This is a genomic window from Thalassospira sp. ABD4_177, assembly GCF_056160125.1.
Map to the genome: position 1 here is coordinate 690183 of NZ_JBSWWO010000001.1, position 57671 is coordinate 747853.

The 57671-nt window shown below is 55.5% G+C and carries 52 protein-coding genes (1 of these 52 only partly in view); 26 read left to right on the plus strand and 26 right to left on the minus strand.

The genetic code is table 11. The features are described from left to right. The first annotated feature begins 140 nt into the window (after nt 1-140). A complete protein-coding gene (gene truA, locus ACXAF0_RS03215; protein WP_475343662.1) occupies nt 141-887 on the plus strand; it encodes a tRNA pseudouridine(38-40) synthase TruA in 747 nt (248 codons plus the stop codon). Here truA and ACXAF0_RS03220 read toward each other — a convergent pair. Continuing rightward, on the minus strand, nt 881-1339 hold the full coding sequence (locus ACXAF0_RS03220) for a MarR family winged helix-turn-helix transcriptional regulator (RefSeq protein WP_475343663.1): 459 nt from the start codon (nt 1337-1339) through the stop codon (nt 881-883). The two genes, truA and ACXAF0_RS03220, sit on opposite strands and share 7 nt — an antisense overlap. Nucleotides 1340-1513: 174 nt before the next feature. On the opposite strand from ACXAF0_RS03220, the gene ACXAF0_RS03225 reads away from it, so the two are divergent. From ACXAF0_RS03225 to ACXAF0_RS03235, 3 genes are all read left to right on the plus strand, one after another. Next, nucleotides 1514-1675 carry a hypothetical protein gene (locus tag ACXAF0_RS03225; RefSeq protein ID WP_475343666.1) on the plus strand — a complete coding sequence of 54 codons (162 nt, stop codon included), beginning with the start codon at nt 1514-1516 and terminating at the stop codon, nt 1673-1675. Nucleotides 1676-1692: 17 nt separating this feature from the next. Further along, complete coding sequence (locus tag ACXAF0_RS03230) at nt 1693-1983, plus strand: hypothetical protein (protein WP_475343669.1); 291 nt, start codon at nt 1693-1695, stop codon at nt 1981-1983. A gap of 716 nt (nt 1984-2699) precedes the next feature. After that, nucleotides 2700-4403, plus strand: a complete 1704-nt coding sequence (locus ACXAF0_RS03235; RefSeq protein WP_475343670.1) for a methyl-accepting chemotaxis protein — start codon at nt 2700-2702, stop codon at nt 4401-4403. A 98-nt stretch (nt 4404-4501) separates the two neighbouring features. Here the strand turns inward: ACXAF0_RS03235 and ACXAF0_RS03240 are convergent, their stop codons facing one another. The 3 genes from ACXAF0_RS03240 to ACXAF0_RS03250 form a co-directional block, all read right to left on the minus strand. Next, a complete protein-coding gene (locus ACXAF0_RS03240) occupies nt 4502-5254 on the minus strand; it encodes a hypothetical protein (protein WP_475343673.1) in 753 nt (250 codons plus the stop codon). Between the two features lie 101 nt (nt 5255-5355). Beyond that, nucleotides 5356-6081, minus strand: a complete 726-nt coding sequence (locus ACXAF0_RS03245) for an LrgB family protein (RefSeq protein ID WP_063085879.1) — start codon at nt 6079-6081, stop codon at nt 5356-5358. Continuing rightward, on the minus strand, nt 6078-6446 hold the full coding sequence (locus ACXAF0_RS03250) for a CidA/LrgA family protein (RefSeq protein WP_475343676.1): 369 nt from the start codon (nt 6444-6446) through the stop codon (nt 6078-6080). Before ACXAF0_RS03250 ends, ACXAF0_RS03245 begins: the two co-directional genes overlap by 4 nt. A 233-nt stretch (nt 6447-6679) precedes the next feature. Between ACXAF0_RS03250 and ACXAF0_RS03255 the strand changes: the two genes are divergently transcribed. Then, the gene (locus ACXAF0_RS03255) at nt 6680-7642 is read left to right on the plus strand and encodes a DDE-type integrase/transposase/recombinase (RefSeq protein WP_475343677.1); all 963 of its coding nucleotides are present in this window, start codon (nt 6680-6682) and stop codon (nt 7640-7642) included. Nucleotides 7643-7647: 5 nt separating this feature from the next. Here the strand turns inward: ACXAF0_RS03255 and arsC are convergent, their stop codons facing one another. After that, nucleotides 7648-7983 carry an arsenate reductase (glutaredoxin) gene (gene arsC / locus ACXAF0_RS03260; protein ID WP_064788124.1) on the minus strand — a complete coding sequence of 112 codons (336 nt, stop codon included), beginning with the start codon at nt 7981-7983 and terminating at the stop codon, nt 7648-7650. A 58-nt stretch (nt 7984-8041) separates the two neighbouring features. Next, nucleotides 8042-8758, minus strand: a complete 717-nt coding sequence (locus tag ACXAF0_RS03265; protein ID WP_475343679.1) for a regulatory protein RecX — start codon at nt 8756-8758, stop codon at nt 8042-8044. An 85-nt stretch (nt 8759-8843) separates the two neighbouring features. On the opposite strand from ACXAF0_RS03265, the gene ACXAF0_RS03270 reads away from it, so the two are divergent. From ACXAF0_RS03270 to ACXAF0_RS03295, 6 genes are all read left to right on the plus strand, one after another. Then, nucleotides 8844-9653 (plus strand): ABC transporter permease, encoded by an 810-nt coding sequence (locus ACXAF0_RS03270; protein WP_475343682.1) that lies wholly within the window; start codon nt 8844-8846, stop codon nt 9651-9653. 232 nt (nt 9654-9885) lie between these two features. Beyond that, the gene (locus ACXAF0_RS03275; protein ID WP_475346216.1) at nt 9886-11043 is read left to right on the plus strand and encodes an acetylornithine transaminase; all 1158 of its coding nucleotides are present in this window, start codon (nt 9886-9888) and stop codon (nt 11041-11043) included. 22 nt (nt 11044-11065) lie between these two features. Continuing rightward, nucleotides 11066-11983: an ornithine carbamoyltransferase gene (gene argF, locus ACXAF0_RS03280; protein ID WP_475346217.1), complete on the plus strand. Its 918-nt coding sequence runs from the start codon at nt 11066-11068 to the stop codon at nt 11981-11983. Between the two features lie 138 nt (nt 11984-12121). After that, nucleotides 12122-13093, plus strand: a complete 972-nt coding sequence (gene hslO / locus ACXAF0_RS03285) for an Hsp33 family molecular chaperone HslO (RefSeq protein ID WP_475343684.1) — start codon at nt 12122-12124, stop codon at nt 13091-13093. A 410-nt stretch (nt 13094-13503) separates the two neighbouring features. Continuing rightward, complete coding sequence (locus tag ACXAF0_RS03290) at nt 13504-14100, plus strand: hypothetical protein (RefSeq protein ID WP_475343687.1); 597 nt, start codon at nt 13504-13506, stop codon at nt 14098-14100. A gap of 132 nt (nt 14101-14232) precedes the next feature. Continuing rightward, entirely contained in the window at nt 14233-15357 is a 1125-nt protein-coding gene (locus ACXAF0_RS03295; protein WP_475343689.1) for a helix-turn-helix domain-containing protein, read from the plus strand. Here the strand turns inward: ACXAF0_RS03295 and ACXAF0_RS03300 are convergent. From ACXAF0_RS03300 to ACXAF0_RS03340, 9 genes are all read right to left on the minus strand, one after another. Beyond that, complete coding sequence (locus ACXAF0_RS03300) at nt 15317-16372, minus strand: alpha/beta hydrolase family protein (RefSeq protein WP_475343691.1); 1056 nt, start codon at nt 16370-16372, stop codon at nt 15317-15319. The genes ACXAF0_RS03295 and ACXAF0_RS03300 overlap by 41 nt on opposite strands. Nucleotides 16373-16792: 420 nt before the next feature. After that, nucleotides 16793-17647 carry a universal stress protein gene (locus tag ACXAF0_RS03305; RefSeq protein WP_475343693.1) on the minus strand — a complete coding sequence of 285 codons (855 nt, stop codon included), beginning with the start codon at nt 17645-17647 and terminating at the stop codon, nt 16793-16795. A 24-nt stretch (nt 17648-17671) separates the two neighbouring features. Further along, entirely contained in the window at nt 17672-19162 is a 1491-nt protein-coding gene (locus ACXAF0_RS03310; RefSeq protein WP_475343695.1) for a SulP family inorganic anion transporter, read from the minus strand. A 365-nt stretch (nt 19163-19527) separates the two neighbouring features. Further along, nucleotides 19528-21693 (minus strand): methyl-accepting chemotaxis protein, encoded by a 2166-nt coding sequence (locus ACXAF0_RS03315; protein WP_475343697.1) that lies wholly within the window; start codon nt 21691-21693, stop codon nt 19528-19530. Nucleotides 21694-21879: 186 nt separating this feature from the next. Beyond that, nucleotides 21880-22962, minus strand: a complete 1083-nt coding sequence (locus ACXAF0_RS03320) for a tartrate dehydrogenase (protein ID WP_475343700.1) — start codon at nt 22960-22962, stop codon at nt 21880-21882. A gap of 31 nt (nt 22963-22993) precedes the next feature. Continuing rightward, complete coding sequence (locus ACXAF0_RS03325) at nt 22994-24286, minus strand: glycerate kinase type-2 family protein (RefSeq protein WP_475343703.1); 1293 nt, start codon at nt 24284-24286, stop codon at nt 22994-22996. Nucleotides 24287-24303: 17 nt separating this feature from the next. Then, complete coding sequence (locus ACXAF0_RS03330) at nt 24304-25380, minus strand: tartrate dehydrogenase (RefSeq protein ID WP_475343706.1); 1077 nt, start codon at nt 25378-25380, stop codon at nt 24304-24306. Nucleotides 25381-25426: 46 nt separating this feature from the next. Further along, nucleotides 25427-27493: a tripartite tricarboxylate transporter permease gene (locus ACXAF0_RS03335; RefSeq protein WP_475343708.1), complete on the minus strand. Its 2067-nt coding sequence runs from the start codon at nt 27491-27493 to the stop codon at nt 25427-25429. 42 nt (nt 27494-27535) lie between these two features. Then, the gene (locus ACXAF0_RS03340) at nt 27536-28483 is read right to left on the minus strand and encodes a tripartite tricarboxylate transporter substrate binding protein (RefSeq protein WP_475343710.1); all 948 of its coding nucleotides are present in this window, start codon (nt 28481-28483) and stop codon (nt 27536-27538) included. Nucleotides 28484-28718: 235 nt separating this feature from the next. Here ACXAF0_RS03340 and ACXAF0_RS03345 point away from each other — a divergent pair, with 235 nt between their 5' ends. Then, nucleotides 28719-29627, plus strand: a complete 909-nt coding sequence (locus ACXAF0_RS03345; protein ID WP_475343711.1) for a LysR family transcriptional regulator — start codon at nt 28719-28721, stop codon at nt 29625-29627. A 113-nt stretch (nt 29628-29740) separates the two neighbouring features. Here ACXAF0_RS03345 and acs read toward each other — a convergent pair whose 3' ends face one another. Further along, nucleotides 29741-31684 (minus strand): acetate--CoA ligase, encoded by a 1944-nt coding sequence (acs, locus tag ACXAF0_RS03350; protein ID WP_475343712.1) that lies wholly within the window; start codon nt 31682-31684, stop codon nt 29741-29743. An 802-nt stretch (nt 31685-32486) separates the two neighbouring features. On the opposite strand from acs, the gene ACXAF0_RS03355 reads away from it, so the two are divergent. Further along, entirely contained in the window at nt 32487-34022 is a 1536-nt protein-coding gene (locus ACXAF0_RS03355; protein WP_475343714.1) for a DNA recombination protein RmuC, read from the plus strand. A gap of 156 nt (nt 34023-34178) precedes the next feature. Continuing rightward, entirely contained in the window at nt 34179-34697 is a 519-nt protein-coding gene (def, locus tag ACXAF0_RS03360) for a peptide deformylase (RefSeq protein WP_475343715.1), read from the plus strand. A 60-nt stretch (nt 34698-34757) separates the two neighbouring features. Here def and ACXAF0_RS03365 read toward each other — a convergent pair whose 3' ends face one another. Then, nucleotides 34758-35777 (minus strand): methyltransferase type 12, encoded by a 1020-nt coding sequence (locus ACXAF0_RS03365; protein ID WP_475343717.1) that lies wholly within the window; start codon nt 35775-35777, stop codon nt 34758-34760. Between the two features lie 71 nt (nt 35778-35848). Here ACXAF0_RS03365 and fmt point away from each other — a divergent pair, with 71 nt between their 5' ends. Both fmt and ACXAF0_RS03375 read left to right on the plus strand, forming a co-directional pair. Continuing rightward, complete coding sequence (gene fmt / locus ACXAF0_RS03370) at nt 35849-36775, plus strand: methionyl-tRNA formyltransferase (RefSeq protein WP_475343719.1); 927 nt, start codon at nt 35849-35851, stop codon at nt 36773-36775. Further along, on the plus strand, nt 36775-37317 hold the full coding sequence (locus ACXAF0_RS03375; RefSeq protein ID WP_475343720.1) for an N-acetyltransferase family protein: 543 nt from the start codon (nt 36775-36777) through the stop codon (nt 37315-37317). The genes fmt and ACXAF0_RS03375 overlap by 1 nt, the downstream gene beginning before the upstream one ends. 25 nt (nt 37318-37342) lie before the next feature. On the opposite strand, the gene ACXAF0_RS03380 is transcribed toward ACXAF0_RS03375, so the two are convergent. Further along, the gene (locus tag ACXAF0_RS03380; RefSeq protein WP_044830178.1) at nt 37343-38326 is read right to left on the minus strand and encodes a LysR family transcriptional regulator; all 984 of its coding nucleotides are present in this window, start codon (nt 38324-38326) and stop codon (nt 37343-37345) included. A gap of 139 nt (nt 38327-38465) precedes the next feature. Between ACXAF0_RS03380 and ACXAF0_RS03385 the strand changes: the two genes are divergently transcribed. Then, nucleotides 38466-38642 (plus strand): hypothetical protein, encoded by a 177-nt coding sequence (locus ACXAF0_RS03385; RefSeq protein WP_200892705.1) that lies wholly within the window; start codon nt 38466-38468, stop codon nt 38640-38642. 168 nt (nt 38643-38810) lie between these two features. Here the strand turns inward: ACXAF0_RS03385 and ACXAF0_RS03390 are convergent, their stop codons facing one another. The 6 genes from ACXAF0_RS03390 to ACXAF0_RS03415 all read right to left on the minus strand — a co-directional run bounded on the left by ACXAF0_RS03390 (nt 38811) and on the right by ACXAF0_RS03415 (nt 47295). Further along, nucleotides 38811-40094 (minus strand): MFS transporter, encoded by a 1284-nt coding sequence (locus ACXAF0_RS03390; protein ID WP_475343724.1) that lies wholly within the window; start codon nt 40092-40094, stop codon nt 38811-38813. 179 nt (nt 40095-40273) lie between these two features. Continuing rightward, nucleotides 40274-42289 (minus strand): TRAP transporter permease, encoded by a 2016-nt coding sequence (locus ACXAF0_RS03395; RefSeq protein WP_475343728.1) that lies wholly within the window; start codon nt 42287-42289, stop codon nt 40274-40276. Between the two features lie 5 nt (nt 42290-42294). Continuing rightward, the gene (locus ACXAF0_RS03400; protein ID WP_475343729.1) at nt 42295-42801 is read right to left on the minus strand and encodes a DUF1850 domain-containing protein; all 507 of its coding nucleotides are present in this window, start codon (nt 42799-42801) and stop codon (nt 42295-42297) included. Further along, nucleotides 42798-43763 (minus strand): TAXI family TRAP transporter solute-binding subunit, encoded by a 966-nt coding sequence (locus tag ACXAF0_RS03405; RefSeq protein WP_475343731.1) that lies wholly within the window; start codon nt 43761-43763, stop codon nt 42798-42800. Before ACXAF0_RS03405 ends, ACXAF0_RS03400 begins: the two co-directional genes overlap by 4 nt. 458 nt (nt 43764-44221) lie before the next feature. Next, nucleotides 44222-45631: a sigma-54-dependent transcriptional regulator gene (locus tag ACXAF0_RS03410; RefSeq protein ID WP_475343735.1), complete on the minus strand. Its 1410-nt coding sequence runs from the start codon at nt 45629-45631 to the stop codon at nt 44222-44224. Then, the gene (locus tag ACXAF0_RS03415) at nt 45628-47295 is read right to left on the minus strand and encodes a sensor histidine kinase (RefSeq protein WP_475343739.1); all 1668 of its coding nucleotides are present in this window, start codon (nt 47293-47295) and stop codon (nt 45628-45630) included. Before ACXAF0_RS03415 ends, ACXAF0_RS03410 begins: the two co-directional genes overlap by 4 nt. A 348-nt stretch (nt 47296-47643) precedes the next feature. Between ACXAF0_RS03415 and ACXAF0_RS03420 the strand changes: the two genes are divergently transcribed. From ACXAF0_RS03420 to ACXAF0_RS03460, 9 genes are all read left to right on the plus strand, one after another. Further along, entirely contained in the window at nt 47644-48360 is a 717-nt protein-coding gene (locus ACXAF0_RS03420) for a response regulator transcription factor (RefSeq protein ID WP_475343741.1), read from the plus strand. A gap of 91 nt (nt 48361-48451) precedes the next feature. Then, nucleotides 48452-50101 (plus strand): stimulus-sensing domain-containing protein, encoded by a 1650-nt coding sequence (locus ACXAF0_RS03425; RefSeq protein ID WP_475343745.1) that lies wholly within the window; start codon nt 48452-48454, stop codon nt 50099-50101. Nucleotides 50102-50211: 110 nt separating this feature from the next. Beyond that, the gene (locus ACXAF0_RS03430; protein WP_475343748.1) at nt 50212-50652 is read left to right on the plus strand and encodes an HPr kinase/phosphorylase; all 441 of its coding nucleotides are present in this window, start codon (nt 50212-50214) and stop codon (nt 50650-50652) included. A 16-nt stretch (nt 50653-50668) separates the two neighbouring features. Continuing rightward, a complete protein-coding gene (rapZ, locus tag ACXAF0_RS03435) occupies nt 50669-51601 on the plus strand; it encodes an RNase adapter RapZ (RefSeq protein WP_475343750.1) in 933 nt (310 codons plus the stop codon). Nucleotides 51602-51619: 18 nt separating this feature from the next. Further along, the gene (locus ACXAF0_RS03440) at nt 51620-52024 is read left to right on the plus strand and encodes a PTS sugar transporter subunit IIA (protein ID WP_101246919.1); all 405 of its coding nucleotides are present in this window, start codon (nt 51620-51622) and stop codon (nt 52022-52024) included. A 64-nt stretch (nt 52025-52088) separates the two neighbouring features. Next, on the plus strand, nt 52089-52364 hold the full coding sequence (locus tag ACXAF0_RS03445; protein ID WP_062953640.1) for an HPr family phosphocarrier protein: 276 nt from the start codon (nt 52089-52091) through the stop codon (nt 52362-52364). 109 nt (nt 52365-52473) lie between these two features. Continuing rightward, on the plus strand, nt 52474-54270 hold the full coding sequence (gene ptsP, locus ACXAF0_RS03450; protein ID WP_475343756.1) for a phosphoenolpyruvate--protein phosphotransferase: 1797 nt from the start codon (nt 52474-52476) through the stop codon (nt 54268-54270). 306 nt (nt 54271-54576) lie between these two features. Continuing rightward, complete coding sequence (gene ahcY / locus ACXAF0_RS03455) at nt 54577-55872, plus strand: adenosylhomocysteinase (protein ID WP_475343758.1); 1296 nt, start codon at nt 54577-54579, stop codon at nt 55870-55872. Between the two features lie 115 nt (nt 55873-55987). Beyond that, nucleotides 55988-56368 (plus strand): 5-carboxymethyl-2-hydroxymuconate Delta-isomerase, encoded by a 381-nt coding sequence (locus ACXAF0_RS03460; RefSeq protein ID WP_475343760.1) that lies wholly within the window; start codon nt 55988-55990, stop codon nt 56366-56368. 29 nt (nt 56369-56397) lie between these two features. Here the strand turns inward: ACXAF0_RS03460 and ACXAF0_RS03465 are convergent, their stop codons facing one another. Continuing rightward, complete coding sequence (locus ACXAF0_RS03465) at nt 56398-57333, minus strand: DUF294 nucleotidyltransferase-like domain-containing protein (RefSeq protein WP_475343762.1); 936 nt, start codon at nt 57331-57333, stop codon at nt 56398-56400. A gap of 169 nt (nt 57334-57502) precedes the next feature. Next, on the minus strand, nt 57503-57671 hold the final stretch of the coding sequence (locus tag ACXAF0_RS03470; protein ID WP_475343764.1) for an HD domain-containing protein. It continues 1277 nt past the right edge of the window; 169 of the gene's 1446 nt are visible here — the last part of the coding sequence; the start codon falls outside the window, past its right edge; the stop codon is at nt 57503-57505.

Below are 57671 nucleotides of genomic sequence, written 5' to 3' on the forward strand. Positions count from 1 at the left end.
TGTCCTTTGGATCATGCAGAATTGCACGGGCTGCTGTGTCGCGAAATCTTGCAAGATGTTAATCTTCCTGCGATTTCGCTTCTAGCATCCGCACAATTCTGAATGACCGGTACAATTATCTGAACGAGTTAAGACCCCGCATGCAACGCTATAAATGCACCGTCGAATATGATGGTCGGCCGTATCATGGCTGGCAGTACCAGGACGAAGTGATTTCGGTTCAAAAGGTCTTTGAGGCCGCGATCGAAAAGTTCGTCGGGACATTTGTGCGCGTCTATGTTTCGGGCCGGACCGATGCCGGGGTGCATGCGTTGGGGCAGGTGGTGCATTTCGATCTGCCGAAATACTACCCGGGCGAAGCGGTGATGAACGCGATCAACCATCACCTCAAACCCGAACCGGTGGCGATCAAGGTTTGCGAAGAGGTCACTGAGGACTTCCACGCAAGGTTTTCGTCAAAGAAGCGCTACTACATGTATCGCATCATCAATCGCCGCGCACCGCTGACCTTTGAGGCCGGATTGGCGTGGGGGATCTACAAGCCCCTTGATGTCGATGCGATGAACGAAGCGGCCCAACACCTGATCGGGACGTTTGATTTTACCACCTTCCGGGCCACCGAATGCCAGGCCAAAAGCCCGATCAAGACGCTTGAAAAGCTTGAAGTCACGCGCAGTATTGAAAACCCGCTGGAAATTCGGGTTCATACCGAAAGCCGGTCTTTCCTGCATCATCAGGTGCGCAATATGGTTGGCACCCTTGTTCTGGTCGGAAAGGGCAATTGGAAGCCGATTGACGTCAAGCATGCGCTTGAGGCTTGCGACCGTGCCGCGGGCGGCCCAACCGCCCCGGCCGATGGGCTTTATTTCGTCAAGGTCGATTACTGATCATCAGGCTTGGGCGTATCCTCGGCCGTGGCAAGAGATGCCGTGACCTTGCCCAGCGCATCAAGAAACACCCGTTGTTCCAGACTGTTTAATCCCGAAAGGGCGGTTTCGTTGACCTGATCGACGATGGTCTGAATATCCTTGGCATTTTCGCGCGCGTCATCGCTAAGCCGGATATGGGTGATACGGCGATCCTCGGCATCCTTTTCGCGCATGATCAGTCCGTCGCGGTCCATGCGGTTTAGTGTTGCCGCCATGGTGGGCTGTTCGATCCCGGCATCGCGGGCCAGCTGTTTTTGCGTGCGGGTACTGCCATCGGCCAGAGCAAAGAACACCGGCAGATAGCCGCTGCTAATCCCCAGCGGTTTGAGTTTCTGGTCAATGGCGCGGGCAAACAGGCGTGCGGCCCAGTTGGTCATGTATTCGGCAGATTGGTGGCGGTTTGGCGGCATAACAGCTTCTCGCATTCATAAATATATAGCTTGCTATATAATACATAGTATGCTATTTAATATCCTACCTTACGCAATGAGCCGACCGGTCGCGAGTGTTTTCTGTGGTCGGTTCATGGCAGGAAACGATTGTGGCGCCACATCGTGATCTTCCCCCTTACATGAGAGATTTCGATGTCCACTTCCTATCGTTCCGTGCTGCCCTACCTGCATCGTGTTGCCGGGGTGGCGGCCCTTGGTTTTATCGCCACTTTCTGGCTGGCGACGGTTATTGTCGAACTGCGCGGAGACACCAGCGAGATCACGTTGGTGAAGCCGCGATTGCCTGGGGTTTGATCGGGTTGATCCCGGTATTGATCACCACAGGCGGGTCGGGCTTTGCCCTGTCAGGGGGAAACCCCAAAGGGATTTTAAAAACCAAATTGCGTCGCATGCAGATGATTGCGGCCAATGGTGTCCTGATTCTGGCGCCATCGGCGATTACGCTGGCACTTTTGGCCCAACAGGGCCGCTTTGACAGTATCTTTGTCGCGGTACAGGGGATCGAGCTTCTGGCCGGGGCCATCAATATCTATCTGATTGGTCTGAATATCCATGACGGGATGCGTTTGCGCGGTGAACGTCCCAAAACACTGCGGGTCTAAGCCCCATTTTCCATGACACCCTTGTCCAAATCCGCCGCGAAGGCAATTCCGCCTAGCGGGTTTGGTTTTACCGGGTCCGGTTTATGGATAGGGAAAATGGCGTCTTCGATGAAGAAGATCGAATTCAACATTCAACGCAAAATTTTTCGCGTTTTTTCAAAACCAATCCCCATATCTGACTCGAGCTCAAAGAGAACTATACGTGTCAGACGATATGTATAGTCCCTAAAAGCATGAAATATCGGGGCTATCTTATCTGCGACGACTAACTTCTAGGGTCAGGACCTATTAATTTGGTTTGAATGGTTAAACAGATTTGTGCGGATACGCGGAGTAAAACTGCAGGAAGATATTTATCTTTCAAAGTTTTACGACAAAGTAGCCCGTGCAAATCCGATTAATCCGGAGGACAGACGTTATATTTGCAAACTCCAGCGTCAAATCCCTTGTCCGGGATGCCGACCCGACCGGCGGGCTTTTCCTTGGATTTCGCAAATATAACGTCTGCCATTCAAATCAAATTAATAGGTCCTGACCCTAGATATAAGTCGCGGCGTATATGATCAAAAGTTTAGTTGTATACGAAAGTTTAATTTATGATATTTAATACAATATAAAACAGATTCATCCGGACACTTAAGATCCGGTTTTAATGCACAAATTCCATGACGCGCGCCGACCACCTTTCGGGTCGTCAAACTGAAGTGAGAGTGAGTATGTCGAAAAGTCTGATTTTGAAGGTGGCTTTGGCTGCCGTTGCCATTCTGATTGGCGGCATTGTGTTGCTGGGCTTGCTGATCATGATGCGCATTGATGAGAAGGTTGCAAGCGACAGTCTGGAATCCCAAAAGCTTAACATGCGTGTGGCTTCCACGATTTTGCGCGACCATTACCCTGATTTCTCGATGCAGATCAGTAAAGACGGTGAGACCACCAACCTGGTGATCCCGGAAATTCCGGATTTGTCATCGCACGAATTGATTGACCAGATCGGGACCACCACCGGCCAGACGGCAACCGTGTTTGCCTTTGTTCCGGCCGAGCAGGATTTCGTACGTGTATCGACCAACATCATCAAGCCGGATGGCAAACGTGCCGTTGGTACGATGTTGGGCAAGGGCAGTGCTGCCTATGAGCCGATCATGTCGGGCAACACATTCCGGGGCGAAGCACTTATTCTAGGCACGGAATATGTGACGCAATACTCGCCGATCACATCACCGTCGGGCGATACGTTGGGTATCCTGTATGTCGGCATCGAAAAGGCCCAGGTTGCCGCGGTCGCCAGCGAGATTCAGGCCCGTATTGCGATTGTCGGTGTGATCGTTGCTGTCGCTTCTGCCGTATTCCTGTTCCTGTTGCTGCGCTGGCAGTTGGGGCCGCTTCGAGATCTGGGGCAGACCATTTCGCGCTTTGTCGAACGCGATTTCTCGGAGGAAGTTTCCTATACCGAGCGCAAGGATGAAATTGGCTTGATTGCCAATGGTCTTTTGCGCTGGCGTGAGACGGCGGAGAAAATCGAGGAAGCGGAGACTGCCCGCCTTGAGGCTGAAAAGCGTGTACAAAAGGAACAGATTGATCAGCGCAACCGATTGGCCCAGGAACTTGAACAGTCTATCGGCCAGATCGTGGCTTCTGTGCGCCAGGCTTCAAGTGGCATGCAGCAGTCAACCGAACTGATGCGTGAATCTGCGGATCATACTGTTCGCCAAAGCCACAAAGTGTCGGAAGCGGCCAACGATTCGGCACGCAACGTTCAGACCGTGGCTTCGGCAACCGAAGAACTTTCGGCATCGATCAGCGAGATTGGTGGTCAGGTTCAGGAATCGACAAGTATTGCCGAAACAGCTGTGGGTGAAGCATCGCGGGCCAACGAAATGGTCGGCGGTCTGGCCGAAGCCGCCGAGCGCATTGGTGAGGTTGTCAGCCTGATTAATGACATTGCCGCCCAGACCAACCTGCTGGCACTGAATGCGACGATTGAGGCGGCCCGTGCCGGTGAAGCCGGCAAGGGCTTTGCGGTTGTTGCGCAGGAAGTCAAAAACCTTGCCAACCAGACGGCCAAGGCGACTGACGAGATTGCCCAGCAGATCGGGGCGATCCAGGATGAAACCAAGTTGACGGTTGAAGCGATCGAAAAGGTTACCCAGACCATTTCATCGATCAACGAGATTGCAACCAGCATTTCATCCGCTGTCAGCCAGCAGAACGCGGCTGTTAACGAGATTGCCAACAGTGCGACGAGTGCTTCGCAAGGCTCGATCGACGTGGTTTCAAACATCAATGAGATCAACGAAGCGGCAAACAGCAGCGGCGAAGCCGCAGGCGAACTTGATGAAACGGTCGGGGCGTTGGTCAACCAGGTCGACAGCCTGCAAAAAACCGTCTCGGACTTCCTGGCGCAATTGCGCGCAGGCTGATCAGACAGGTGCCGTGACGCAGTGACTGTCGCGGGATTTATCTAAAAAAGGGTGGGACATGTCCCACCCTTTTTGTTTGATATCCTGATCCGTAGCCATCAAGCATAACCAAAAAATCTAAACAATTCGGCTTCATCAGGAAGTTCGACCTTGGCAATGTCGGGGAACTCCTGACGCCAGGTTTCCTTGGTGTAATAATTGCGGTAGTAGGCCGAATCCTTACCGGCCTCCTTTGTTGATTTGGTCAGTTCCTGAAATTTCTTGGTCGGATTGGTAAGGTGTGGGCGTAAGCGTTCAAAAACACCTTCTTGATCGGTGACGAAGTCCTCAAACTTGATGATCGAATACCCGGTGCCTCTTGCATCGAGTTTGGTCATCAGATCACGGTATGAGCGAAGTTTTTCGACATAAAGATCAAGTGGCTTGAAGGTTTTGCCCTTGAGATTATCGCGGATCACCGTTTCCCAGTTCATTTCCGAAAAAGCGATCAGATTATCCGGCTTCGGGCTGAGAATGTGATAGGGCTTTTGAAACAGACCGATCAGCCATGACAGTGGATGGCGCGTTGTGAACACGAAATGGACATCATCGGTTATGGTGTTTGTATCAAAGTAGGTTGCGGCGTGTTTCCACTGCTGCAGTATCGGACGACCCTTGAATGTCGCGTCGATGAGCTGTTCGGATCCCTTTTTTGAAATGCCAAGCTTCATCATCATCGCGAGGTTTTTGCGCGCGTCCGGAGAAATCTCTGCCAGAACGCTTGGATAAACGATAGAGCCGGAATTACCGCGAATGACCGAAATCAAGGCGTTCGTACCGGTATTGCGTTCGCCAAACACCTTGATGTTCATGTCAGTTTCCTTGCGTCATATATTTCTTCGTTGCGGCTCTTCGATATTGCCACCCTGTTAGCATTCCGTTTTTAAGGTGGCATTTCAAGGTTGATGGTGAGTTACCCGAATATCCAGTGCCACAGGAACGGAATGGTGAGCGCGGTGGCCAGTGTGTTCAGGCCCATGGCAAGGCCGGAAAAGGCGCCGGCGGTTTCATTGACCTGGAATGCCCGCGCGGTTCCAATGCCGTGCGATGCAACGCCCATGGCAAAGCCACGCGCACGCCAATCCTTGAGGCGGGCCATATTCATCACCATCGGGCCAAGTGTGGCGCCGACGATACCGGTGGCAATCACACAGACCGCGGTCAGGGCCGGAACCCCGCCGATATTTTCAGCAATACCCATAGCGACTGGTGTTGTGACCGATTTGGGTGCCAATGAGGCCAGCGTTTCGGGGCTCGCGCCCAGTGCCCAGGCCAGAATGACCGTGCTGGCACTGGCGACCAGGGACCCGAACAGAACGCCAAAGGCAATCACTGGCAGCGCGCGCTTAAGCGTTTCGGTCTGCCGGAATAGTGGTACGGCAAGGGCCACAGTCGCCGGACCAAGCAGGAAGTGCACGAACTGCGCGCCTTCGAAATAGGTCGCATACGGCGTGCCGGTAACTTTGAGCAACAGGGCAATCAGGGCAATGGCGATGACCACCGGGTTGCAGATCGGGTTGCGGTCGCTTTTCTGATACAGCCAGAAACCGATGGCATAGGCGACAAGGGTGATGGTGAGACCCGTGAGCGGTTTGGCTGACAGGTAAACCCAAAGCTGGGTGATATCGGTCTCGTTCATTGCCCGTCCTCCAGCGTCTCACCCGACTTCGCTTTGGGCAGCAATTTCGACATCAAAAGCGCGGTCAGCACCATCGCAAGCAGGGTGGAAACGATCAGGGCCGCGGCAATCGGCAGCCAGTCACCCTTAAGGCGATCGATCTGGGTCACAACCCCGACACCGGCCGGGACAAACAGCAAGGAAAAATGAATCAGCAGATTGTCAGCCGCATCTGTCAGCACCTTGGGCGGGTTGCGTTTGATCAGAAGCCCGACAAACAGCAACACCAGACCAATCACCGGCCCGGGTACGGGTAAATCAAACAGTTCCGAGACCACTTCGCCAAATAGCTGGCAGACAAGGATCAGGGCAAAAGCAGCAATCATCGACGACCTCCCCACAGGTACATGCATGTTTTTCTGCGCAAGACATAATACGTCTGCGGGCGTTCTACTTTTATTAATTGCGAAAAACGCCCGTGCCGGGAGGGCACAGGCGTTTGAGAACGTTAGTTTTCAGCGCTGTTTGGGTGCCCGCCTGCGTGTTTTATTTCGGATGATTGGTTGTATGGTGATGGCGTAGTGAGAGGTATGACTTATCTCAAGGAGCGGGCTGTATCATGGACTTAAAGCTGCATGCTAATGCCACCACAACACCGCGGACACGAGCCTATATTCAAGCAAGCAGTGCTTCCATTGCTGAGCTGGCCCTGGAACTTGGCGTAAGCGAGACCACCGTCCGGCGATGGAAAGGACGTGCCGATGTTCATGACCTCTCGCATCGGCCAAAGCGCATCCAGACACACTTCACCGCCTGCGAGGAAGAAATCGCTGTTGAATTACGGTCCCTGATAGGCCTCTCCATCGACGATATTCTGGAGGTCATGCGTCGCTGTGTGCGGGCCGATATCTCACGTTCGTCTCTGCATCGCTGCCTTAAGCGCCATGGTATCTCTGGCAAGCCTGCTGTCCCTAAACAGGCTTCTCAGATTTTCGAGCCTGTGGCATTCGGCTATGTTCATGTCGACCTCAAGCATCTCACCCGGATCGGCGGAAAAACAGCCTACGTTTTTGTTGCCATCGAGAGGGTGACAAGTTTTGTTCATGTAGAGATCGTTCAGAAACGAAATGCTGAAACCATTGCTGTCTGCTTCGAGCATTTTCTGGAAGCCTTTAGCTATCCTGTTCACACCGTATTGACCGATAACGGTTCGGAATTCACCGACAGGTTTGGTGGTGCCTACTGGACAACCCGCACCAAAGGAACCGGGCAGCATGCTTTCGACAAAGTCTGTGCCGCACACGGCATCAAGCACAAGCTGACGCGGCCCTATCGACCACAAACAAATGGCAAAGTCGAGCGCTTCAACCGTCGCCTCGGCGAAGCCCTCTCAAACGCTCCTGCAAACGGAAAAAATGCAGGACGAAATCGTTTCGAAACTCACGCCGAGCGCAACGACTTTATAAAAACCTTCATCGACAATTATAACAGAACAAGATTGCGATCCCTTGGGTACAAGGCACCTCTTGAGGCACTTGCCAATCTCTCGGGACAGAACACGAAGGCGGGAACCTGTTGGTGACAGCGTTACAGAATTTCGAGCGCGTTTTCCGGCGGACGGCCGAGAACGGCTTTGTTGCCATTAACCACAATCGGGCGTTCAAGGGCGCGTGGATGGGCGCAGAGGGCTTCGATCAGCTCGTCGCCGCGCAGATCGGCGATGCCTTCTTCCTTGGCTTCTTTCTTGCGCAGGATGTCTTCGGGCTTCATGCCGAGCATATCAAGGATGCCTGAGAGCTCCTGTGGGGTCGGCGGGGTGTCGAGATAGGCGATCACATCGGGTGTGATGCCCTGTTCTTCGATCAGGGCTAGGGTCTGGCGCGATTTCGAGCAGCGCGGATTGTGGTAGATGCGGACCATCATGTTTGGGTCTCCGTATCAAAATGGATTTGTTCATTGATAGCGGTCTTTGGGGATGCAATCAAATCCCGTCAATCATCGAGAGCAGGTCTTCGAGCTCTTCGATCTCGCTATTGATGATGCGGGTGGCGGTGTCATAGCCAAAGCCCTGGCGGGCGAGAGCGGCCATATCCTTGTCGCGCTTTTCCTCGCGGATGTCGGGGCGGCGCCACGGGCCGAGGCGACGGCGACGGGCATAGGCCGCAGCGGCGGCAATGTTTGGGTCCGTGCCACGGACTTCTTCATAGGCAGCGTCTTCGGCCTCGGCTTTAAGCTCGGTCAGGGCGGCATCGATCTGATCGCTGGCGATGCCCCGCGATGACAGGTCAGCGGCAATAACGCGGAGTGCCTTGCCACGCCTCAGCAGGGAGCGCGCGCGACCCTTGGCGTAGGCATCGTCATTGATGAAGCCGGCCTTCTCGCAGGCCGACAGCACCGAATTCATCCATTCGACGGCTTCGTCCGGGTCGGTGCCGTATTCGGCGACCGAAAGGCGGATTTTGCCGCGCATGAGTTTTTCAAGCCGGGCGCGCGAGGCGGCAAAGCGTTCGAGATACCAGGTGGCGTAATTCATCAGATAGTCACGGGTGACCTTGCGCGGGCGTTTGGGTTCGCGCTTCTGGTCCTTCGACTTTTTGTCGCGCGGAGCGGAAAAACGCGCATTGCCGCCGGGCTTTTTTTCCGGCTCAGAGTCGCTGGTTTCCGGGCTTTGGCGATGATTGTTACGCATGGCTGCCATTATGAATGAATTCACACCCTTGCAAGTGTGCCCCCACTCTCCCTATTTTACGCGCAATTGTCTGCATTTTTCCGAAGGAAATTCCATGAACAAGTCAGAGCAAGCTGCTCTTGCCCCGCGTCATATGGGGGCTGTGAACTGGCTTGGGCTTTGGACACTTTATGCCAAAGAAGTCCGCCGGTTTTTAAATGTATATTTGCAAACCGTTGCAGCGCCGGTCGTGACCAGCCTGCTGTTTCTTGCTGTTTTCCTGTTGGCCCTTGGCCGTGCTGTCGAAACGGTGAACGGTATTGCGTTTGCCACCTTCCTCGCACCTGGTCTGATCATGATGACGATGGTGCAAAACGCGTTTGCCAATACATCGAGCTCGATCACGATTGCAAAGGTTCAGGGCAATATCGTTGATATCCTGATGCCGCCGCTGTCAGCCGGTGAAATGGTTGCCGGTTTTGCCTTTGGCGCGGTGACGCGCGGGTTGGTTGTCGGTCTGGTGACCGCGATCTTCATGTCATTCTTTGTGGATGTCGCGATCCATAACATCTGGGCGATCCTGTATTTCGGTGTTTCGGCATCGCTGATGCTGGCGCTTTTGGGGATTGCCGGCGGTGTCTGGGCCGAGAAGTTCGACCATATCGCGGTTGTGACCAACTTTGTTGTCACCCCGCTCTCGTTCCTGTCAGGAACGTTTTACAGTGCCGAAAGCCTGCCGGAAGCCGGTCAGGTCCTGGTGCATTTCAACCCGTTCTTCTACATGATTGACGGGTTCCGCTATGGCTTTACCGGGATTTCGGACGGCACGATCATGACTGGTGTTGTCGTTCTGGCGCTGGTTAATGCCGCGCTTTGGATGCTGTGCTATCGCATGATCAAGAGCGGGTACAAGCTCAAGGCCTAGGGCGAGTTCTGATCGCTTGGAAAACAAGGACGGTGCTTCGGAATGAAGACCGTCCTTTTTTCATTTTGATGACCTTTTGCGGATCCGCGTTCTAAGTGCTTTTTGCGACGTTGACAGGGGGTATGAATCTCTTGATACTCCTCGGCTTCCCAGCAGTCTGCTGGAACCTGACCAGATAGTCAGGAATGTGATTTTACCCGAATTGAGGAATAAGAAAGTGATTACTCCCGTCATGCCGACTTACGCGCGGGCCGATCTGGCCTTTGAGAAAGGTGAAGGACCTTATCTCTATGCGCAGGACGGCCGACGATTCCTTGATTTCGGGTCGGGTATTGCCGTGAATACGCTGGGTCATTCGCACCCGCATCTGGTGGAAAAACTGTCTGAACAGGTTGGCAAGCTTTGGCATACCTCGAACCTCTATCAGATGCCCGGTCAGGTAAAACTGGCCGAACGGCTGGTTGCCAACAGCTTTGCCGATACGGTGTTTTTCTGTAACTCCGGGGCCGAGGCCAATGAGGCGGGCATCAAGATGCTGCGTCGCTATCAGCATGTGGCGGGCAACCCGGAAAAGAACCGCATTCTGGTTGCGACCAATGCGTTTCATGGCAGAACGCTTGGCACCCTGACCGCAGGCTATAGCGAGAAATACCGCGAAGGTTTCGGTCCGATGCCAGACGGGTTTGACCGGGTGGCGTTTGGCAACCTTAATGAATTGCGCAATGCGATCACGCCCAATACCGGCGGGATCATCCTTGAGCCGATCCAGGGGGAAGGCGGCATTTGCCGTCCGCCGGAAGGATACCTTGAAGGTGTGCGCAAGGCGGCCGATGAGTTCGGCATGCTGGTCATGTTTGACGAAGTTCAGACCGGTATCGGCCGGACGGGCAAACTGTTTGCCTATGAATGGTCGGACATGGAGCCCGATATCGTATCCTCGGCCAAGGGGCTTGGCGGTGGCTTCCCGATTGGCGCACTGCTTGCCAATGAAAAGGCAGCAGCGGCGTTTTCACCGGGCATGCATGGCACGACCTTTGGCGGGAACCAGCTTGCGACCGCGGCGGCCAATGCGGTGCTTGATGAGGTTCTGCGTCCCGGTTTCATGGACCATGTTCTGGAAATGAGCCGCCTGATTATCGATGGCCTTGAGGTGATTGAACGCAAGCATCCGGGCTTTATTGAAGAAGTGCGTGGCATGGGCCTGCTGTTGGGGATGAAAACCAAGCCGGCCAATGTTGATGTTGTCGCCAAACTGCGTGAGCTGAACCTTTTGACGGTGCCCGCAGGTGACAATGTGGTGCGTCTGTTGCCGCCACTGAACATCACCAAAACCCATGTTGACGAAGCGCTGGTTGCCATTGATGCAGCCGCAGCCGCCCTTGGTAAATAAGGGCGCGTAAGGAAGACTGATGATGACTGATATTCGCCATTTCCTCGATCTCGACAAAATGTCGGCAAGCGAGCTTAAAAACATTCTGGCACTCGGCGACTCTGAAAAGGCCGGCAACGCCCCGTTTGGCGACAAGCCGCTGGCGGGCAAGACGCTGGCGCTGATTTTTGAAAAACCCTCGACCCGCACACGCGTGTCGTTCGAAGTTGGCATGCGCCAGCTTGGCGGTGATGTTGTCGTGCTTGATGCCGACAGCAGCCAGCTTGGCCGCGGGGAAACCATTGCCGATACGGCGCGCGTTCTGTCGCGCTTTGTCGATGCGATCATGATCCGGACTACTGATGAATCCAAACTGCACGAAATGGCGAAATACGCCACCGTGCCGGTGATCAATGGCCTGACCGATCAGAGCCACCCGTGCCAGATCATGGCCGACCTGATGACCATCAAGGAACATAAAGGCACGCTTGAGGGCCTTAAATTCGCATGGCTTGGCGATGGCAATAACGTGTCGGCATCGTTCATTCATGCCGCGCCGAAATTCGGCTTTGCACTGGATATGGCCTGCCCGGCGGGCTATCGCCCCAATCAGGGCCTGATTGAAAGCGCGAATGCCGAGGGCGGCCGGGTGCGCCTGACCGATATGGACAGCGCATTGGCCGATGCCGATGTGGTGGTGACCGATTGCTGGGTTTCGATGGGTGATGAAGATTACGATGCCCGCATGGCGGCCCTTTCGCCCTATCAGGTCAATGAGACGACCATGGCACAGGCCAAGGATGATGCGATCTTCATGCATTGCCTGCCAGCCCACCGGAACGAGGAAGTCACCGATGCGGTGATTGACGGGCCGCAGTCGGTGGTATTTGACGAAGCCGAAAACCGTCTGCATGCGCAGAAAGGGGTTCTGCTATACTGCTTTAACGGCTTGCCATCCTGAGGATGCGGATTAAATAAGCATCATGATTTTCGGGGCGGACAGCGATGTTCGCCCCTTTGTTTTGGCGACACGCGGCTGGACAATGGGGTTCGGCCATTGTTATACGCCCCGGAACACGTAAAAACGCGGAACCCGAAAATGCAGATCGCTGTCGATTTTTGCCAGCCCTTTACGCTGGATCATTCCAATATCCGTGGCCGCTTCACGCGCCTTGGCCCGACGGTGCAGACCATCATCGGCCAACACAATTATCCGCCGCTTGCCAACCATCTGCTTGCCGAGATCATCGGTCTTGCGGTGCTGCTCTCCTCGTCGCTGAAATATGAAGGGCTTTTTACCCTTCAGACCAGCTCGGACGGGCCGATCAGCATGCTGGTGGTTGATGTCGATAGCGATGGCAATGTGCGCGCCTGCCTGCGGGTCGATGAAGAGCGCCTGAAAACCATGATCGCCGAGGAAGAAGGCGGCGAAGAAGCATTGCGCGGGCAGGTCCTGAAACTGATGGGGCGGGGGCATATTGCCTTTACGGTCGATCAGGGTGACGAGCATGACCGGTATCAGGGCATTGTTTCGCTGGAGGGCGAGACGCTGGCCCAGTGTGCCGAAGCCTATTTCCGTCAGTCCGAGCAGCTTGAAACATCGTTCAAGATCGAAGTCCATCGCGGCGAGACGGCGGATGACTGGTGGGTTGGTGGTCTGTTCCTGCAGAAAATGCCGGTCAGCGCCTCTGGCGAAGCGGCCACCCCGGAAGAAGCCGAAAAGGTTGCCGAAGACTGGAACCGCTCCACCATTTTGATGGCGAGTGCCACGCAAAACGAGCTTGTTGATATCTCGCTTTCGGCGCATGACCTGATCTGGCGTCTGTTCCATGACGAAGAACCGCGTGTGTTTGATCTGACGCCGCTGCAGTTCAAATGCCGGTGTTCACGCGAAAAGATCGAAGGCGCGCTTGTCACCTATCCGCTGGACGAGCTTCTGTCGATGCGCGAGGCCGATACCGGCGAGGTCGGCGTATCGTGCCAGTTCTGCAATAAGCGCTATGGCTTTAACGAGGCTGATCTGCGCGCACTTAAGGCCGACGATCCCGACGCGGCATCGCCGAAGATCTAGGGTCAGGACCTATTAATTTGATTTGAATGGCAGACGTTATATTTGCGAAATCCAAGGAAAAGCCTGCCGGGCGGGTTGGTATCCCGCACAAGGGATTTGACGCTGGAGTTTGCAAATATAACGTCTGTCCTTCGGATTAATCGGATTTGCACGGGCTAATTTGTCGTAAAACCTTGAAAGATAAATATCTTCCTGCAGTTTTACTCCGCGTATCCGCGCAAATCTGTTTAACCATTCAAACCAAATTAATAGGTCCTGACCCTAGGGGTACTGCCCTGCGCGCTTTGTGCGCGTCACAGCCTTGCCTTAATCATAAAGCAACGTCACCATGCGAGGGTCTGGGACCTGACACGCCATGGTGGCGTTGTTTTTTTATGTATGTGTGTGATTGATCAAAGGAGATCGAAGACATGACGGTTATGTCCATCAAGGGCCTGCGCGCCGTTGTTGCCGGGGCGGCACTTGCGCTGATGACGGCTTGCACAAGCGGCCCGGTTGCGACCTATCCCGATGTGACATGGCGCCATCTTGATCCGATTGTCTTTGCTGCTGGTCCGATTGAAAAGGTTGCGGCCTGGTCAAACGGGGGCGAAGGATCGCTTGAATCCGCCCTGCCGTTCAATCTCGGCCGTATGGCGATGAACTGGCCCGATGACCGCATCCAGACGGCAGGTACCAGCGACATGCTGCGCTATAGCGTCACCGAAGCCTCGGTGACCTCGAACGCGCTTAAAACCACAAAGGGCATCAAGGGTGTCTTTACCGACGATCAGTCCGACAAGATCGACCTGAAGGTCGCAGCCAAGCTTGAGCTGCTGGACCCGAATGGCGTGCAGAAGGGTGAAGTCAGTGCCATGGCGGCCCGGTCGCGCACCCTTTCTGAATCGATGTCGGTGTCCGAGCGCGAACAGGCGATATATGACGAAACCACCGCGCTTTTGATGGATCTGGACCGTGAACTGGAACGCCAGATCAATAACAATCTGGGCCGGTTCCTGCTGCAATAATTGGCGAGATACCCGGGATTTAAAACCCCAAGACCGCGGTGAAGTAAGCCCCGCGGTCTTTTTTTGTTGCCTGCCAAGGCGGCACGCGGGAAAACCGTCAGGTTCACCCGTAGCAAGATTGTGCCGCGCATCATGTTTGAAATACCCCTGCCGTTTGTTGTTGCCTTGTTGCTGGCGATTTTGCTGGTGCGGTTGATCCTGCGCGGGCCTGCGGGGCCGGTCGGCCGGGGCATGCGGATCTTTATTGCGGCCAGTCTGGCGCTGGTCATTATGGTTGGATTGCGCTGGCAGTTTGATGTGTGGATCTTCCGATTCATGCGTCCTTTATTTGCCGCGATGCTGCCACCGATTGCCTGGGCATGCTTTGCGGCGCTCGGGGCGCAGGAAACCTCACGCGGCCGATGGGCATGGCTGCACGTTATTCCGGTTCTGATTATTCTTGTTGCCATTTTGACCTGGAAAAAATGGCATATACCAGTTGATTTCCTGATTGGACTGCAATTTGCCGGATATGGAATTGCACTATTGGTGCTGGCCAGCCGAGGTGAGGAGCGTTTTGCACAGGCACGACTGGGGGATGTCGGATCGGTTCGCGGCATTGTCGCCGTGGTTGGCTGTGCGCTGATTTTTTCAGGCCTGGTCGACGTATTGATCGCGCTTGATTTCAGCCTCACAAAGGGCACAAACGCCGCCGCGATTGTAAGTTACGCGCAACTGGTTGTTCTGGTGGTGCTGGCCATGCTCATGGTTCGGTTGGAGCGGTTTAGGCCAGAGAGCGTTAATATGGTTGATCCAGTGGCGAAACCTGCCCCGTCCAATAAACAGGGTGGTCATCCAGGCAACAAGGATATGGCTGATGATGATGCGATCCTTGCCGCGATTGATGACGTCATGAGAGAGCAGCATCTGTATCGCGACCCCGATCTGACGCTGGATCGGTTGGCGCGCCGTGTTGTCATACCGGCACGCCAGATTTCCGGGGCGATAAACCGTCGCTTCGGGCGCAATGTTTCGCAGATCGTCAATGAATACCGGATTGCCGAGGCGCAGTTGCTTTTGCACAGCACGGAAAAGCCGGTGACCGAGATCATGTTTGATTGCGGCTTTCAGACCAAATCAAACTTTAACCGCGAATTCGGGCGCATCACGGGAATGGGTCCACGGGCCTATCGCGCCGTGGACCCGGACCCTGATGCCGGTAAAGATTTTGGTCCAATCAGGAAGCTGTTTCTCGCTGACGTAGAAAGTCGAGAATGAGGGTGATGGTCTGCTGATGCAGCTCTGATCGATCCGCTTGGTCGTCCCCGTCAAGACAGATGATGCCATCGCCGGGAACTTCGCTTTCAAGCAGTGCTGCGGCATTTGGTTTGCATTCCGGCAGGAAGGTGAAATGCGCGGCCCCGGGCAAAACGTGGTACTGGCGATGGCTGGCTGGCAGGTAGCGGATGAGATAGCCTGATTCGAGATCCTTGGGGATCTTTGGGTTGGGTGAGCCGGCGGCAATCACCAGCAAAGGGATGTCGATGGCTGCCAGGCTTTCGGGGCTAAAGCCGCGTGCAAGGCCAATGTCAAGTGAGATGGCAGCACCGATCCGTTCATCTTTGAGGTTTGCCGCCAGCTTTTTCCGATCAGCGGTCTTGCGACCGACTTCAAGGGTGGCGATGCCGTCACAGGCGGCGAATTTCGGATTCTGTGCGCAATCTGCATCGGCCAGATCCATATCCATTCGCGCCCCGGACAATTCAAGGGCTGTCCATGCGCCCAATGAATGCCCGATGACCGTGATGTTGGTCGTGTCGAGATAAGGGGACCATGTAGGGTTGTCGGAAAGCGATGTAATCAGGTGAGAGATATCGCGCGGGCGGAGCCACAATTTTGAGCCGACTTCGGCGGTGACATCGCGGCTGGTGGTGCCGGGATGGTTGATTGCGGCAACGACATAACCGGCACGGGCAAGTGCGACAGCAAGCCATCCCTGATTGCGCCAGTTGCCACCAAAGCCGTGCGACATGACGACCAAAGGATGGCGTCCGTCCATGGTCTTGGCGTCAGGTTGGACCATCTGACCGAAAAGGATCGGGTTTTCGCCGATAGTGGTTGCCGGATTTGTGTCCGTTGTTGGGTACCAGATTGCACCGGCCAAAGCCCGGTCGTCTTGTGTTGCTGCGATCGCGATTTCGCGAAAGCCAACAGCATTGGTCGATGCATTTGACGGGATGGAAAGAACAAGAAAGGCCAAAGCGGCCATTGTGTGAAAGGTGAAACGCAACATGCCTGATCCTCCAAATCAGATGAAATGATGCGAGGAGTTTTACCGCTTGGCGAGGTTCTGGCGTCCTCGAACGCGATCTAGGACCTTTCACGCACAGAAAAAGGCCCCAGTCACCTGACCGGGCCTTATACCAAGGAGCAGAAATACTCATCAATAGAGATCGTGCAAACGAGCTATTTGCTAGGAAGAACAGTGCAGGCGATGCGGTACATCTTCAAGCTGATCTGACGCCAGCCGGTAGTTTGTTTGCGCGACCGGGACGGCACCTTATCGCGCCCTCCTGATCGCGTCGTAGCTCACTTCCGATGCTCCGCATCGCCGCGCGAGCCTCTCCTAACCAGAGAACGCGATAAGGTGTCTCTATAGGTGACTATTTCTACTCCTTGGTATTAAATCGGAATTCTTGATTAAAGGATATTCCTAGCGGAACAGCATGACAGGCACATGGCAGGAGCGGACCATTTCGGTGGTGGTGCTGCCGATGATCAGGTTGCGGATGCGTGAATGGCCATAGGCGCCCATGACCAGAAGGTCGATATTTTCCGCTTCGATCTTGTCCTTGATGACGTCTTCGGGCTCTCCCGAGGCAAAGCCGGCATCAACCTCATAGCCCGCCTTGCGCAGGATTGCGGCCGCTTCATCAAGCTTTTCCTGAAGATTTCCGTTTGGTTTGCCAGCAGAAAGCAGCGCGCAGGGCAGGCCGGTAAACAGTTTGCCTGTTGCGATATGGCGCACGGCCTTCATCGCACTTTCGCCGCCATCAAAGGCAATCAGGAATTTGTTGATCGGCTTGAACGCGCGCGAAGCCACAAGGATCGGTTTCTTGGCCGAGCGCACCACCCGTTCAAGGTTCGAGCCGAGATGCATCTTGGCAAAATCGGCGGCTTCACCGCGTTTGCCCACAAGGATCAGATCAGCATCACCTTCAAATTCGGCAATGGTTTCGACCAGATCACCATGGCGCAGCTTGGTGGTGACAGTGTCAAGGCCCTGTTCGGTCATGCCGGTTTTGGCTTCTTCGAGCAGCAGACGGCCGCGTTTGAGTTCGAGCTTGTTTTTTTGCTCGTCCAAGTCAGCCAGTTCTTTTAGCAGGGCAGAACGCGCGCCGAGCTTGAGATTGCCACTGAGGTCTGCCGGTTCGGAATCGGTATTGCGACGGCCCAGCACGTGAAGCAGTTCGACCGATGCCTCGGTCCGTTCTGCCACCCAGCGGGTCAGGTCACATACACTTTGCGAATAGCCTGATCCGTCGATCAGGGCGATCAGATGTGTCATGGATCGTTTCCTTTCCCAGTTGCCTTAATGGCCCATCAGGCGTTCAAGCGCGCCGGGCTTATCGTGGATGGCCAGTTTATCGACGATTGTCTCGCTGGCTTCATTGAGGCCGATCAATTCGACTTCGGCCCCTTCACGGCGGAATTTGAGCACGACCATATCAAGGGCGGCAACACTAGAAATGTCCCAGATATGCGCGTGGCTGACATCAATCGTGACTTTGTCGAGCGCTTCGCGGAAATCAAACGCCTTGGTGAAGTCTTCGACCGAGGCAAAGAAGATCTGACCGCGCACTTCGTAGGTGCGATGCGTGCTGTCATCCGACAGCGTGCTGGTAACGCGGAAAATCTGCGCGATCTTCCAGGCAAAGAAAATGCCCGATAGCAACACACCGACCAGAACACCGATCGCCAGGTTATGGGAGCCGACCACGGTGATGACGGTTGCCAGCATCACGATCGACGAGCTGCGCGGATGGGTCTTGAGGTCCTTGATCGAGGACCAGCTGAATGTGCCGATGGAGACCATGATCATGATCGCAACCAGGGCGGCCATCGGAATGATCGCCACCAGATCGCCCAGAACCACAATCAGGATCAGAAGGAAGATGCCGGCAAGGAAGGTCGACAGACGGCAACGGCCACCCGATTTGACGTTAATCACCGACTGGCCAATCATCGCACAACCGGCCATACCGCCGATAAAGCCGGTAAAGAAGTTGGCGATCCCCTGACCATAGCATTCACGGGTCCGGTTCGACGTGGTGTCGGTCAGATCATCAACGATCTGGGCCGTCATCAGACTTTCAAGCAGGCCGACCGCCGCGACCGCCGCCGAATAGGGCAGGATGATCAGGAAAGTATCAAGATTAAGCGGCACATCCGGGAAATAGATCGCCGGGAAGGCATCGGGCAGTGCGCCCATATCGCCCACGGTGCGCAGATCGGCATCGATAAAGAACGACAGACCGGTCAGAACGATGATGCAAATCAGCGGCGAGGGAATGACCTTGGTGATGCGCGGGAAGAGATAAATGATGGCAAGGCCGCCTGCGACCATCACATAGGTCATGTAGCTGACATTGGTCAGCTCAGGCAGCTGGGCCATGAAGATCAGAATGGCGAGCGCATTAACAAAGCCGGTCATCACCGACTTGGAGACAAAGCGCATCAGCGAACCAAGACGCAGCGCACCTGCCAGCATCTGAAGCACCCCGGCCAGAACCGTCGCGGCGAGCAGATAATCAAGGCCATGTTCACGGACAAGCGAGCCCATCAGAACTGCGGTGGCCGCAGTGGCCGCCGAAATCATTCCCGGACGACCGCCAAAGATTGCAGTGATCACCGCAATCGAGAAGGAGGCATACAGCCCGACCTTCGGATCGACCCCGGCAATGATGGAAAAGGCAATGGCCTCAGGGATCAGGGCCAGCGCAACGACAAGGCCCGAAAGCACATCGGCGCGGATGTTGCCAAGCCATTCAGCCCGCAAACGCGGCAGAAAATCGCTATTCACAGAAAGTCTCCGTCTCGGTCAAGCCCGACTTTGCACCCGACTTTGCAATGGGTTGTCCCCCGGGCTGGAATGTCATCAGGCGGTCTTCATGATCCGTCAGCCGGAAATTCAGCGACAGGTCTCCCCAAGACCATCCTGTTCGTTGCTGCGTCGCAGCAGGCTGTACCTATACCAATTTAAAGATTGGCACAACCATGACACGGATTAGGGTCTGTTGATAATCAGGTTATCACCGTGGCGGCATCCTGATTATCAACAGACCCTATCGGGCCTTTTTGGTACGGCCGGACGGCCAAAAAACTGCCGGGCACTTAAGTATCGGCAGGCGCAGTTTGGCGGAGGTCATCGAAATTTTGCAGATGAGGCTACCCGGCGGCGCGGTCCTCGATCTGAATCGCTGCAAGGAACTGATCGATCTCGCTGCGCAGATTTGCCGCCTGAACAGAAAGCTCATTTGCAGCAGAGGTCACGTCGTCGGTTGCGCTTTCACTTTTGCAGGCGGCACTTTGTACGCCATTGATGCTGTCGAGTACTTCGCGTGTGCCCTGTGCAGTGTCGCGGGCACGCAGTGCGATATTGCTGGTGGCTTCGCCTTGTTGGGTGACGGCCTTGGCTACCGTGTTCGAGATCGAATTGATTTCATCAATGACCTCGGAAATGTCGCGCATCGCGGTGACGGATTCCTGGGTGGCTTCCTGAATGGCGAGGATCTGTTCGCTGATTTCGCCGGTCGCACGGCTGGTTTGTGCGGCGAGGTTTTTGACTTCGTTGGCAACCACGGCAAAGCCTTTGCCCGCTTCACCAGCACGGGCAGCCTCGATCGTGGCATTGAGGGCCAGAAGGTTGGTCTGGGATGCGATGTCACTGATCAGCGTGATGACTTCGCCGATCTTGACCGTACTTTCCGACAGGCTTTGCACCAGACGGTTGCTATGCTCTGTCCGGGTGACCGCACCCTGGGCGATCGTGCTTGAGGTACGGACATGATCACCAATTTCCTCAACCGAAGACGACAATTGGGTTGCTGCACTGGCAACGGAATTAATGTTGTCAGACGCGCGTTCGACAATTGTCACGACACCGTTGGCCAGACTGGTGGTGTCAGACACCGCACCGGACATGGTGGTTGCGGTGTTGCCCATCGATGTTGATGCCAGCGAAAGCGCCTGTACAACATTGTCTGCGCGGTTTCGGAAGGTGTCGACGGCGTTGGCAACTGCTGTGGCACGGGCAAGTTTTTCTCGGTTTTCTTCTTCGCGTTGACGGGTGAGGCGATCATTTTCAAGCAGGCTTTGTTTAAAATTGCCCAAGGCCTGCATGATACGTGCAATGGCGTTATTTCCCCGGGTTGGCGGAATTTCGGCATCAAGCTGTCCGGCGGCGAGCTTTTCCATCATGGACACCGCATGGGTTAGCGGGCGGGTGATCCCCCGGCCGAGTGACCAGCCAATAATGGTGGCAATGGCCGCTACGATGACAAGGATCAGCAGCGACGCATTGCGCATATTGATCGTCGGGGCGAAGACTTCATCGGCGGAAACCGTTGCAAGAAGTGCCAGTCGGGAATCGAGAATCTCAAGCGGGGTATAGGCCGATACCACCATGGCGCCATCGAAATCACTTACCGTCATGGTTCCTGTCTGGCCGCCAAGGGCAAGGTCGACCGGGACGGCATCAATTTCACGAAGAAGGCTGGTTGGTTCGGCCATCAGGCGGGTGTCATTGCGCATCAAGCCGTCTGCGCCGACCAGATAGGTGTCACCAGTTTCACCAAGACCCTGTGCGACCTGCAAGGTGCTGTTGATCCGGTCAACCGGGATCCGCACCGCCATGACACCAATCAGATTTGACCCGGCCTCATCGTAAACCGGCGCTGCCATGAAGGCGGAAGGCTTGTCGTCTGCAAGGGTGTATCGGGTGAAATCGGCGTAACTGACGGTACCGGGTTTTGCGTAGCGGGCAGCGGCAAAGACCTGTCCCAGACCGGACGCGGCATAGTCTGCCTTAGACAGATCAACGGAAAAGTCGTCGGTCTTTGAAACGCTGTAAAGCACGCTTCCTTGCGCTCCGATCAGATAGATATCGCCATAGGAGCGTTCACGGCGCAGTTGTCTGAGCCATGGGTGATATTGTTTGTGGATATCGGAATAGGTCGATCCATCGGGGGCCTGATCAAGCATGTCACGCTCACCTGCGTCATGCGGGTTCTGATCGATATAGAGGTTATGCAATGTTGCCATCGCACTGCTGCCAAGGTCGGACCAGGCAAAATCGAAAATGGTGATGGATTGGCGAAGTGCCGGGCTGGACGCCTGCAGGATCAGGTCCTGTTCGATGGATCGGAAATAACCGTCCAGCTCGCTTTGCCGCGCACTGACGACGGCAGAGAGCTTTTCGGTGGCGCCCATATTCAGCGCATTGCGCGCAATAAGATAACTTGAAAGGGCGGTGGCCGCCGCGGCGAGAATGGCCAGAATGGCGATTGTCGTCGGTATGACGCGACGCAAAGACATAGAGGCAAGGAACGACACCAGACCCTCCTGACCGATTTTCTGGAATGAGTGTTCAAATACTCAGTAAAGCAAAAATCCGATCCGGCGAATTCACATGCTTGTGTCCAGGGTGTGAGTGTCGACGTGGCGTCAAACGAGAAAATCCTGATCCCCGGTTTGGTGGGGATCAGGATTTTGTTTCAAGCAGTTGTTTGATTTCCTGGCTTAGGCGTTATCAAGCAGCGCCTTGGCGATCGCCTCGCCGCAGGTGACGGTGTTGGCCGTGCCGCCAAGGTCGGCGGTGCGGAGATTCTCATCCAGAAGCACGGTTTCAATTGCCTTCATGATCGCATCATGGGCATCGGTGTGACCGAGGTGATCAAGCATCATTGCACCCGACCAGATTTGCCCGATGGGGTTGGCGATGCCCTTGCCGGCGATATCCGGGGCGGAACCATGGACCGGTTCGAAGAGGGATGGGAATTTGCGTTCCGGGTTGATGTTGCCCGATGGCGCGATGCCAATCGTGCCGGTGCAGGCCGGGCCAAGGTCAGACAGGATATCGCCAAACAGGTTTGAGGCGACGACGACGTCAAAGCGATCCGGGTTCATGACGAACTGTGCGGTGAGAATATCGATATGATATTTGTCCCAGCTGACTTCGGGATAGTTTTTCGCCATGTCGATCACCCGTTCATCCCAATAGGGCATGGTGATCGAAATGCCGTTCGATTTGGTCGCCGAGGTCAGATGTTTGCGCGGGCGTTTCTGGGCCAGCTCAAACGCGTATTTCAGGATGCGATCAATGCCGGTGCGCGACATGACGGTTTCCTGAATGACGATTTCACGGTCGGTGCCGGGATACATTTTGCCGCCGACCGAGGAATATTCGCCTTCGGTATTTTCGCGCACGACATAGAAATCAATATCACCCGGTTTGCGACCGGCAAGGGGGGATGGCACGCCGGGCATCAGTTTGGCGGGACGCAAGCTGACATATTGGTCGAAATCACGGCGAAACTGGATCAGCGATCCCCACAGCGAAATGTGGTCGGGCACGGTGTCGGGCCAGCCAACCGCGCCAAAGAAAATCGCATCGTGAGGTTCGATCTGCGCACGCCAGTCATCGGGCATCATCTGGCCGTGCTTTTGATAGTAGTCGCAGGAACCGAATTCAAATTCGTCAAAGGTCAGGTCGAGGTCAAAAATCTCGGCCGCGGCTTTGAGCACGCGGATGCCTTCGGGCATGACTTCTGTTCCGATGCCGTCCCCGGCGATGACAGCGATTTTGTGGGTGGCGCTTGTCACGATGTTTTCCTCCGTCGCGATGTGATGTCCTTCAGATAATCAGGATTGCCCGGAAATCATTTACATTGGTAAGTGTAGGGCCGGTAATGATTTCGTCTTCGAGTGCTTCAAAGAAACTGTGACCGTCATTATTGGCGAGATACGCCTTTGCGTCCATGTCCAGAAGTGATCCACGCAACAAGGTATCGGGAGAAATGTACGCGCCAGCAATTTCTTCGAGCCCGTCAACGCCGTCGGTGTCACCCGCGACTGCGTGAATACCCGGTGCGCTATCGAGTTCTATGGTAAGTCCCAACAGAAATTCGACATTTCGGCCGCCACGTCCCGTTCCCTTGACGGTGACGGTGGTTTCGCCGCCTGACAACAAGACACAAGGGCGATCATTTAGATGGCGACGCGACGCGACATGCTTGGCTGTTCCGGCGAGTGATTTTCCGAGCTCGGATGCTTCGCCTTCCAGAGAGTCGCCGAGGACCACGGCATCAACACCTTCACAGCGCGCCTTCTGCGCGGCGGCATCAAGTGCCATTTGCGGTGCCGCGATCAAATGGGCCTCTGTGTTCAACAGCCTGGGATCATCGGGTTTGATTGTTTCGGCCTTACCTGAACGCAGGGCGTTCAACGCTTCGGTCGGTACTGGAATGTCGTAGCGGGTTATGACCTCAAGCGCGTCTGCGCAGGTTGTCGGATCGGCAACTGTCGGTCCCGAAGCAATATCGATAAACCTGTCGTTTGGAACATCGGAGATCATGAGCGAAACCACGCGTGCCGGGTGGCAAAGTGCTGCCAGTTTGCCGCCCTTGACTGTTGATAGGTGGCGACGAACACAGTTCATTTCGTCAATTGATGCGCCTGATTTCAACAGCGCCTTGTTGATCGCCTGTTTTTCTTCGAGGCGGATTTCGGGTATCGGATCGACCAAAAGCGCTGATCCCCCGCCTGAAATCAGACAGATCACTAGATCGTCTTCGGTAAGGTTCTTTATGCAGTCCTTGATGCGGCGCGTGGCCTGCAGCCCTGCGTCATCCGGAACAGGGTGGGATGCCTCAACGACGTCGATTTTGCAGGTGTCTACAGCATGGCCATAACGCGTAATCACAAGCCCAGAAAGTTCACCAGTCCAGTATTGTTCCAGGGTCTGGGCCATTTTGGCGGACGCCTTGCCAGCGCCAATAACAATGGTCCGCCCTTTGGGCGGTTTCGGGATAAAGGACGGTAGGCAAAGTTGAGGGTCAGCCGCATCAACAGCGGTTTGAAACAGATCAATCAGAAAATGTTTGATTGATGCAGGGTCATTGAGTCGAGCTTCTTTTTGTGTCCTCATCTTTGCCTCTGAGGTGTTTATTTGTTGTCGCCCTGGATCGCGGCAATAACCGCATCGGTGACCTGACGGGTGGTTGCTTTGCCACCAAGGTCCGGTGTGTGAAGGTCCGGATTGGCAGTTACGCGTTCGACCGCCCGCATCAGGCGTTCAGAGGCGGGTTTTTCACCAAGATGATCAAGCATCATCACCGCGCTCCAGAAGGTCGCGACCGGGTTGGCGATACCCTGACCGGTGATATCGAAAGCCGAACCGTGGATCGGTTCGAACATCGAGGGGAACTTTCCTTCGGGGTTTAGGTTCGCAGTCGGCGCGATACCAAGCGATCCGGCAAGGGCTGCGGCCAGATCAGACAAAATGTCAGCATGCAGGTTGGTTGCGACAATCGTATCAAGGGTTTCGGGACGCAGGGTCATGCGCATCGTCATGGCATCAACCAGCATCTTGTCCCATTCAACGTCAGGATATTCCGCAGCGACTTCCTTGGCGATTTCGTCCCACATGACCATACCATTGCGCTGAGCGTTTGATTTGGTCACCACGGTCAGTTTCTTGCGGGGGCGCGAACGGGCAAGATCGAAGGCAAAACGCATGATGCGAGTCACACCGGCACGGGTGAAGATCGACACCTCGGTTGCGACTTCTTCTGGCAGGCCGACGTGGGATCGGCCACCCTGACCTGCATACTCGCCTTCAGAATTTTCACGCACAATAACCCAGTCGAGCTCCGTGCGTTTAACATTGCGAAGCGGGCTTTCAATTCCCGAAAGAATCCGGGTCGGGCGAACATTGGCGTATTGGTCAAAAGGCTGGCAGATCGCCAGTCGCAGCCCCCAAAGAGTGACATGATCGGGTACGTCCGGGGCGCCAACCGCACCGAAATAAATGGCGTCATGATCTTTGATGTGGTCACGGCCGTCTGCAGGCATCATAACGCCATGCTTCTTGTAGTAATCGGAACCCCAATCAAAGTAATCGAAGCTCATGGTGAACCCGCCATCGCGTTTTGCCAGAACATCCAGAACCTCGGTTCCGGCCGCAACGACCTCTTTGCCAATCCCGTCACCGGGGATGGCCGCAATACGATAGTTTTTCATGTTCATTCTCTTTGGTCTGTGTGTTGAGTGTTTTGTTCGTGTTCGATCAGAACAGGAAGCCGGACGGCATTCTGATCAGAAGGACTTCAGCCATCAGAAGATACAAGCCGCCGACAATGGCGATTGCCGCCAAGGCCTCGATAATTTGGCGTTTTGGCCCCATGATCTCGTAGCAGGCCACCCTTGACAGGATCAGGAAGGCGACGATTGCAGCGGAGGCAAACCCGATTGCAGGGATCACAGCGACCCACCCGGCCATAACGAGAACCAGGGCGACGCGCCGCGATACTGATGCGTTTGCCGTTTCGCTGGTTGCTTCAGCCGGCTTGCGCAGAACGTTCAGCCCCAGAAGCATGACCGACAGGATGATGACGACGACCGAAATCGTGCTTGGAAAGACCGATCCCATCGGGCTCATGGTTGCGGTTTGACTGTATGCCCAACCGGCGGCACCTATAAGGAGTGCAGATACCACCATTCCGCTGATATCCCGGGGTTTGGCGATCTGTTTTTTCAAACCGGCAAGCGGATCGAATGACGAGGCTTTGATTTCCTGAATGTCTGGAGCCGTCGTTTCACCATTGCTTTCGGAATAGGAGCGCGCAGCATCAAGGGCGCGTTTTTTAGCCTTTTCCTTACGCTTGGCAAAAATCAGCGGGTAGATCACGGTGAAGACGGCCAGCGCAACGATGGCAAGGCTGATTGGGCGGCCAAAGAACATACCCATGATGTTGTTGGTGGCGTTGCCAATCAGATAGGATTGCACGAACCCCTGTTCGGCAATTTTGCCCAGAACTAGGCCAAGGACAATCGGCGAAGGTGCGAAACCGCAGCGATTCAAAACCCAGCCAAGAACGCCCAGGCTGATCATCATCGTGACGTCATGCAGGTTGCTGTGGATGGCAAAGCTTCCGATGACCGTCAGGAAGGCGATGGTTGGCACCAGAAGGGTTTTAGGGATCGAGGCAATTGATTTATAGGCGTAGCGGCCAATCAGGAGACCTGCCGGCAACATCAGTGCAGTGGCGATCAGCAACCCGAAAATAAAGGTGTAAACGATATCGCCTTGCTGGGAAAACAGTGTTGGGCCGATCTTGATGCCCTGAACAAGCAGAGCGCCCAGAATAATGGCATCAGGTGGCGTGCCCGGAATACCCAGAACCAGGGTCGGAATAAATCCGCCACCCACTGTGGCGTTGTTTGCGGCCTCTGTCGCCATCAGCCCGTCAGGTGCACCTTTGCCAAAAGTTTCAGGTTCTTTTGACGAGCGGCGCGCCTCGGAATAGGACACCAGCCCTGCAATGGAACCGCCTGCACCGGGCAGGATTCCAACAATAGTGCCAACAACGGCACTGCGTACAACGTTGAATTTGCTCTTCCAAGCCAACCCGAATGCTTCCAGCAAACGGATGCCACGCTTGCCTTGCTCGACTTTCAGGTGACGATCAGGTGTGGCAACAAGATCAATCAGCACCGGAATGCAATAAAGACCGATCAGGGCCGAGACGATATCAAAACCGCCCAGCAGCGTATGGGTCCCCATGGTAAAGCGGATATCCCCGCCAACCACGGCGACGCCTACCATTGCCAGCATCAGTCCAATACAACCGCCCAGCAGGCCCTTGATGGTATTGCCAACAGAAAGTGCTGAAATGAGTGTCAGGCCAAAGATCGCCAGCCAGAAATATTCTGGCGGACCAAAGGCCAGTGCGACCTTTGCCAGCGGCGGCGACAGCAGCAGCAGGAACACACCCCCGACAAGGCCACCAACAACTGATGCCAGCGTTGCCAGTGTTACTGCAAGACTACCGTCGCCGCGTTTGGCCATCGGGAAACCGTCAAACGTCGTGGCGATGGCTGACGGTGTTCCCGGTGTATTGACCAGAATGGCGGCAAAGGCGCCGCCATATATGGCCCCGGTATAGATCGCGCCAAGCGCAATCAAACCGGTTGCGGGATCCATGGTGAAGGTAAACGGGACCAGAACGGCCACCGCCATGGTTGCTGACAGTCCGGGCAAAGCACCAATGACTGTTCCAAGTATAACGCCACCCAGCGCCATAAGCAGGTTTAAAGGCGTGAGCGCGCTCACGAAATAGCCCAGCAATTCCATGTTGGTGACCTTTCCAATCCCGAATTATTATTTTTGCGTTTCTTAGCGGTTGGCGATGCCAAGCTTTTCGGCGATTTCACGATACTCTTCGGATTTCGCCGCAACGAAATCATTGATGAAGTCGTAGGTGATGTCGGTCAGAACGAAGCCGGCATCTTCCATTTTTTTCTGGAATTCAGGATTGTTGTTCACGTCGGTAACCATCTGCGAGATTTTCTCGCGGATTGGCTCGGGCGTGGATTTCGGGACGGCCACGCCACGGAACGCGCCGCCAACGATATCAAGGCCAAGTTCCTTGAAGGTCGGGACATCCGGGAATGCTTTAACACGTGTTTCCGATGCTACGGCAAGCATGCGCATGCCATCGCCATTATTGACGCCGGAAGTCACATAGTTAAAGCCACCGGTGGTCTGGCTGCCGAGGATGGCGGTAACTGCCGGACCGGTGCCGCTAAACGGAACGTAAGTGGTGGTGATGCCAGCCAGTTCATCAAATTGGACCTGACCGAGATGGTTGGCAGAGTTTGAGCCCGAACCACTGAGCGTGACAAGACCCGGATTGGCTTTGGCGTAATCAATCAGTTCCTGCAGGTTCTGGAATTCGCTGTCTTTGGGAACAAACAGGGCATTCGGGGTGTAGTGGAAGAAGTTGATATAGGTAAGGTCTTTGGTCTCGTAACCGACATCTTTTTCCATCGGCTGCAGAATGGTGTGGGGCAGGTTGATGCCCATAATGGTATAGCCGTCACCCTCCATGCCGTTCAGCTGCGACCAGGCTTGAGCGCCACCGGCACCGGCCATGTACTGGATGACAAAGGACTGGTCTGCGAGTGCTTCAAGATATGGCTGCTGGAAGCGTGCCGAGACATCGGACTCACCACCGGCATTGAACGGAATGATGTAATTGATGGTTTTCTCCGGATATTCCGCAAATGCAGTTCCGGAAACCAAGGTAGCGGCCATTGCCGCCGCGATTGCAAGCTTACGCATCGGTATTCCTCCCGAAATAATTTTCACCGGATATTTCGCCGGTGCTGGCAACCAGAACGGCTCGTGTTGATCGATCCCGTTGCCATTGTTTCCCTGATGTCGCATCGGGTTTTGACGTTGTAGGACGCCTGCGCTCGGCTATTGTTTTTGTCCCGATCGACTCCCTCAGTTTATATTTTTGAGAAATTCATTATAATTTCCGACTTCTCACTTCATTATGTCGTAGAGGTTAATAATGTCGGTCGACAGCGATCTGGGCTTTTTTGTACTTTTGGTCCGTAAGGGCAGCTTGTCGGCGGCGGCACAGGAGCTGAACCTTTCTCCCCCTGCGGTAAGCAAACGATTGGCAAAGCTTGAAGACCGTTTGGGGGTCAGGTTGCTTAATCGGACAACGCGGCGGATCAGCCTGACAAGTGAAGGGGATGCCTATTTCCAGAGTGCCGAGCAGATCATGCGCCAGATCGATGATCTTGAGCAGCGGGTCTCGCATGCCAGTGAAACGCCCACAGGGCTCTTGCGCATCAATGCGACATTCGGGTTTGGACGTGAATATGTCGCACCGGTGGTGTCAGAGTTTTCCCACCTTTATCCGGAAGTCGAAGTGCAGCTTCTTTTAACCGATATTCCGATGAATATGGTCGAAGAGGGGATTGATCTTGGCATTCGGTTTGGCGGGTTGCCGAATTCGCGTATTCGTGCGCGCAAGCTGCAAGGCAACCGACGGTTCCTTTGTGCGGCACCGTCTTATCTTGAACGCTATGGGGGGCCTCGCAGATTGTCGGATCTGACCAACCACAACTGCATTATCCTGCGTCAGGGTAAGGATGTGCACGATATGTGGAAATTGCAACGCGGGCAACATTCGGAGACGGTCAAGGTGCAGGGGACCCTTTGCAGCAACGACGGCGAGATCGCACTTCAGTGGGTTCTGGATGGTCACGGGATTATGATGCGTTCGGAATGGGATATTGCGCGCCACGTCGAAGAGGACCGTCTGCGATTGGTATTGCCACAATATGCCCATGTCGATGCGGACATTTATGCGGTTTATCCGGAACGCCACAATCTTTCTGCCAAGGTGCGCATCTTCATCGATTTCCTTCATCGGAAACTTCGCGAAACCTCGACCGCACGGTTTCAGTGATCTGCGCGGGTGACCAAGAAACAAGAAAGGCCCCTGTCAGGGACAGGAGCCTTTCCTTGTAAGGGTATTCTGGCGACAGGCGCCGCCAGAAATTAGTATTTTGGCTGTTAAGCTTAGCGGTTCTGGCGGTTGTCGATCAGGTCATCGACAACGCCCGGATCGGCAAGGGTCGAGGTATCGCCAAGCTGGTCATATTCGTTGGCGGCAATCTTGCGCAGGATACGGCGCATGATTTTGCCCGAACGGGTTTTCGGAAGCCCCGGCGACCATTGCAGATAGTCCGGGCTTGCGATCGGGCCGATTTCCTTACGGACCCATTTGACCAGCTCAATGCGGAGTTCCTCGGTCGGTTCTTCGCCGGCATTCAGCGTAACATAGGCATAGATGCCCTGACCCTTGATGTCGTGCGGGACGCCAACCACGGCGGCCTCGGCCACCTTGGCGTGCGCGACCAGTGCGCTTTCGACCTCAGCCGTGCCCATACGGTGACCCGACACGTTGATCACGTCATCAACACGGCCGGTAATCCAGTAATAGCCGTCTTCATCACGACGGGCACCGTCACCGGTGGTGTAGACATTGTTGAACGTGCTGAAATAGGTCTGGATGAAGCGTTCATGGTCGCCGTAGACCGTGCGCATCTGACCCGGCCAGCTGTCCTTGATGACAAGGTTGCCATCGGTCGGACCAGAGAGTTCCTTGCCCTCGTTATCAAGCAGGGCCGGCTGAACACCAAAGAACGGCAGCGTTGCCGAACCCGGTTTGAGGTCGGTTGCGCCCGGCAGCGGCGTAATCAGGATGCCGCCGGTTTCGGTCTGCCACCAGGTATCGACAATCGGGCAGTTCTTTTTGCCGACATGCTCATAATACCATTCCCAGGCTTCCGGGTTGATCGGCTCACCCACCGAGCCAAGAATGCGAAGCGAGGACAGATCGGCCTTGTTCACATAGCTTTCGCCTTCGCGCATCAGGGCGCGAATTGCGGTCGGTGCGGTATAGAAGATGTTGACCTTGTGCTTCTCGCAGACCTGCCAGAAGCGCGATGCGTCCGGATAGCTTGGCACGCCTTCAAACATCAGGGTCGTGGCACCGTTGGCCAGCGGACCGTAAACGATGTAGCTGTGACCGGTGACCCAGCCGACATCGGCCGTGCACCAGTAAACATCGCCTTCGTGGTAATCAAAGACATACTGATGGGTCATCGATGCGTAGACGAGGTAACCGCCCGAGGTGTGCAGAACACCTTTCGGCTTGCCGGTCGAGCCCGAGGTATAAAGAACAAACAGCGGGTCTTCGGCGTTGACTTCGGTCGGCGGGCAGTCGGTGGAGGCTGCTTCGCAGACTTCGTGATACCAGACGTCACGGGCATCGTTCCAGGCAACGTCCTTGCCGGTATGCTTGACGACGACCATTTTCTCGACCGATTTGACGCCCGGATGTGACAGGGCCTCATCCGCGTTGCGCTTAAGCGGGACGGAACGGCCGCCACGCAGACCTTCGTCCGAGGTGATGACGACCTTGGCACCGCAGTCTTCAACACGGCCCGCAAGGGCTTCGGGCGAGAAACCGCCAAAGACGATGGAATGGATCGCACCGATACGTGCGCAGGCCAGCATGGCAACGGCGGCCTCCGGGATCATCGGCAGATAGATGACAACACGATCCCCCTTGGCAACGCCCATCGTTTTCAGCGCATTGGCGAAACGACAGGTGCGCTCATAAAGATCGCGATAGGTGATGTGTTCGGAGACGTTGGGATCATCGCCCTCGAAAATAATCGCGGTCTGATCGCCGCGCTTTTCAAGGTGACGGTCAAGGCAGTTGGCCGCAACGTTCAGCGTGCCGTCCTCATACCATTTGATATAGAGATCTTTGGCATCGTAGCTGACGTTTTTGACGGTGCTGTAAGGCTTGATCCAGTCAATGCGTTTGCCATGTTCGCCCCAGAAGCCTTCCGGATCCTCGACCGACTGTTTGTACATGGCGTCGTATTTCGCTTTGTCGATCAAAGCACCCTTCGCGATGTCGCCAGGTACGGGATAAACGTTCGCAGACATATGTGGCCTCTTGTTCGTTTCCTGTGGTCTCTAGGTCGGCATCGGGTCACTCTGATGACTTCTCGAAGGGGCTCGAAAAAGGCATCCATCCGATGCGGTAATTTCGGTGCGGTTCAGGAATTGCCTTGCCAGTTTGCCCGGTTGGTTTTCATGGGCAGTGCTCGTTCGGGCATGGCAAAAACAATCCTGTCGCTTGAGCCCTATGCTAGTGCGCAGAAGGTATTGAGGAAATACAACTTAAGACGGGGGGCTTTGGGGTGATGCATGTAACAATCCTAAGGGTCAAAGCTCATTCACATAATCGTCCCGGTCTTCCGGATTTGTGCGGATACGCGGAGCAAAATCTTAGGAAGATCTATATCTTTCAAGATTTTGCGACAAAGTAGCCCGTGCAAATCCGGAAGATCCGAAGGACAACTGATATGGGAGAAAGCCTCTGCGTCAAACCCCTTGACCGGGGATCACCCCGATCTGCGGGCTTTTCCTAGCTCTTTCTCTCATATCAATTGCCGGGGCGGTCATGTGAATGAGTTTTGACCCTGTGGTTTGTGCGATGGGTTAGCCGGGCCGCTGTGGGACATTTCGGTGCCGTCTTTTGCGCGGGTGGCATGTGCCGAATTTGGCGGCTTTGTTATGCTTGCACTCAATTATGTCATTGAAATGTAGTCTGAATTCCCAAAGTCGCCGGTGAAGCGGTTTAGATTTCTTTGGCGTCGGCATGGGGGATTTGGTGGGTTCGGTTCTGGATTTGACGGAACAAAACAGATACAAAGAATCCAGCACGTAATCGAATGGTGGGATAATGGATCCGATTTCTTTGGCAGCAGGGGCGCTTGGCGCATCTGTTCTGGCACTTGTCTTTAGCATCATGATGGTCAAGCGCATCAAGGATGCTACTAGGGCCGAGACGGAGTCGCGCACAGCCCTTCTGACATCGCAGCTTGAACATGCGGAAACCACGCGCCGTGACCTTGCGACCGAGGTGGCCCAGATGCGTGAAAAGCTGTCCGAAGCGTCAGAAAAGCGCGCCATTGCCGAAACCACGGCCAACCGGGTGCCGGTGCTTGAGGCTGAGCTCAAGGAGCTTCGCACCGCCCTTGATCAATGGCGCGAAAAGGGGTCCGAGCTTGAAACCGCACTTGAGAAAGAGCGCGAGGCGACCAAAGAAAAGCTCGAGATGCTCGAAGACGCCAAGACCAAGCTTCTCGATAGCTTCAAGGCGCTGTCGTCTGATGCGCTTAAGGTCAACAATGACGAGTTCATGAAGCTCGCACGTGAAAACTTCTCGCGCCTGCAGGAAGGGGCCAAGGGCGATCTTGAAAAACGTCAGCAGGCAATTGACGGGCTGGTAAAACCGATCAAGGAACGGCTTGAGGCGTTTGATACCAAGGTCAACGAGCTTGAGAAAAACCGTAAGGAAGCCTACGGCGAGCTGCGTGAACAGGTCGGGACCCTTGTGCAATCACAAACCCGGCTTTCCAAGGAAACCCAAACGCTGAGCTCGGCCCTTCGGTCCAGTTCTTCGGTTTCGGGCAAGTGGGGCGAATTGCAGCTTAAGCGCATTGTCGAGCTTGCCGGGATGCTCAAGCATTGTGACTTTGACGAGCAGGTGCATTTCAACACCGACGAGGGCGTTCAGAAGCCCGACATGGTCATTCATCTGCCGGGCGGGAAGAATATCGTCGTCGATGCCAAGGCGCCGACCTCGGCCTATCTTGAGGCGATTGACGAGAAATATGACGATGATCGTCGCGAAGCGCTGATGGCGACCTATGTCACCAATGTGCGCAAGGTGATCACGGAGCTTTCGAAAAAGTCCTATTGGAAGTCGGTCGACAGCCCGGAATTTGTTGTGCTGTTCCTGCCCGGTGAAAGCTTCTTCTCGGCAGCGCTTGAACGTGACCCGCGTTTGATTGAGGACAGCTTCCGCGATGGGGTTATCCTTGCGACGCCGACCACGCTTTTGGGCTTGCTCAAGGCGGTGGCGTATGGCTGGCGTCAGGAAGCCCTGGCGGAAAGTGCCCGCGATATCAGCGAGATCGGCCAGCAACTGTTTGACCGTTTGGGCACGCTTGCCAAGAACTTCAGTTCCATGGGCAAGTCGCTTGAAAGCACGGTCAAGAATTACAACAAGACCCTGGGGACGCTCGAAGGGTCGGTGCTGGTGTCGGCGCGCAAGCTTAAGGAAAAGCATATCGTCGCCGATGACCGCATGATCGAGGAACCGGCCCCCTCGGAAACCCATGTGCGCGATATCACCAAGATGGAATTGCTGGCCGGACCCGATGACGGTGCGGAAGGTGCCAGCGACGATGCCAAGCCTGACGCGCAAGACTAATGCGCGGCGTTAAGGCGGTTTTTTTGGGAGGGCATGGCAGCCATCACGCGCAAATCGGGCAGGTTGCTTGACTTGGGCGTGGGGAGACCTTATCTCGAAGCGCGAAATTCGCTATAATCAGTTACCGAACTACGATTGAAACCGGATCAGAGACCCATGGCCCTGCGTGAAATTCTTATCGTTCCAGACCCGCGCCTGAAAAAGGAATGCGAACCGGTCGAAGTCGTGAATGATGAGATCAAAACCCTTCTCGATGACATGCTTGAAACCATGTACGCGGCGCCGGGCATTGGTCTGGCAGCGCCGCAGATCGGGGTGATGAAGCGCGTGGTTGTCATGGATGTGTCCGATGACAAGGAAAAGCCAGAGCCGCTTAAACTGATCAATCCGGAGATCATCTGGGAGTCTGAGGAAACCTCGATCTATCAGGAAGGGTGCCTGTCGATCCCGGAACAATATGCCGATGTCGAACGCCCGGCCGAAGTCGGCATGCGTTATGTGGACGAGAACGGCGAAACCCACGAGATCGAGGCGGACGGCTTGCTGGCAACCTGCATCCAGCACGAGATTGATCATCTGGACGGGGTTTTGTTCACCGATTATCTCAGCGCGCTTAAGCGCAACATGATCATGAAGAAAGTCCAGAAGCTGCAGAAAACCAAAAAATCTGCCTGAGACTTCTGATCGGCAACCGCATGCGAAGGGCCGGTTTTCCGGCCCTTTTGTTTGTGTTGGTTACGGTTTGCGAGGTTTGAGATCGCGGGGATCAAGCCCGACGATCCAGCCTTCGCGTTCCAGTACACTTGGCGTGCGCGGCAGGTGTTCGGGGCGACGAGTCTCGGCAATTTCGATCAAACCCATCACCCCGATCAAGGCGTCAAAGGCATCGTCCTTGCCGTGCACCGGATCAAAGCCATCCTTGATATCGGCCCAGACCGTGGGGTGGATTTCAATGCCCTTGGCATGGGCGTCATCGCGCAGTTGGTGCAGGTATTTCTTGCGGCTGTTCTGATTTGATTTAGTCAACTCACTTATTTCAGAAAGCCAGCCATAAATTTCACCGGGATAGGTTTCGATCAGGGTGACGCCGGGCGTTTTAGTGCAAGTTTGAAGATCGCCCGAGAAGGGCCAGATGTGAAAACCGTCTTCGTATCCCAGGATGATCAGGTTTTTAAGACCTTGCAGCATGGCCTTGCCGACCTGATTGGCGCCGAGTGTCCAGAAGGACGGGCAGGCGGCATTGCGTTTGGCGGTCGGGAATTCGCAGGCGCGATGCAGGGCATCAAAGCTTGGCAGGCCGAGGGCGGTGATCAGGTGGTCGCGTTTAACACTTCCCTTGGTTCCGGCGTTTTGTGGGTAGAATGGTCGGTGATGGCGGATTTCATCCGGTGTTCTGCAAACATCAAAGAAATTCTGCCAGTCATCGGTCTGAAGTCGCGTTAGCAGGGTTTTGAAGTCTTTGACATGCGCACCATCACGCTTTGTGCCCTCATGCTTTGTGCCATCATACCAGGCATCGAGAAACCCGATCGGCATATCAAGGCCAAGCCAGATCGCATCTTTCTTGCCATGGGCGGCAAGGGATTTCCGGAATTGATCGAGCATGCCGACCGGTTCGATCGCGTGGATGTGCCAGCCGGAATCGCTGTGGGTGGCCTTGGCGACCCAGCGGCCCTTGGCCGACAGGCTCCAATCCGCATGCCAGATGTGGGTGACCGGGTATTTGCAGTCTTGCGGTAAGGCTTGGCTTGTCATTTGCGCAGGATAGCGCCAAATTGCCGCCAGAAGAGTCAAAAGATGCCTTAAGAGATGAATGGACGAGCGATATGACCAAGCTGCGCATTGCCTTTATGGGAACCCCGGACTTTGCCCTTGTGGCGCTGAAGGATCTGGTTGCACGCGGGCATGATGTGGTTTGCGTCTATTCCCAGCCGCCGCGCCCGGCGGGCCGTGGGCACAAGGAAACGCCAAGCCCGGTCCATGCCTGGGCGGCCGAGCAGGGCATCGAGGTGCGTCATCCGGTGTCGCTGAAATCGGCCGAGGAACAGCAGGCCTTTGCCGACCTTGATCTGGATGTGGCGGTGGTTGCGGCCTATGGCCTGATCCTGCCGAAAGCCATTTTGGATGCGCCGAAATATGGATGTTTGAACATTCACGCGTCGCTTCTGCCGCGCTGGCGTGGGGCAGCCCCGATCCAACGCGCCATTCTGGCCGGGGATGCGGCGACCGGGGTCACCATCATGCAGATGGATGTCGGGCTTGATACCGGTGACATGCTTCTGATTGGCGAGCTGCCGATTACCTCGGACACCTATGCCAATGCCCTGCATGATGATCTGGCCAAGCTTGGCGGGGAGTTGATTGTCGAGGCGCTGGACAAGCTGCCGAAAGGCGAAGTTACCGCGACCAAGCAGCCGGAAGAGGGTGTCACCTATGCCGCCAAGCTTGAGCGTGCTGAGGCCAAGCTTGATTTCAATGATGATGCGGCAGCACTCGAGCGGAAAATCCGCGCCTTTACCCCTTGGCCGGGGGCCTATTTCGAGCTTGGCAAGGAACGTATCAAGGTTCAGGCGGCCGAGGTGATTGATCAGTCCGGGCCGGTGGGCGAGATCCTTGATGACCAACTGACAATTGGCTGTGGCACAGGCGCGCTGCGCCCAACGCGGATCCAGCGGCCGGGCAAATCTGTGATGGATACCGATGCAGTGCTGCGCGGGTATGATAAGCTTGCCAAGGGAGTCGTGTTGGGCTGATGAGCGACATTACGACTGATACGGTTGGCGAATTGACGATCCGGCCGGCCTTTAACCGTGATGGGAACGGCATTGCCGATCTGATCGCGCTGGTCTTTGCCGATTATCCCGGCTGCGTGTTTGATCGCGCCGGGGAATTTCCCGAACTTGATGCGATTGCCGATGACTTCAAGGCCGATAATGGCCGGATGTGGGTTGCGGTTGATGATCAGGATCGGGTCGTGGGCTGCTTCGGGGTGAAATATGATGTCACAACCCGCGAGGGTGAGTTGCATAAGGTCTATCTGCATCCGGCCGCACGCGGGCAGGGCATGGCGCAAAAGCTGATGGGCAAGGCGCTGGCGTGGTTGGGGCAAACGCATCCGGAATGTGAAGCCGTGATGCTGTGGACCGATACGCGCTTTGAGGCCGGGCATCGCTTTTATGAGAAATGCGGCTTTGCGCGCACAGGCGAAAGCCGCATTCTTGATGATCTGTCCAATTCGTCGGAATGGCAGTTCCGGTTTGATTTCCAAGCCTATCAGGAAGCCCTGATGTTTTAGGGCGACTGGCCTTCTCTGCCTTCTCTTATTTTCCGAGGTCGCGTGCGGTTGTCGTCGTATCCGTGGTGCCGTCACTGTTGCGGCGCACGGCACGGGCATCGCGGAAGCCGAGCTCCCAAGGCGGGACCGGGGTGAATTTTTCAGCCAGGAAGTCCACAAAGGCGCGAACCTTGGGCGAGAGGTGGCGCTTATGCGGATACACCGCCGAAATCCACGCCTGATCATGGACATATTCGGTCAGAACCGGGGTCAGGCGACCGGTGCGGATATCTTCGTGCACAAGGTATTCCGCCAGTCGCGCCATGCCAAGCCCGGCCAGAACCGCCTCGTGAAGCACGTCGCCATCATTGGCCGAGAATGAGCCCTGTGCGCGGAAGGACACATGGCCGTCCGGGGTTTCGAAATGCCAGTCATTGAAGCTTTCGCGCGATGACAGATGTAGACAGTTGTGGTTTTCGAGTTCCTGGGGCTTGCGCGGAATGCCGTTCTTTTCGAGATATTCCGGGGAGGCGACGATCATGCGTCGGTTGACTGCATATTTACGGGCAATCAGTGACGAGTCCTCAAGCGCTGAGAGACGAATGGCAAGGTCATAGCCATCGTTGACCAGATCGGTGAATTTGTCATCAAGCGTCAATTCGATCCGCACATCAGGATAGCGCGCAAGGAATTCCGGGATCAGTGGCACCACCTGCATTTTGGTAAAGGCGACCGATGCGTTGATGCGCAGGGTCCCGCGCGGGGCGGCATAAAGCTGGGTGACGACTTCTTCGGCTTCTTCGATCTCGTTTAGGATCGTGCGCGCACGTTCGTAAAAGGCACGGCCTTCTTCGGTCAGGCTGAGCTGACGGGTGGTCCGCATCAAAAGGCGTGCGCCGAGGCGATCCTCAAGGCGCGAGATGTATTTCGAGACGGCTGACGGTGACAGGCGCATTGTCCTTGCAGCGGCCGAGAAGCTTCCTTCCTCGACAGCATGGACAAAGATTTCCATTTCCGCGGCGCGATCCATATTCGGGCTTCCTATTTATGACGGACATTCACAAGTAATGTGCATATTGAGGTAATTCTCTTTCCCCGTAAAGGAAATTAGATTGGGTTCATCGAGAGCGACACGGCGTCGCAACGAACGAAATTTTGAGGAGGTCACCATGGCCACTTACGAAGAAATCACCACCCGCTACATCTCCACCACCGAAATCGAGGCAGGTGTACGCAAAGGTCAGCAGCTCCGCGCTGAATTCGTAGGCGCCTTCTTCCGTAACCTGTTCAAAGGTGCTGACAAAGACGTCAAACACCCGGCAGGTACCGTTGGCGGTGCAGCCTAACGAACTTTCCTAACTGCATGCGGTTGAGCACTGATTGATTTTCCTCCCCAAGAGGTGCTCCCGCAGGCAGGGACTACGACTACGGTTTCTATCTAGCGTCTTCCTCCCTATTTGACGCTGTTTTCCCGACTGGCCCGGTCACTTTTGTGATCCGGGCCATTTTTTTGGTTAATCGGCTTGGTTTGGGGCGATACCCGGCGGCATATAAAAGCCCGGCCGCTCCGAGAACCACGAGCCCACACTGACGACGGCGGATGCCACCAGTGTAATGACGAGCATCATCGCAATCGAAATGTCGGCGGCAAACATCCAGCCATAAATCGCCGGACCCATGGCGGATGCCAAAACCATGACCGCGGTCAATGTGCTGCGCACCGCACCGATTTCATCAAGCGGCACAAGTTCCGGGATGATGGCGGTGCGCAAGGTGGTGGCAAAGCCGGTCGTAATCCCGACCAGTCCCATATAGATCAGGATGACCCACGGTGTGCTTGTTGCGGCAAGGATTACAATGCCGGCCATCATGGGGATCAGGTGCCAGGGAAACAGGCGGCGGGCAGAATGTTTGTCGATCAGCGGACCGCTGCCAAAGGCACCCAGCACCGATGTGATGGCAAAGACTGTAAAGCCGGCGGCAAACCAGCCAAGATCAATACCCTTGTGGCTGGCAATTGCGCCCTGATGGAAAAACAGGGCGGTCATGATCAGTGGCGGGGCGGCCAGCATCGGCATGCAGAACCAGACATAAAGAGACTTGAACAGGCGGGGGTGATCGCTTTGAGAATCGCGTGTCGGGGACTCGGCCGTTTTGGTGCTGTCGGTGTTTGATGTGCTTGGCGACTCGTTTGATTTTACCGGCGCCTTGCGGAATGTTTTATCGCGTCGGATCAGCCAGATCGCAACCGGCAGCAGCACGATCAGAATAAAGGCGGCCGATCCGGCATAGGTGGTACGCCAGCCAAAGGCAGCAATCAGGGCCAGCAAGGTCGCGGGCAGGATCGCCTCGGCGAGCGGAAAGCCGAAACTGGCAATCGCCAGCGCCCGACCACGACTGCGCGAGAAATAACGCGCGATGCCGGTCATGCTGACATGGCTCATCAAGCCTTGGCCGGCGAGACGCAGCACAAACAGGGCTGCGATCAGCATCCAGACATTGCTTGCCAGCGAAATCAGCACACAGCCAAGTGCAAGCAGCGCCATGGTCGCCAAGCTGTAGGACAGGATATCGACCTTGTCGATCCAGCGACCCACCACCGGCAGGCACAGCGCACTGGCGATGGTGATGCCGGCATAGATGTTGGCGAACTCGGTTTCATTGAGCGAAAGGCTGGCCGAAATAAACGGCACAAAAAGTGCGACCAGAAAGGTTTGCCCGAAGGAGGAACCGAAACTGTGGAGCGCGCCAAAGGCCAGTTGGCGGGGCGCTTGTCGGAGCAAGGACAGAAATTGCATGCAGGTTCCGGCGGGCAAGAGTGGGCGCGTCAAAGAGTGGGGCGCGTAAATTAAATGGTATGAGGAATTTATCGGTGGCAAGGGCAGCTGTCTACCCGCCCGCATGGATGGGGTGCGCAAAGAAAAAGCCCGCAAGCATGACGCTTGCGGGCCAGTAGTTTCCTTGAGGTAGGAATGATTTAGCTTGCCGCGACCGCCGGGGTCGGGCCGTTCTTTTTGCCCTGCCACCAGTTAAAGGCGAGAACCGCAAGAAGGACGAGGGTGCCTGCGACTTCTGCGCGGAAGTCCGGATAGAAGACACCGATAGTCGCCGGCACGACGATGATCCGCGAGAACAGATCCATCGGCGCAAACAGATAGCCTTCAAGGGCGGAGGCAAAGGCAGCCAGACACAGGATGGCGGTAAAGCCGGTCCACAGAACGATCTGGATCGAACCGCCTTCGATGATTTCCGGGTTGAAGACCATGAAGGCGGGGATCAGATAAAGACCCTTGGCAAACTTCCATGCCTGCACACTGGTTTCCATGGGACTGGCGTTGGCGATGGCAGCCCCCGCAAAGCCCGCCAATGCAATGGGCGGTGTGACGTTACTGTCCTGCGAGTACCAGAAGACCACGAGATGGGCGATCAGCAGCGGAATGCCGAACTCGTTGGAAAGGGCCGGACCCACCAGCACGATCAGAACGATATAGGATGCCGTGACCGGCAGACCCATGCCGAGGATCAGGCTTGCGATCAGGACCAGAACAAGGGCCAGAACGATGTTGCCGCCCGAAAACGCGATCATCATGGACGAGAATTTCAGACCCAGACCGGTCAGGCCGACAACGCCAACGATGATGCCGGCAACCGCACAGGCCATCGAAACGGCAACGGCGTTTTTCGCACCCAGTTCAAGGGCGGCCAGCGTGATGGCAATGCCCTTGCGGATGGCAGCAACCAGTTTGTCGTGGCTTGGCTTTTCGCCCTGTTGCGGGGCAACAAAGAAGAACCACAGCGCATAGCGCAGGGCGGCAACCGCCATGACCGACAGGATGGCCCAGAAGCCAACGCGCATCGGCGAGATATTGAGCACCAGCAGGTAAATCAGAATGCCCAGTGGCAGGATGAACTGCCAGCCTTCCTTGAGAACCTCTTTCCAGTCGGGAAGTTCTTCGACCGGCATACCGCGCATACCCTGTTTGAGCGCAACGATGTGCACGAACAGATAAACCGTCCCGAGATAGAGAATGGCCGGGAAAATCGAAACCAGCACGATTTCGAGATACGGCACCTGGGTATATTCAGAAATCAGAAACGCACCCGCGCCCATCAGCGGCGGGGTGATCTGACCACCGGTAGAGGCTGCTGCCTCGACACCGCCGGCCTGTGCTGGACGGTAGCCGAGCTTTTTCATCAGCGGAATGGTGAAAGCACCGGTGGTGACAACGTTGGCAATGGCCGACCCACTGATCGAGCCCATGCCAGCCGATGCCAGAACGGCGGCCTTGGCCGGACCGCCGGGCTTTTTGCCCGTCGCAGCATAGGCCATGTCGATAAAGAATTTGCCCGCACCGGTGACTTCAAGGAAGGCACCAAACAGCACGAACATGAAGATATAAGTCGCCGCAACCCCCATCGGCAGGCCATAGATGCCTTCCTGACCGAGGTAAAGCTGACCGACGAGGCGATCAATGCTGGCGCCACGATGCGAAAGGATCCCGGGCAGCCATTCGCCAACCCAAGGCAGGGCGCCACGCGGACCAGACAGGGCATAAATGATCGCGACAATACCAATCACGGTCATGCCAAGGCCAACGGCACGGCGGCTGGCCTCGAGCACGGTGACGGTGGCGATCACGCCGATGATCAGGTCGGTGTCGCTCCAGAAGCCCGCGCGATTGATGATCTCGTCGAGATAGAAGGACAGGTAAAAGCCCGTCGCGAAGGCACCGGCAAGGAAGGCGATATCAATCACCCAGCCGAGCGCGCCGCGCTTTTTATTGCTGCCAAATGCCGGAAACATCAGGAAGGTGAGGAACATCACGAACGCAAGGTGGATACTGCGTTGATAGAACAGGCCAAGCGGTTCGATCCCTGCGCCATACATCTGGAATAGAGAGAGCGCGACGGCAACAATCGAAATTACCATCAAGACCAGCTTGGGCTGTGGCAATCGATCCGTCATGGAAGGCAGCGGTGCCTGTTCGGACATGGGACTTATTCCTCGGTATCAAGGCGGATGGTGACACGGGTGTGCTCAGCCATCTTTGAAAGGTTGATTTCGTCACGGTCGGTGACGATGCGATGATTAACCGCAAGTGAGCCCACACGTAACACATAGGCGTTGTTGCGCACAGGCTCGTCGATATCTTCGATCCAGTATCCGCCGCCTTCTGCGCTGGTCAGAATACCGCGACCGGGATAGTGACCAAGTCCTGCCGCAAAGTCGGGCTGATAGGCGCGATGGAGAACCATCTTGCCCAGATCGTCGACATAACAATCAATTACGCCATCACCGGTGACAGAGTGGTTCCAATACAGGCACCAGCCGGTCTGACGCGGAATTTCGGTTCTGGCCAGAAGCGACCCGTCCTCACCGATCACCTCAAGATGATCAATGACGGTGCCGGGTTTGACGTGGTCCTGATAGGTCTGACCCGCACACGCTGCTGTCAGGAGAAGAAGGGCGGCCAAAACTGGCCGCCCCAACATATTCAAGATCATGGATAGAGCTGCGGCGGAACCGGGTTACCGGTTTCTTCGTAGTAACGCAGCGCGCCCGGATGCATCGGGATCGGGGTCGAGTTCAGAGCGAAATCAACCGTGGTGTCGTTTGCAGCCGGGTGAATGGCGATCAGCTCGTCGACGTTTTCAAACAGCGTCTTGGTGATCTGGTATGCCAGTTCTTCGTCCATATCTTCGCTTACGAACAGAACGTTCGGGGTGGATACGGTGTTAACCGGTGCTTCGACGCCTTCATAGATGCCGGTACGCAGGGCGTAGGCAGCGAAGGTCGGCTCTGCATCAAGGGCAGCAACGATTTCTTCGTCGGTCAGCGCGATCAGCTTGATGTCACGCGTGGTTGCGAGGTTAAGGATCGAGCTGGTGGGCGGACCAACGCTCCAGAAACCGGCATCGATGTCGCCATCACGCAGCGCATCAGCGGTTTCGTTGAAGTTCAGGCGCTGTTCTTCGATGTCATCATAGGTGATGCCATTGGCGTTCAGAACGGTCTGGGCCGAAACTTCGGTGCCCGAACCCGGTGCGCCAACAGAAACGCGCTTGCCTTTAAGGTCGGCAAGGCCGTTGATGCCGCTGTCGGCCATGGTGACGATCTGAACTGCGTTCGGATAGATCGACGCCAGAGCGCGAACGTTATCAAGGGTGCGGCCTTCGAATTTGCCGGTGCCGGTGAAGCCGGCATAGACGGTATCAGCCAGGCCGATTGCGATGTCACTGTCGCCACGGGCGATCAGGCCCATGTTTTCAACGGATGCGCCGGTAACTTCGGCAACGGCGCTGGAGCCATCAACGTATTTGGTGATCAGTTCCGCAAGGCCACCGCCATACGGATAATAGGTGCCACCGGTACCACCGGTCGCGATTGACAGTTGCTGTGCCGACGCAGGTGCGGCGGTCAGCATCATGGCTGCGGCTGCTGCAGTAAGCAGAGTACGGAGCTTCATGAGTAGTCCTCCCTTGGGTTAACACTCTTAACGACGAATAGATCCAAAAGATCTTTTCAGAATATGGCTCTTCATGTTCATGCATGACCCGTTATCCGGGTCTGTTGTTTTTGGGTCCCTGCGGCCACCTGATCAGGATCGAGCCAATAGGTGCCGATCAGATGCAGGGCGCAATTCAGAACCAAGTTTGAGAGATGATTTTAGACAGCCGTTTGTTCCGTCCGACTGGGACCGGCTGCTTGATCTTCTCCCTCGAGGTTTTTGTCAGTTTATCATTTTGTGGCTCATATTTGCAATGAGTATGCCAAAAGATGAATAAAAATCACAATTACAAATCAATGACTTAGAGGTGTTCAATTCCGCAATTCGGCATAATCTTGCCGATTTACCGAAATCGATCGGCGGAATCTTGCCGATTTATTGCAAGTGCGAATAAATTATTGCATTGCAGCAATGGCTTAGGCGAATTTGTCGCGCCGAATGTTGAGCTTTTTCATTTTCTCATTGAGTGTTCGGCGCGGGATGTCGAGTTCTTCCATCACCGCCTTGACGTTGCCGTCATGACGGTCAAGCGCATCGCGAATGACACGTTCTTCAAACTCGCGCAGCTGTTCGGCGAGTGCCAGATCGGTTGATTGCGGGGTCGAGGATTCAAAGCCGCCCTTGAACAGGCGTTTGAAGCGTTCTTCGGGGCTGCCGACCAGAAGCACATAGCGTTCGGCCATGTTTTTAAGTTCGCGCACATTGCCCGACCAGTCATGGGCCCGAAGCTGGGCGATCAGAACCGGTGTGACCCGCTCATAGGGGCGTTCAAACCGCTCGGCCGCGCGTTCGGCGAAGATATCAAACAGCAGCGCAACATCGTCTTGGCGTTCGCGCAGCGGTGCGATCGACAGTTCAAAGGTGTTGATGCGAAACAGCAGATCTTCGCGGAAATTGCGTTCGGCAACGGCGGCAACCAGATCCTCGTTGGTGGCACAGATCAGGCGAAAATCGACTTTGATCGGCGCGTTCGAGCCCATCCGCACGACTTCGCGCTGTTCGATGACGCGCAGCAATTTGGCCTGAAGGGCCGGTGGCATGCTTGAGATTTCATCGAGAAACAGCGTGCCGCCAATCGCATGTTCGATCCAGCCGATCCGTTGGCTGGCTGCCCCGGTAAAGGCCCCCTTTTCATGGCCAAACAGTTCGCTTTCGGCCGTGCTTTCAGGGATGGCTGCACAGTTTACCGCGACGAATTTTTCATCGTGGCGGTCGCTCAGGTCATGGATGGCGCGCGCAACCAGTTCCTTGCCGGTGCCGGTTTCACCCGAAATCAGCACGGGAACTTCGGTGGGGGCGATATTGGCAATTTCATCCTTGAGATTGCGCATGGCAACGGAATTGCCAATCAGGCGTGAATCAAGGCTGCCGCGGCTTGCGATCTGACGGCGCAGATTGCGGTTTTCAATGACCAGACGGCGCTTTTCAATGGCGCGTTCCAGGCTTTCGACGATGTCTTTGGGTTCGAACGGTTTTTCAACGAAATCATAGGCGCCGCTTTTCATCGCCTCGACCGCCATGGGAACATCGCCATGACCGGTCATGAGGATAATGGGAATGTCCGGATCGGCGGCAAGGACCGAGCGGGTAAAGGTGATGCCATCGAGTTTGGGCATTTTGACATCGGTCAGGATCACCCCGGCAAAATCGGGATTGATGTCATGGAGCGCTTCGCGGGCATCCTCATAGACCGTGACATCGAAATCAGACAGTTCCAGCCACTGGGCAAGGGAGACGCGCATGGCTTCGTCATCATCGACGATGATGATGTGTGGCGTGATCTGTGGTGCGGCGTCACTGTCTTGCGCGCGGTCTTTGGTGGTCACGATGTTTTACCCTTGAGTAACGGCAGGCGGACTTCGAAGCAGGCCCCGGCGGTTTCGGTATTATAGGCTTTTATGCTGCCGCCGAAGTCCCGCACAATGCCATAAGTTACCGAAAGCCCCAATCCCACACCCTGACCGGGGTCCTTGGTGGTGAAGAACGGATCAAACAGCAGCGACAATGTTTCATCATTCATGCCAGGCCCCGTATCGGTAATGCGCATGATGACATCGGTTTGGGTTTCCGAAAGATCGATATAGATGCGCTTGGGCGCGCTGCCCGCCATGGCATCCAGTGCATTGCGGATGATGTTCACGCAAATCTGCTCGATGCGCACAAGGTCGGCGCGAATGACAAGCGGGGTTTCGGGTTCATTGCGCTCAAGGGTGCATTCTTCCTGCTGCAACTGGGGGCTTAGCAATTGCAGCGTGTTATCGAGTGCGACCTTGAGGTCAACCGGCTCCAGAACGCCGGTGGATTTGCGCGAGAATGTCTTGAGCTGACCGGTGATCGACCCCATGCGTTCGGTAAGGGCCGAGATTTGATTGATATTCTGATCAAGCTTTTCGGTTTTGCCGCGTTCGATCATCAGCTTGGCACTGGCGCAAAATGTTCGGATCGCGGCAATCGGTTGATTGATTTCGTGCGCGATGGCAGCCGACATCTGGCCGAGCGCGGCAAGTTTTCCGGCCTGCACCAGTTCGTTTTGCGTGCCGCGCAGTTCTTCTTCGGTTTTGCGCCGTTCGGTGATTTCTTCTTCAAGGCGGGTGTTGAGCGCCTGAATGCGTTCGAATTCAAGTGCCTCGCGCTGTGAGGCCAGTTTGAGTTCGCGTTCGCGCAGGAACAGGATGACCAGAATGATCATGCCCCCGGCAATCACCGCGATCAGCATCACCGCCCCCTGGCGATCGGTGACCTGATCCATGGATGTCAGATAGAAAATCCGCCAGGCGCTGCCGCGGATGCGTTTGCTGTCAAACAGGTAGCGCTGGCCATCAATGGCGACGATGCCCGATCCCTTTGCCAGCTGCTTTCCGACATCAAGGGAGGGCAAGGCGCGGCCGGGATATTGCCGGTTGTTTTCGATCCGCGCGCGATTGGCCGGCGACAGTGGCGAAAGCGTTTTGTATTTCCAGTCGCCGTGACTGGTCAGCGTAATGACACCATCGGCATCGACAACAAAAACGGTTTCGCCCGCGTCCTGCCAGTTCTGTTCGACTTCTTCGAGTTCAAGTTTGACGACCACCACCCCGATGATTTCGTCATTTTCGCGGATCGGGTTGGAGATGAACAGGCCAGCACGCCCGGTGGTTACCCCGATGCCAAAGAAGAAACCTTCCTTGCCTGAAAGCGACGTATTGAAATAGGGCCGGAAGGAATAGTCTTCGCCGACAAAGCTGTCGGGGGTGTTCCAGTTGCTTGAGGCGACGGTTTCACCACTGCGATCAAGAACATAAAGGGCGGCGGCCCCGGATTGGTCATTGACCTGTTGCAAATACAGGTTGGCGGTTTGCGCGGTGCGGCGATCCTGGATCGCGCGGGTCACCTGATGATGGCGCGCCACCACATAGGGCAGATAGCGATACCGATCAATTGCCGCACGTAATGAGCTGTCATAAAGCGTCAGGCGGGCTTCGCCTGTGCTTTCCAGTTCGCGAATGGTCAAATTCCCGGTCGAGCTGACAGCTGCCCAGATTACGATTGCCGAAATAAACGTCCCGGCAAAGATCAGGGTTCCGCGGCTGAAATTGCTTAACCAGTAGAAAATCGCGATCTACTCCGTGCTCAGGGATCATTTTGAAATGCCGGGCGTTTGGCCTTGGATGACATGTTTACGCCAATTAGGGAGCGTGGCGATATAAAGTCAACAAATACAGGCCGCCCAGGCATTCTGTGGGCGTGTATTTGAATGGCCTTATTTATGCCGCAAGCGGTTATTTTTTCGCCACATTGGAATGTAAATTGTATAGTTACCATAAGAGTGAAATGTATCTGTCCAGTAGATGAGGTCCAGGTGAGTAAGATCGCACTTGTTGATGACGACCGGAATATCCTGACGTCTGTGTCGATGGCGTTGGAAGAGGAAGGATATGAGGTCCTGACATTTTCTGATGGTTCGGAGGCACTTCATGCCATCACGAAAGAAGAGCCTGATCTGGCGGTGCTTGATATCAAGATGCCGCGTATGGACGGACTGGAGCTTCTGACCCATTTGCGCAAGAAAACCGAAATGCCGGTGATCTTCCTGACATCGAAAGATGACGAGGTTGATGAGCTGACCGGTCTGCGCATGGGGGCAGATGATTACATCAAGAAGCCGTTTTCCCAGCGTTTGCTGATTGAACGTATTCGCACCCTTCTGCGCCGTGCCGAAATCATGCGCGCTGGCGGTGTCCGCCCGAACGGATCGGATGATGTTATCCAGCGCGGTGACCTGGTGCTTGATCCGTCACGCCACATGTGCAGCTGGAAAGGTCAGCATGTGAACCTGACCGTGACCGAGTTCCTGCTTATTCAGGCGCTGGCAAAACATCCGGGCCATGTGAAAAACCGCGACCAGCTGATCGATGCGGCGTATGGCGAGCACATCTATGTTGATGACCGTACGATCGACAGCCACATCAAGCGCCTGCGCAAGAAGTTCCGCGAGACCGACAAGGAATTCAAGGAAATCGAAACGCTGTATGGTGTGGGATATCGCTATCGCGATACCGCAACAGTGGCGAGCTGATCAGAGATTTTCTGACGCGCCGAAGCAATGGGCTTCGGCGCGCATTCTTTTGCGGGCCCGATCCATTCCGGGCCGGTTATTGCAGGTTTGAATGAGCGATCTTGGGACTGGTGATCACGACCAGAACGCAGGTCCGTCCGAACACCGGACGACACGGATAGAGGAACGCCACGGGCTGTTTTCGCCTTTGACCTGGCGGATTCTGGCTGTGAATGCGCTGGCACTTTTTGTGCTGGTGGCGGGTATTTTGTATCTGGGCCGCTATAAACAGGAACTTATTCATTCCGAACTTGAAGCCATGGCCGTGCAGGCGGAAATGTATGCCGCGGCCCTTTCGACATCGGCGGTCAGTTCCGGCGATGATGCGACCAACCGGGTGAAAATCGAGGTGGCGCGTGAAATGGTGCGCCGTCTTGTCGGTATTACCGGGGCACGCACACGGCTTTTTGCCACCAATGGCAGCCTTTTGGCCGATAGCCGTAATATCCAGTCGCTTGGTGCGGGCACCATTCAGGCCGAAGAACTTCCCGCACCTGGTGAAGAAGATGCCTTTGCCGACATCATGCGCAAACTGACCGACGGGGTCCTGACCCTGTTTGAGGGTGAGCAGCCCTTGCCGCTTTATGTTGATCCGCCTGTGGCCAGTGCGGCCGATTACCCCGAAGTACGCGCTGCCCTCGCAGGCTATTCGCGCGGGGTGGTGCGTGTGGACAGTCAGGGGCGCCGGGTTTTGTCGGTGTCGGTGCCGGTTGCGCGTTTCAAGCAGGTTCTGGCATCGGTGATGCTGACCAAAAGCGGCGAGCCGATTGAAAATGCCCTGCATGCCGTGCGGCTTGATATCCTGAAAATCTTTGTTTTTGCCTTTGGCATCACGGTGTTGTTGTCGATCTATCTGGCAGGCGTGATTACACGGCCGCTTAACCGGTTGGCACGCGCAGCCGAACGGGTCCGGCGCAGCAAGAACCGCCAGTTTGCCATTCCCGATCTGTCCGGACGGCGCGATGAAATTGGCGATCTGTCGACGACCCTGCGCGACATGACCGAAACCCTGTGGGATCGCATGGATGCGATTGAACGGTTTGCCGCCGATGTCGCGCATGAGATCAAAAACCCGCTGACCTCGCTGCGTTCGGCGGTGGAAACAGCGACCCGCCTTAAGGATCCGGAGCGCCAGCGTCGCCTGATGGAAATCATTGCCGAGGATGTGCAGCGCCTTGATCGCCTGATCAGTGATATTTCCGATTATTCACGTATGGATGCCGAGCTGTCGCGGGCCGAAAGCGAGGAAGTCGATCTGGGTGTGCTGCTTCATACGCTGGGTGAGCTTTATAACGCCGATGTCGATGGTCCGCCGATCAAGGTCTCCGTGCCCGAAAACCTGAATGTGCCGGCCCTTGAAAGCCGGCTCACGCAGGTCTTCAGGAACCTGATTTCCAATGCGATCACCTTTACCCCGGAAGGCGGTGAAGTCCGCGTGCGGGCATGGCGTGACAAGAACTGGGCTGTGATCACGATTGACGATGATGGTCCGGGCATTCCACCGGGCAAGGAAGAGGCGATCTTTAACCGGTTCTATACCGAGCGCCCGTCGACCGAGAAATTCGGTCAGCATTCGGGACTTGGTCTGTCGATTTCCAAGCGAATCATTGCTGCCCATAACGGGGAGCTGAGCGCACAGAATCGCATGGTTGATGAGACCGTCAAAGGTGCGACCTTTACCATTCGCCTGCCGCTTGACTAAGATTTTTGCCGCCCAAATGCGCGATTTGCCTATGCGGGAGGTTAAGTCGATCACGCTTGCGACGTTTGGGGTTTGACAACCCAACTTCTGCCAAGCATCGTTTTTCCATTATGTCCCAGCTTCATGCAAATTGTGTCCGGATCGGTGCCCATGCGGTGCTGTTGCGTGGACCATCCGGATCGGGAAAATCCGGGCTTTCGCTGCGTCTGATACAGACGGGCGGCTTTCTTGTTTCCGATGATCGAACGGATTTGACGGCGCGCGATGGACGATTGATCGCCAGTGCGCCCGAACAGATTGCCGGAATGTGTGAAGTGCGCGGTATCGGGATCGTGCGCGGTTTGCCCCAAAAATCTGAGGGCGACGTGCGGGTTCTGATTGATCTGACCGATGATATGACCGCGGTCGACCGCATGCCTGAACCATCAATCGAAGAGTTTTGTGGCATTGCGATCCCGCGTTGGACATTATGTGCATCCGATCTGGCCATTGAGGCTAAGATTGGAGTAGCTTTGGCGCTCGCGACCGGTGAGATGACCCTTGAACCGTAATCCACAGGACCCTGTTTTGCAGAAAACGTCACAGAATTCTTCTGACAGTCAGAATACGGCCCTTGGCGCCTTTGATGGCAGAAGCGGACTGGTTCTTGTCACCGGTGTATCTGGTGCCGGGCGGACAACGACGCTTAAAATCCTTGAAGATTTCGGATTTGATGCGGTGGATAACCTGCCGCTTCGCATGTTGTCGGCACTTGTGCCCGGTGATTGTCGCCCGGAACAGCCGATTGCCATTGGCCTTGATATCCGTTCACGCGATTTCGGTGTTGATCAGTTTGTCGAGATTGTTGGCAAATTGCGCAATCAGACGGGCATGGATCCGTTGATGATTTATGTCGATGCCGACACAGCCGTGTTGCAGCGCCGCTTTACCGAAACCAGACGCCCGCATCCATTGAGCCACGACCGGCCACTGGTGGATGCGATCGAGCATGAAAAACGCCTGATGGCGCCAATTGCCGCCACGGCGGATATGCGGATCGACACATCGCGCCTGAAATCGGCCGAGCTTCGTAAGATCCTGCAAGACCAGTTTGATATTGGCGAAACCGAAGGCATGGCGATCTTTGTGCGCAGCTTTTCGTTCCGTCAGGGCGTGCCGGCAGAAGCCGACCTTGTTTTTGACGTTCGCTTTCTGCGCAACCCGCATTATGATCCCGAGCTTCGCCTGATGACCGGGATGAATGCGGCTGTTGGGCACTATATAGAAGAAGACCCGGACTTCGCCGGGTTTGTAAGCCGCCTGAAGGCAATGCTGGAACCGATTTTGCCGCGTTATGCGCAGGAAGGTAAAAGCTATCTGACCATTGCGGTCGGGTGCACAGGCGGTCAACATCGTTCGGTTTATATCGCGCGGTTACTCAATGACTGGATTGCTGATCTGGGGTATGACACACATCTCAGTCATCGGGACAAACCGGACGAGCCGACCTCGGGTGAGTGATAAAATGGAGAAAACTGCATGATCGGGATGGTGCTGGTCACCCACGGCGATCTCGCGAAAGAGTTCGTATCTGCCTTGCAGCATGTTGTTGGCGAACAGGAAAATGTCGAAGCGGTCTGTATCGGACCGGATGACGACATGGAACAACGCCGTTCGGACATTCTTGCCAGTGTCGAAAAGGTCGACAGTGGCAAAGGTGTTGTCCTTTTGACCGACATGTTTGGCGGTACCCCGTCCAATCTGGCGATTTCCATTATGGAACAGGCAAATGTCGAAGTGATCGCAGGGGTTAATTTACCTTTGTTGATTAAACTCGCATCTGTTCGCATCGACGGCACCTTGGCCGAAACGGTCAACGCAGCCCAGGATGCGGGGCGTAAATATATCAACGTTGCGTCGCGTCTGCTGAGCGGCGAGGAATAAGTCGGCAACAAAAAGAACAGGGCCGGGTGCACGGGGACAGCGCATCTGGCTTGCGGGGACATAGATGGCGCAGAAGGAAAAACGCACTTTAACAATCAGCAACCAGCGCGGATTGCACGCGCGGGCGGCTGCGAAATTTGTTAAACTGGCAGGCGAATTCAAGTCGAGCATCATGGTGCGCAACCGCGGCACCGAAGTATCGGGTGTGTCGATCATGGGGTTGATGATGCTGGCCGCATCCATCGGCACCGAGATCGAGGTTGAGGCCACCGGCCCCGACGCCACACAGGCGATTGATGCCCTTAATGAACTGGTTGATGCCAAGTTCGACGAAGAATAAGACCCGTCCAGCCGCGATTTAAGTAAGGCTGCTGGCATCTGACTTTCGGGACAACCGCAAAAACGCGTTGTCGGGTTAACAATAAAAGCGAGTTGGTAGCTAAGAAGACTTGCAAGTTCCTCCAACAGACCAAACCGTTTCAGATGAAAACACCACGGGCGTCCGGCGGGTCATCACCGGGTTGGGCGCATCGGGCGGGATCGTTATCGGTCGTGCCTTTGTGTTGGACCGCCAGATCATTCAGGTCAATCGCAAGCCGATTTCCGAGGACGGGGTCGAGGCCGAATGCAAACGCCTTCATGATGGCGTTGCCGAAAGTATTGATCAGCTCAAACGGCTGAAATCGCAATCATCGACCAAAGAAAGTGCCGCGTCAGAGGAACTTGGGTTCCTGCTGGATGCCTATATCCACATGCTGACGCAATCGCGCCTTGTGCGCGGGGCCGAAGAACTGATCGTTTCAAAACATCTTAATGCCGTGCATGCGGTCAGTGACGTGATCGATACGATTGCCGATCAGTTCTCAGGCATGGAAGACAGCTATATCGCGGCTCGGGCAACCGATATCCGCGAGGTCGGCCTGCGTCTGATGCGCTGCCTGATGGGGGAAACCGACCGGGCGATGGACAAGGCGCCAAAGGGGTCGGTCCTGATCGCCGAGGATGTCAGTCCGGCCGATATGGCGCGCTTTGAGCCCGGGCAGCTGACTGCCTTTGTCACCGCCCTTGGCGGGGCCGAGGGCCATACAGCGATTATGGCGCGTTCGCTTGGTATCCCGGCGGTCTTGGGCGCAGCCGACATCATTCGCGGTGTGCGCGGTGGTGATCAGATCATTGTCGATGGCGGGCGTGGTGAAGTGATCATTTCACCGTCGAACGCCGATATCAAACATTACACCCAGCGCCGGGCGGATTGGCTGGCGGCGCGGGAAAAGCTGGCAAGCTTGCGCGATGTGCCATCGGCCACGCGTGACGGGATTGATATCGACCTGCATGCCAATATCGAATTGCCGATCGAGCTTTCTGCCGCCCTTGAAAACGGGGCGAGTGGTATTGGCCTGCTGCGCAGCGAGTTCATGTTCATGAACAAGGACTATCTGCCAGACGAGGAGGAGCAATACGAAGAGCTCGCCGATATCGTCAAACGTATGGATGGCAAGCCGGTGACCATCCGTACCCTTGATGTTGGCGGTGAAAAACTGGCCGTCGCCCTTCAAAGCGAAATCGGGTCTGGCCCGAACCCGGCACTTGGATTGCGCGGGGTGCGGTTGTCGCTTCGCAAGACCGAATTGCTTGAAGCCCAATTTGCCGCCATCCTGCGCGCATCCCTGCACGGGCCGGTTCGGGTTCTGATCCCGATGGTGGTTGGGGTGCATGAAATGACCCGGGCGCGCCAGATCTATGAGTCTGTCGCCAAACGCCTGCGCAAGGAAGGCCATCCGATTCCCGAGACCCTGCCGCCCCTCGGTGCGATGATCGAAATTCCGGCGGCGGCACTGGCAGTCGACACATTGGCGCGCGATAGCGATTTCTTTGCCATCGGCACCAATGATCTGACGCAATACACGCTTGCGATTGACCGTACCGATGATCAGGTGGCGGGACTGTTTGATCCGCTGCATCCGGCGGTATTGCGTTTGATCCGGGATGTCATCCGGGTTGCGGGCGAACGGGATATTCCGGTCAGTGTTTGTGGCGAGATGGCCGGTGATCCGCGCTATGTGCCGCTGTTTATCGGGTTTGGCTTGCGCAATCTTTCGATGTCGCCGGTCAATCTGTTGCTGGTCAAGCAGCGCTTGCGCCGCCTGGATAGCCGCAATTCCGAACATCAGGCCAACCGCGTCATGGAGCAGTGGGATTCTGCGCGCATTGCCATGATGCTTGATGATTTTAACGACCTCGCCTGATCAATCCCGCCTTTCATAGCTTGTCGTGATCGCAACGCATCCCAACATAGGGGGCAGTTTTGTGCCTGCTCTGTGTTTGGGTGTGCGTGGGCGGAATGCCCCGGAGTCCAAGGCATGGCAGCGTACAGGGCGGTTCATTTTTGTGCGGGATGCAAATTCACACAAAAAAGGACTTGAAAACAATATAAAGATATCTTTATATGTGACCTATCGCGGTCAGGGATAGGACCGCAACAGAATTCTTCGGCGTATCGGTGGGGTCAAAATCCCAGGCGGATGCGCCATTCCTGTTTGATTGGAGACAACATGCCGAACTTTACCGATTACAAGGTCGCGGACATCTCGCTGGCCGGTTGGGGCCGCAAGGAAATCGCGATTGCCGAAACCGAAATGCCGGGCCTGATGGCGCTGCGCGAAGAATATGGCAATGCAAAGCCGCTTGCTGGCGCACGCATCGTTGGCTGCCTGCACATGACCATTCAGACCGCAGTTCTGATTGAGACCCTGACGGCACTCGGCGCGGAAGTTCGCTGGTCTTCATGCAACATCTTCTCCACCCAGGATCAGGCTGCTGCGGCGATCGCGGCTGCTGAAATCCCGGTCTTCGCATGGAAAGGCGAGACTGAGGAAGAATTCTGGTGGTGCATCGAGCAGACCATCGCGGGTCCGGACGGCTGGAAGCCGAACCTGATCCTTGATGATGGCGGCGACGTTACCCAGCTGATCCACGAAAAATATCCGGAACTTCTCGAAGACATCAAAGGTCTTTCGGAAGAAACCACCACCGGTGTGCATCGCCTGTATGAAATGGCGAAAAAAGGCACGCTTAAGGTCCCGGCGATCAACGTCAATGACTCGGTCACCAAGTCGAAATTCGACAACCTGTATGGCTGCCGCGAGAGCTTGGTTGATGGCATCAAGCGTGCAACCGACGTGATGGTTGCTGGTAAGATCGCCGTTGTTGCCGGTTTCGGTGACGTTGGTAAAGGTTCGGCCGCGTCCATGCGCAGCCAGGGTGCCCGTGTTCTTGTGACCGAAATCGATCCGATCTGCGCCCTGCAGGCCGCGATGGAAGGTTACGAAGTCACCACCATGGAAGACGCAGCCCCGATTGGCGACATCTTTGTCACCACCACGGGCAACATCGACATCATCACGCTTGACCACATGCGTGCGATGAAAGACCGCGCAATTGTTTGCAACATCGGTCACTTCGATTCCGAAATCCAGATTGGTTCGCTCAAGAACTACAAGTGGGACAACGTCAAGCCGCAGGTCGACGAAGTCGAATTCCCGGATGGCAAACGCCTGATCGTTCTGGCCGAAGGTCGTCTGGTCAACCTTGGTTGCGCAACCGGTCACCCGAGCTTTGTGATGTCGGCATCCTTCACCAACCAGGTGCTGGCCCAGATCGAGCTGTGGAAAAACCACACGAATTACGAAAACAAGGTTTATGTCCTGCCCAAACACCTCGATGAGAAAGTTGCAGCCCTGCATCTGGAACGTCTTGGCGTGAAGCTGACCCAGCTGTCTTCCGAGCAGGCCGAATATATCGGCGTGCCGCAGGCGGGTCCGTACAAGCCGGAACATTACCGCTACTAATTGGCGTCTGACGATTTGCATCAAAGCCGGTCTGTTCATTCAGGCCGGCTTTTTTGGTATCTATATACATCGCAAGTTGTTAGAAAAATTCAAACTTGTCAGATGGATGGCCGTCATGCCGCAACTTGAAATCGAGTATTCCGCCCAATTGCCGATCAAGGATGAATTGCCCAAGCTGGCAATTGATCTGCATTATGTGATTGCCCGCGAAACCGATGCGGAACTGGATGCGTTCAAGACTAGGATTACCCCATTGGAAAATGTCGTAATCGGCGATGGCGATGCGAAAAACGCCATGGTTCATCTTGATCTGCGGCTGCTGTCGGGTCGCAACAATGCGGTAAAATTTGCCACCGGTGAAGCAGCCCTGGCGGCGCTGATTGATCGGCTGGAATGGCTGGTGGGCGATTATCAGGTGCAGTTCACCGTCGAGGTCCATGACCTGGACCGGGAAAACTATTTCAAGCACATCACCGAAGGCCCGCGTTCTTCGTGATCAAGCGTCCAAACGCAGAAACGCAGGGCTTACATCAAAAGCGCCTCGTGGATCGGATGATCCGGGCCATAGCGGTCATTGAGCAATTTGATCAGTTCGCGCGAGAAGCCCTTACCAGCATCAAGCAGCGATCGCAGTTCGGCATCATTGCGATCATTCGGCCCGACCCCATCAAGGCGCGCGCGGACGGCCGGATTAGACAGTTCGCTTAAGAAGCGGTCATACAGTTCCAGGGCGGGCAGGCTTTTTTCCCCGAACACGGTTTGCAGGCGCGTGATGGGCGGCAGCTGTAAAAGTTCCGAAAGCTTTTCACGTTTGCCGGCGTAATCGCGGCCCGCGGTTTCAGCGGCTGCGATAATGCCGCCGAAATACAGCATCTTGCGCGAGAAAACCAGTTTCAGGCGCCGGGGTGCCCAGGCCTTGCTGGCATCGCCTTCGCGGGTCTTGATTTCAAAATCGACACTGATCGTACGGTAATAACGGATGACGTCATTGACCAGAAAGCGCGCGATGGAATCACGTGTGACGGAGCTTGTGACGTAATTGGCAATCAGGTCGTCAAAGAATTTGCGTTTACCGGCCTCGTTATAGAGCCATTCACATTCCAGCAAAAACAGCAGGCGGCGGGTGGTGATCGAGTTGGTGTCGCCATCAAGCCCGATGCGATTTACCAGTTCCTCGGCCGTGATATAGGACGAAAACGGGCCGTTTACCGCCGGCTTTTTGGTCACCATCTTACCCAGGATATCGGCGACCTGTTGGTGCGGCGCCTGACTGCGTTCGGCTTCGCGGCCGATGATGAAGTAATCCAGATCAGATTGATCGGATGCCTCATGCCGGCCATAGGACCCGGTGACCACCACGCAGAATGTATCGCCCGACAGGCTTTTGCCCAACGCGTCGCGCATCTCGGCCAGACGGGTGGCCGAGTAGTGCTGATTGGTTGCGATGGTTTGCGGTAACAAGATCGGAATTTTTCCTTGCTGCGACTCGTTGAAAACGGCCTGAACTGTCCCTTATGCAATAGGCTTTAAAGATTAAAAGGGCGTTTATCAGGATCTGTTTGAGTATCGCTGTAATCCGGGCATTTGCGCCATCCGGACCATAGTTGCACCGATTGATGGTGTTATATCGTCAATCAAACAGGCTGGCGGCGGCGGCCTGTTGGGCTGGGTCGGTCAGGCTGCCGACACGCCTGAGGAAGGAATGCTTTTCCTCGTAATAGCGCTTTGACAGATCGGCAAAGCAGCGGACTTCGACATCCTTGTTGATGTGAAATTCGCGCCTTGGCACCTTGGCCTCG

Bases quoted from the DNA above. Each gene is read 5' to 3' on its own strand.
- truA (WP_475343662.1), top strand. From the start codon at position 141: ATGCAACGCTATAAATGCACCGTCGAATATGATGGTCGGCCGTATCAT.
- ACXAF0_RS03220 (WP_475343663.1), bottom strand. From the start codon at position 1,339: ATGCCGCCAAACCGCCACCAATCTGCCGAATACATGACCAACTGGGCC.
- ACXAF0_RS03225 (WP_475343666.1), top strand. From the start codon at position 1,514: ATGTCCACTTCCTATCGTTCCGTGCTGCCCTACCTGCATCGTGTTGCC.
- ACXAF0_RS03235 (WP_475343670.1), top strand. From the start codon at position 2,700: ATGTCGAAAAGTCTGATTTTGAAGGTGGCTTTGGCTGCCGTTGCCATT.
- ACXAF0_RS03240 (WP_475343673.1), bottom strand. From the start codon at position 5,254: ATGAACATCAAGGTGTTTGGCGAACGCAATACCGGTACGAACGCCTTG.
- ACXAF0_RS03245 (WP_063085879.1), bottom strand. From the start codon at position 6,081: ATGAACGAGACCGATATCACCCAGCTTTGGGTTTACCTGTCAGCCAAA.
- ACXAF0_RS03250 (WP_475343676.1), bottom strand. From the start codon at position 6,446: ATGATTGCTGCTTTTGCCCTGATCCTTGTCTGCCAGCTATTTGGCGAA.
- ACXAF0_RS03255 (WP_475343677.1), top strand. From the start codon at position 6,680: ATGGACTTAAAGCTGCATGCTAATGCCACCACAACACCGCGGACACGA.
- arsC (WP_064788124.1), bottom strand. From the start codon at position 7,983: ATGATGGTCCGCATCTACCACAATCCGCGCTGCTCGAAATCGCGCCAG.
- ACXAF0_RS03265 (WP_475343679.1), bottom strand. From the start codon at position 8,758: ATGGCAGCCATGCGTAACAATCATCGCCAAAGCCCGGAAACCAGCGAC.
- ACXAF0_RS03270 (WP_475343682.1), top strand. From the start codon at position 8,844: ATGAACAAGTCAGAGCAAGCTGCTCTTGCCCCGCGTCATATGGGGGCT.
- ACXAF0_RS03275 (WP_475346216.1), top strand. From the start codon at position 9,886: ATGCCGACTTACGCGCGGGCCGATCTGGCCTTTGAGAAAGGTGAAGGA.
- argF (WP_475346217.1), top strand. From the start codon at position 11,066: ATGACTGATATTCGCCATTTCCTCGATCTCGACAAAATGTCGGCAAGC.
- hslO (WP_475343684.1), top strand. From the start codon at position 12,122: ATGCAGATCGCTGTCGATTTTTGCCAGCCCTTTACGCTGGATCATTCC.
- ACXAF0_RS03290 (WP_475343687.1), top strand. From the start codon at position 13,504: ATGACGGTTATGTCCATCAAGGGCCTGCGCGCCGTTGTTGCCGGGGCG.
- ACXAF0_RS03295 (WP_475343689.1), top strand. From the start codon at position 14,233: ATGTTTGAAATACCCCTGCCGTTTGTTGTTGCCTTGTTGCTGGCGATT.
- ACXAF0_RS03300 (WP_475343691.1), bottom strand. From the start codon at position 16,372: ATGTTGCGTTTCACCTTTCACACAATGGCCGCTTTGGCCTTTCTTGTT.
- ACXAF0_RS03305 (WP_475343693.1), bottom strand. From the start codon at position 17,647: ATGACACATCTGATCGCCCTGATCGACGGATCAGGCTATTCGCAAAGT.
- ACXAF0_RS03325 (WP_475343703.1), bottom strand. From the start codon at position 24,286: ATGAGGACACAAAAAGAAGCTCGACTCAATGACCCTGCATCAATCAAA.
- ACXAF0_RS03330 (WP_475343706.1), bottom strand. From the start codon at position 25,380: ATGAAAAACTATCGTATTGCGGCCATCCCCGGTGACGGGATTGGCAAA.
- ACXAF0_RS03335 (WP_475343708.1), bottom strand. From the start codon at position 27,493: ATGGAATTGCTGGGCTATTTCGTGAGCGCGCTCACGCCTTTAAACCTG.
- ACXAF0_RS03340 (WP_475343710.1), bottom strand. From the start codon at position 28,483: ATGCGTAAGCTTGCAATCGCGGCGGCAATGGCCGCTACCTTGGTTTCC.
- ACXAF0_RS03345 (WP_475343711.1), top strand. From the start codon at position 28,719: ATGTCGGTCGACAGCGATCTGGGCTTTTTTGTACTTTTGGTCCGTAAG.
- acs (WP_475343712.1), bottom strand. From the start codon at position 31,684: ATGTCTGCGAACGTTTATCCCGTACCTGGCGACATCGCGAAGGGTGCT.
- ACXAF0_RS03355 (WP_475343714.1), top strand. From the start codon at position 32,487: ATGGATCCGATTTCTTTGGCAGCAGGGGCGCTTGGCGCATCTGTTCTG.
- def (WP_475343715.1), top strand. From the start codon at position 34,179: ATGGCCCTGCGTGAAATTCTTATCGTTCCAGACCCGCGCCTGAAAAAG.
- ACXAF0_RS03365 (WP_475343717.1), bottom strand. From the start codon at position 35,777: ATGACAAGCCAAGCCTTACCGCAAGACTGCAAATACCCGGTCACCCAC.
- fmt (WP_475343719.1), top strand. From the start codon at position 35,849: ATGACCAAGCTGCGCATTGCCTTTATGGGAACCCCGGACTTTGCCCTT.
- ACXAF0_RS03375 (WP_475343720.1), top strand. From the start codon at position 36,775: ATGAGCGACATTACGACTGATACGGTTGGCGAATTGACGATCCGGCCG.
- ACXAF0_RS03380 (WP_044830178.1), bottom strand. From the start codon at position 38,326: ATGGATCGCGCCGCGGAAATGGAAATCTTTGTCCATGCTGTCGAGGAA.
- ACXAF0_RS03385 (WP_200892705.1), top strand. From the start codon at position 38,466: ATGGCCACTTACGAAGAAATCACCACCCGCTACATCTCCACCACCGAA.
- ACXAF0_RS03390 (WP_475343724.1), bottom strand. From the start codon at position 40,094: ATGCAATTTCTGTCCTTGCTCCGACAAGCGCCCCGCCAACTGGCCTTT.
- ACXAF0_RS03395 (WP_475343728.1), bottom strand. From the start codon at position 42,289: ATGTCCGAACAGGCACCGCTGCCTTCCATGACGGATCGATTGCCACAG.
- ACXAF0_RS03400 (WP_475343729.1), bottom strand. From the start codon at position 42,801: ATGATCTTGAATATGTTGGGGCGGCCAGTTTTGGCCGCCCTTCTTCTC.
- ACXAF0_RS03405 (WP_475343731.1), bottom strand. From the start codon at position 43,763: ATGAAGCTCCGTACTCTGCTTACTGCAGCAGCCGCAGCCATGATGCTG.
- ACXAF0_RS03425 (WP_475343745.1), top strand. From the start codon at position 48,452: ATGAGCGATCTTGGGACTGGTGATCACGACCAGAACGCAGGTCCGTCC.
- ACXAF0_RS03430 (WP_475343748.1), top strand. From the start codon at position 50,212: ATGTCCCAGCTTCATGCAAATTGTGTCCGGATCGGTGCCCATGCGGTG.
- ACXAF0_RS03440 (WP_101246919.1), top strand. From the start codon at position 51,620: ATGATCGGGATGGTGCTGGTCACCCACGGCGATCTCGCGAAAGAGTTC.
- ACXAF0_RS03445 (WP_062953640.1), top strand. From the start codon at position 52,089: ATGGCGCAGAAGGAAAAACGCACTTTAACAATCAGCAACCAGCGCGGA.
- ahcY (WP_475343758.1), top strand. From the start codon at position 54,577: ATGCCGAACTTTACCGATTACAAGGTCGCGGACATCTCGCTGGCCGGT.
- ACXAF0_RS03460 (WP_475343760.1), top strand. From the start codon at position 55,988: ATGCCGCAACTTGAAATCGAGTATTCCGCCCAATTGCCGATCAAGGAT.